Raw genomic sequence first — 57,671 nt, forward strand, 5'->3', positions numbered from 1 at the left:
GGGCAGTTCGGTGAAAGGTAAGGGGCATATCTGTAAGTTGGGCAACAGCCGAATTCGTCAGTTGTTGTACATGGCCAGTATGCAGGCCAAGAAAACCAATCCGGCCTGTGCTGCTTTGTATGATCGGTTGGTGGGGGCAGGTAAGCCCAAGCTGGTGGCTTTGATAGCGGTGGCGCATAAGTTAGTTCGTCAGTGTTTTGCCGTAGCCCGAAGTGGGGTAAACTTTGATCAAAAACTAGCCTTACCTCTTGTTTCGTAACACAGTTCATTCCGACGCAGGAGGAATCTTCGGATGAGTGAGAAAAAACTTTACTTATCCGAAGATTCCTCGTCCCTCGGAATGACAGAAAATTTAGATTACAATGTCCTTGGTCAACAGCCATTAGAAAACCCATGACGATTGACCAATAACATAAAATCAACTAAGCGAGTACCGGGCGGGGCTGGACTTCCCGGACTTCTATTTTACCCTGATAGGCCAGAATCGGGCAAGCTTTCGCCATTTCAACCGCTTCGTTCAGATCAGCAGCCTTTACCCGAATCGCGCTCACGACCCGAAACATTGCATCGGACAAATACCCCTGCGAAATCGTCCGACTAGGTCCCGAAATCACAACCCCAGGCTGGTTGATCAGGCTACTGCCGACAAACACGCCCTGTTCAGTCCATTGTTGAATTAACTTCGCCCAATCGGCGGAATTTTGCTTCTGCTGTTCTGGCGTCAACGTCTGCTGAAGGCCAAATTGCACTAAAAACACATATTCGTTCATGATCGTCATCGTTTTGTTTTGGCGACGCATCTCGCGTCTAACTTTGCAAAACTACCCTGACGATCGGCCCCGAAATTGTAAAAAATCACTGATTTACCAGTAGCGACCTGCTTTAAAAAACTGCTGTGGGGCCTGTCCGGCAAACGATTTGAAATCGTTGATAAAATGGGCCTGATCGAAGTAACCAGCCGCGTGAGCCGTCTCGGTCAGACTTATGCCGGGCGCGTATTGACTGATGATATGCCGGAAGCGAACAATTTCGGAAAACTGCTTGGGTGAGGTGCCCACCCTACGCCGAAACCGTTTTTCGAACGGATCGCGACTGATGGGTAAATCAGCCAGCAGCTCTTTTATGCGGATAGATCCATTGGTTTGCTGAATGGTCCGAATCGCATTTGAAACCAGGGGATCGGTTGCCACTCCATTCATTCGACGGATCAGAAAATTCTCTATAATGGACACCCGCTGTTGATTGGTGTTCGCTTCGGCCAGTTGTTCTTCCACATCCCGAATTATCTGCTGAGGAAACAACGAATCGAGCGACACGTTTAACCCAAATAGTTCGTGAATCGGATCACGTAGTAACGTAGCGGCTGCTCCTTCCTGAAAAATCACCAACAGATTAGCCGTTTCGCTGGCGTAGTTTACCAACCGGGTCGTGTTTCGGAGGCCCGTTATGGCCGATGTGGGCAATGTAGTTTCGGTTGTTTCGCCCGTATAACTCACTCCACCCCTATACCGAAAGGCCATGACCACCGACGTTGCGGGCAGGATTTTATTGACCATCCCCAGATCGCTTTCGATGATCATAAACCGCTTTACCAGATGGCTCAACTGGGCCGTGGGCAGAAATAGCTCGGTGTTCATGTCAGGAGATTGTATAAAACCAACTGCTCCTTCGGCAACAGATTTTGGAGCTATTTCATTCAAATAGGAAAGCGGTTCAAACGTAACCCGACTGAGTCATAATAGTTTTTCTGTCATCCCGACGCAGGAGGGATCTTCGGGTGAGTCGATAGAATAGTCAGCGTCGGGATGACAGAAAGCGATTGCAACAAACATAGAAAAACGTACGGGATTATCCTGAATCTCAGTCGATTGCCGACACCACCACATAATTGTCGTTTCGCGTGATGCCATAGAGAATAACCTTGTTTTTTACGCTTCGGTCGATAGCAAACGCCTGTCCTTCGCTCTGCGTCGGAATGGTTTTTACGTACTGCAGCGTGTGGCCACGTTCGGGGAGTTTGAGCACATAGAGTTCCGGTTTATCGTGCCCGGTGCAGTAAATAAAGCCATCCTTACTCCAGGTTCCACCCGACGTGCTGTAGGGCGAGAAGGCCTGTAACACATTCGCCGGAAACGCCCAAGCCTCCACCTGCTGCCAGCTTTCAGTAAATTTCACCAGCGTAGTCCAGCGATTATCACGCCCTTCGGCCATGGCTTTGTTCGAGTAATTGGCAAAAGCGACCCACCAGTATCCATTATGAAAATCAGCCCAGGTTACAGACCCTGGAAAAAGCCCGAAACTATGATTTCCGATGTGCTTCAGCGTGCGTGTATCGAAGATTTCGATTGAACTGGCCATCGGAATATCCGGGTAGTTGGAATGCGTACAATACAGTTTCTGTCCGATCACAACCCCACTGTTCATGTGCTTCAGTAACCCGGTCGTATCTTCCCAGGAAGCTACCTGTTTGCCATCGGCTTTCGCATGTTTGGTGAGTGAGTGGTTATTAATGACGTAGAAGTGCGTTTGATCAACGGCTACGCCCTGTTGCACCTGTTTGAGTTGGAACCGCTGAATTTCGGTTGCTTTCTGTGCCAGCGCGATTAATGGGGAGGTCAGATAGAGCAATATGCCCAGCAACGGATAAAATCGCATAGTTTTGGGATTCGATTGAAACGGCCGAAAGTTACGAGTCAGCCGCTACTTCTCTGCTTATGCCTACTACAAGTCCTAATGAATCCCTCCCACTTTCCATTCTCTATCAATCGGCCGATCTGGTGGCGATCAACAAACCGCATGGGTTATTGGTCCATCGGTCGCCCATGGCCAGCGATGCCAGTGAGTTTGCCGTCCAACTCCTTCGGGACCAACTAGGCCAGCGCGTTTACCCCGTACACCGATTAGACCGTAAAACCGGAGGTGTGCTACTGTTTGCCCTCACCGAAGCTATGAACTCACTTATGCAGCAGCAGTTTATGGGAAGTGACATTGAGAAAACCTACCTCGCCATCGTGCGCGGCTATACACCTGACGAACTAGTGATTGATTATGCCCTACGAAACGACGAAACGGGTGTAGTTCAGGACGCCGTGACTAACCTCAAAACCCTACAACGCACCGAAATCCCTTTGCCATTTGGTAAACACCCCACCTCCCGCTATTCGCTGGTCGAACTAACACCTACTACGGGTCGGATGCATCAACTCCGCAAGCATATGGCCCATATCCTCCACCCCATCATCGGCGATAGGCCACATGGCTGCAACAAGCAGAACAAGCTTTTTAAGGAGCAATTCGCCATGAACACCATGCTACTCCACGCCCAACAGCTTGAATTTACTCACCCCATCACATCAGATCGGATTACAATTTCAGCACCTTGGCAAACCGAATTTGAGCGAATATGGGGCGAGTTGTTCGGGAAGTGATAGTTAGATTTTATACTACTTTTTTCACGAATTCCCTTCTATTTAACATAACTAAGGTCATTCGGTGTACGCCCAAGATACGGCTAATTCCGCAGACCAATATTTTTTATCGAGCAGTTTACGAATCTCCTTTGCCAGTCAACTTAAGTCGCTTACATTTTCGTCATTTGAGACGACCAAGAATTATATTCTCTGATTCTTGCTGGGTGAGGATTTCTTTTGTTAGTTACGACATCAAGTTGAGTTAGATTTCAATCGCTAAACCCAAAAAGGCCAAGACATTCGGATTGGTGTTGTTAACTGGTTAAATCCTTTTTATTCCAAAACAATAAAATGAGATTTTTATCAGGAAATATTGACCTAAAAAATAAAATAGTACTTTTAAATTGTAGAGTAAGACGTAAGGATATATTGGTTAATTAAACGCTAATTATAGCGACTCAAGGAAACTTAACAAACTTATATCTATTTATTGTGAATACACAATTCTCAGCCGGCCCTCAAGCACTTGGATATTTATACCAAGCTCGTTATTCATTATTCACATTATTATCTGATGATCGTCAGGAAGCAGCTGTGATTATAGAAGGTCTTGACGATGTAGCTGTTGTTGGAGAAAGTCAGATTAAGCTAGAACAGCTAAAGCATCACATAAATAAATCGGCTACATTGACCAACTATAGTCCAGAACTATGGAAAACGATACGTGTATGGAGTAAATCGCTAGAAGAGGGCGATTGGCAACCTGAAGATGTTACATTAAATCTTATTACAACTGCTCAAGCTGAAAAGGGCTCAATAGCTACTTTGTTGAGGAGAGATAAGGATAGAGATGAGAAAGAGGCACACAATCTCATTTTAAAAATTGCGGATGAATCAAAGAACCAAGCACTAGCCCCAGCTTTCGCAGCCTTTAGAGGCTTGCGATCAACTCAACAGGAACGGCTGATTAGAGCAATTACGGTCGTAGATGCCTCACCAAGTATTCAGGATACGACCCCATTAATTAAGCAAAAACTCGGTATAGCAACAACACAAGATAATATTACTTCATTATACGAACGCTTGGAAGGTTGGTGGTTCTCTAAAGTTGTTACGCATTTGATAAATGGGTCAAACCAGCCAATCACGCAGTTCGAATTATACGAAAAAATTGTTTCTATAGCCGACCAACTTAAGCGTACTAGTTTACCTATTGATTATTTCGACGCTGAGCCACCTGATGAGTATTTTACCAGCAGTGATGGAATGCTTTTCGTCCATCAACTTAAGCAATTAAAACTGAACACGAAAAGGGTACGTAATGCCGTCCTAGATTATTATAGAGCCTTTGAGCAACGTTCGCGGTGGGCGCGCGAGAAATTATATATTGATGATGAGCTAATATTTTATGAAAAGCGTCTTGTTCAGGAATGGGAACGATATGTGGCGATTTTACAAGATGAAATAACTGAAAATGAATTCGAAAGCGATGATAATTGTATAACATTTGGCAAGCGAGTATTATCCTGGATGGAAACCAAAGAGTTACCAATCAGGTCTAGTATGCCCTTAGGGCATGAATACGTTACACGCGGGAGTTATCATATCTTGGCTGATATGTATCCTCCGCATGTTTACTGGCATCCGAAATTTTTAGATTATTTAGATAAAATATTAGCTTCTAAATAGCATGTTATCTTGGAGCGAACGTCCGGTTGAAATAGCCAACCTTTTTAATCCCGCATTTTGCGCTTTATTACTACGACAAGCCATTACCGAATACGAAAAAAAAGGCGGCAAAGGCCTCGACTATCCTTTGGTCTTTTTAATGCTCCCCCTGATATTACATAAGTTTTCGCGTGAGTTATTGCCTGCAACAACAAAGACCAAACTGCATACCTGGCTCCAAGACCACCAAGAAGTGCGGGTTGGCTTAGACCAAAGAATATCTTCATTAGCTAATTACACCAAAGAAGCCATCATATATGGATTACAATTTAAACTATTAGCTTTCGATGAAACTGGTGCCTTGACTGCTCCGAAACGTCGCTTACCTAAGTTTGATGCTGGTGATTCTGAAGCAGCCTCTTGTTTTGACAAAGCAGCAATGCTAGGACGCTGGTTTGTCAATGCTGGTAACACAGCCACTCTGCTATCTATGTGGGGAATTCGTCTATAAATCGAATTTTATATTTTAAATTAAAAAAGCCTTGCAAATAAAATCAATCCTTCTGTATAACCTAAAAGGTAATATACGCTCGCTTGACTTTAAAATAGGAGCTGTCAATATTATAACCGGAGAGTCTCGAACTGGAAAATCAGCCATCATTGATATTTTGGATTATTGCTTAGGGCGCTCAACTTTTAATGTGTTTGAGGGTGTTAATCGGGATGTCATATCTTGGTATGGAGTTGTATTGCAGCTTGGAGATAATCAAATTTTAATTGCCAAACCAGCACCGGAGGGCTTAGCAACAACCCAAAGTCAAGCTTATTGGGAAGAAGCACATAGTATTACTATTCCTCCTTTAAATCAGCTTGTTCCAAATACCAATGATGAAGGAGTTAACCAAAATCTATCAAGGCTACTAGGTATCTCTCCAAATCAAACAGTTGTAGCTGAAGGGCGGACAATGTCTTCTTTTCAAGCTACACTTGACCATACGAAGTACTATTTATTCCAAGATCAAGGCCTTGTGGCGAACAAAAAACTTTTATTCTGGCGTCAAGCCGAAGGTTATATAGCGCAGCATATTAAAGATACTATTCCTTATTTCTTGGGTGCGGTGCAGGAAAAACGCCTACAGTTAATTCAGCAATTGCGAGACAGTCGACGCCAGTTAAAACTTATTCAACAAGAAATTAAAGAATCAGAAGCGATTGTCAAAAATCAGAATGAAGGTGCGCGCAAACTACTTGAAGAGTCAAAAGCAATCGGTATATACGAAGGAGAGATAAATAACAATCTGTCAAATGACTCTCTTATAGAAGCGCTCAGACGTGTCTCCGAATGGACTCCCAATCAAACAATCGGAATAGTAGGTAGTCCAATAGAAACTGAGCGCCAGAAAGCTAAAGATATACGGCGTTCTTTTCGTCTTAAACAGGATGAAATACAAGAAACTTTAAATTATTTAAAACAGGCTGACGGCTTTGCCAATGAAGCCAATGAACAAGCTGCGCGATTAAGTGCTGTTAAAATTTTTGGAAATGGAAAGGTAAATTATGAACTGTGTCCATTATGTGAGTCGAAGTTAGAAACACCAACACCTTCTGTCCAAGCCGTTTTAGGAGCCTTTAATCGCATTCGTGCAAGTGTTGACAATATCCAACGGGAACGACCGCGTGTGGAAAATTACCTGGAAAAATTATATAATGAGTTGCAGGTCATACGCCAAGAAGCGCGAGTTGCTGAACAGCGCGTAAACGCATTAGTTCAAGAAGAAGAAGCCGCTATTCGTCTAGGTGAAATAAACGTTCAGGCTGCTCGAGTCTCCGGTCGAGTAAGCTTGTATCTAGAAAATTTGAAGACAATTGAGCCAAATTCTAATTTACAGGAACAAGCTAATAAACTAATACCTTTTATAAAGGACTTAGAAGAGCAACTTGATATAGAACAGGTAGATGAAATAATGGCTTCAATCCTAAATGTCATTGGTGCTCAGATGACATTACGCGCTACAAAGCTTCAACTTGAACACGCTAACGAATCACGTTATCGGCTTGATACTAAGAAGCTAACCGTTATCGCAGACTCACCAGACCGCCCAATTGGTATGGAGCGTATGGGAAGTGCAGAAAACTGGCTTGGATGTCATCTTATCACATTATTATCATTACATGAGTACTTTATCAAAAAAAACCGACCGGTGCCTAATTTTTTAGTACTTGATCAGCCCTCACAAGTCTATTTTCCATCCGAAGTGGCTTATAAATCTTTGGATGGAAAATCTCAAGATTTACAGCAAGCGGGGGCGGATGTACTTGCAGTACAACGAATGTTTAATTTACTTTTTGAAGTAACACAAGAATTACATCCTAACTTACAAGTAATTGTAATCGAACATGCTAATTTAAAAGATGATCGGTTTCAGAAAGCATTAGTAGAAGAGCCTTGGACCGACGGCAGAGCCCTTATTCCTCTAGATTGGCTTAATAAGTAATGCCATTAATCAAGCAATTTTTTAAGAGCATCCGGGTCGGGCAATACGTTACGAAGGTGGTCGGGCAGATCGGCACTAAGCTGGTAGGTTGCTACTCCCATTGGTGTGCTGTATCCCTGAAACGCATATTCGACAATAGCGTTTGACTTCTCTTTGCATAACAAGATGCCAATACTTGGATTCTCATGTGGCAGACGTACTAAATCGTTTAGTACATTGACATAAAAACTGAGTTGCCCAAGATATTCTGGTCTAAACTCACTGCGTTTCAATTCCACAGCCACCAGACATTGAAGTTGACGGTTGAAAAAGAGTAAATCCACAAAAAACTCCTGCTCATCAACTACCAAACGGTACTGATTGCCCACAAAGGAGAAGCCGGTACCCATTTTTAGAATAAACTCTCTGATACTCTGCACAATGCCTTTTTCAACGACCCGTTCGTCATCTTTTTCGACATTAATGAAGTCGAGCAGGTATTCGTCTTTAAAAGCCTGTAAAGCAGTTACCTTTAATGGCTCTGAAAGTGTCTGCTCGAAATTGTTAGGTAATTGACCCTGTTTTTGATACAATCGAGCTTTGATCTGCCAGTCAAGCATCTCATGTGTCCATTGGTTTGCAACGGCTTTATGCATATAAAAAAGCCGTTCCTCCAAGTCATGACAACGATTTAACAGGAGAATATGATGGGAGAAGCCTAAACAGACGAAAACCCTAAAATCCTGATCACTTAATTTGGCAGATGCCGTCTGCCAAATTGGTTCTGACTGATTATCTTCGATTGGCGCCTGACTATATGACGGATCGGCAATTAACTGGCTATAGGCTTCCGCAAACTGGCGCATATTTCTCAGATTACGATATGAAAATCCCCGTAATCCCGGTAACTGATTTTGTAAATCTGCCGATAGTTGCTCCAACACTTTTGTGCCCCACTTCTCAGCCGCAACTTTTTCAGACAACCGTTTGCCTACAGTAAAGTACAGCAATAACAATTCTCGGTTGACCAAGCGTGCTGCCCGGTAGCGACTTTGCAGAATCTGATTGCTTATGTCCTGCAATAAAGTCAGATATTGATCTGTTGCTTTTGGCTCTTTCATGGTAGGTGGGTTTATTTTGCTCTAGTATTTCTTGCAGCAAGTCTAAAAATAGAAAAACGGACTGATTATCAATAGATAAGCTAAATTCCTAATTTCGTTTCTATTTTTTTATTCAGTCAAATTCGATGTATTTTTATTCGCTAACCAGAATGTAGTTGAAGGTATTTGACATTCATTTGCGATAACCTGATGGTTATTACGCGCTGAAACTCTTCGAAATAATAATCGCCGATTGGGTAGAGACAATAAAGACCAGCACAACAGGCGTTACAGACACATCCTCGTTGGACTGGCTTAACGGATAGCTCGTCAGAACTTTCATCAGATGTCGAGTAGGATAGCCGCCTGATGCATAGAAGTAACCTACCAGAGCATCAAAGAAGTGTATTTGGCGGTGTTTGAAAATGCCTTCAATCTTAGCAAGAAGTGAATTGCTATTTTCGTTTGTAAAAAATCGGGTCTGCATTCAATATAAAATATCAATTAGCAATATAGAGAATCAATTGCGAATTGATAGCATTCACCGGGAGGTATAGCCCCGTGGCAAACTGAATTTGAACGGATGATGCAGACGTTATTTTCAATAAACTCTACTCCCCGCTCGGGCGTTTAATCCAGTCGGTGAGGGGGACGGGGGTGCCGAAGTTAGGGGTGCCATCGGGTTTCCAGGTGAAGGGTTGCATACGCATGGAGCGTTGATCACCACAGCCCTGGCCCGGTCCGGTGTTGGCGTGGTAAACAAGCCAGTTCTGCGACCCATCGGGCGTTGTGAAGAAACTGTTATGACCTACGCTATACGCACCATTGCCCCCATTGGGTCCGAAAACGGGGGTGGCGGATTTCGTCCAGGATTTTGTGTCAAGTAAGTTGGCGCTCGTGTCGGCGGATAGTTGCCCTAAGGCGTACAAATCCGTACCGCAGTAGCTGGCTGAGTAAATCAGAAAGACGTTTGCATTGTGCACTAAAAATTCGGGGCCTTCATTGACACCGAAACCCTGCTTCTCCCACGCATACTCGGGCGTCGATACACGTATGCGCGCTGTACTGCCGACGGTGTAGGGGTTGGTCAGGCTGGCCAGATAGAGGTTTTGTAAACCACCCAGATCGGTTTCCCAGCCCGACCAGGCCATATAGAGTTTTCCATTCAGTTGCAGAATAGTCCCGTCAATCGCCCATTTGTTATCGGGCAAATTGAGTTGTCCACGGTCTATCCAGGTACCCTGCGTGGGGTCGGCTGCGCTGTTTTCCAGAACAAACATCCGGTGGGTGGCATCCACACCATTGTTGTCGGCGGTGTAGTAGATGTACCATTTCCCGTTGATGAAATGCAGTTCAGGGGCCCAGACGTCGCGCGAATTGGGTCCGGTGGCAGGCGGTGTCCAGACGGTTACGGGCCTTGCCTGACTGAGTCGACTCATAGCCTGCGTCTTGTAAATACGAAGGCTGTTGCCCGTTGTGTGCATGACGTAATAAAATCCGTCTTTAAACGCCACCCATGGGTCGGGAGCCGACGTCAGCAATGGATTCTGGAATTTCCCGACCGTATCAACAGCCGTTACGGGCGGATTTGGCGTGGGCTTATCGGATGATTTACAGCCATACAGAACGACTAGGAGAAGAAACAGCGCAGTTTTCATCATTGAGTAGAAATTAGAATAGCGGCTCAAAGGCTGCTCTCTCAGGGTTATGCTATTTTGAACCGCGAGGACGCAAAGGCGCAAAGAATCAAACAGGCCTTGCGTCTTCGCGTCCTTGCGGTTCAATCAAACTATTAATAATTCGGATTCTGAACCAGATTGGGGTTCAGGTCGCGATCCAGTTGCGGAATGGGTAACAGTTCGCTTTTTCCTTTCACAAACGTGGAGAAGGCCGGGTCCCGGTTAGCGATTTGTGGTCCCAGGTCGCCCCAGCGGGCCAGATCGTTCCAGCGGGTACCTTCGCCCGAGAGTTCAGTAACGCGCTCGTGTTTCAGTTGAGTTAGAAACTGATCCTGGGTCAGACCGGGTTTGGCAACCGTAAGCGTAGGCAGTCCGGCCCGCTGACGTACCTGATCGACATAGGTATACGCCTGCGTCGTTTTGCCCGTAGCATTCAGCGCTTCGGCATACATCAGCAGTACGTCGGCATAGCGGATATAGCGCCAGTTGTTGGGCGACCGATAGCCCTCCTCATTTTTCCAGTGGTCGTTCTGAAACTTCCGAAACCAAACCCGTTTGTTGTCCCGGCCATAGCGCTGGGTGAAGGTCTGCCCGTAGATCATCGTAAAATCCGGTCCCCGAACGTCAGTCGAGTCGAAGAGGAATGAGGCTTCCAGACGAGGGTCGCGGGTACCTGCTGCCGTTTTTTCATAGAATTCGCGGGTAGGCCAGCGCTGCGCTTCGCCATCCGACCAGCCGATGCCACTGGGGCCGAAAAACTGCGCCACTGAGGTGCCATAGTTCTGGTTGGGGGTTTCGGTATCATCATCGGTGTACTCAGAGGGGTTCATCTGAAACTGCCACTCAAATACCGATTCTTTATTGTTCTCGGTCGTAATCAGGAAATTATCGCGGTAGTTAGGCATCAACGCATACACGCTTTTGCCGTCGCCTTCCACTAACCATTGCAACGGTGTCAGGGCTTCGGTGTATTTCCGTTGCTGCATTTGCGACCGAGCCAGCAAGGCATACGCGGCCCCTTTGGTAGCCCGGCCCAGATCAGCTGACCCATAAGTCGTCGGCAAGACGGCGGCTGCTTCGGTCAGGTCTTTTTCGATCTGCGCCCATACCTGCGCAATGGTGGCCGAGTTCGGTTTATCCCCTACAACGGGCGTTTGGAGCACCAGCGGCACATTGCCCCACAATGTAACCAGATGATAATAGAACATGGCCCGCATAAACTTGGCCTCGCCCAGATACCGATTTCGCAGGGTCGCATCCATCTGGATAGTCGGGACATTTTCGATCACCTGGTTGGCCCGGTTAATCCCAATGTAGTTATCGTTCCAGATGCTGTAGGCATTGCCGTAATTGTAGTCAGTGACCAGAAACTGGTCCATGTTGTTGACAATATCGGTAGCCGGACTCTGGCTGCGCCCCTCATCGGAGCGGATGATGTAATAAAACGGCAGCCAGCGCGAAATGCCGCCCCGGTGCGTGGTGCTGTAAACAGCGTTGACCCCTGCCAACGCATCATCGGCGGTTTTCCAGAACGACTGTGTGGTCACCTGATTAGGGTTCACAATGTCTAAACTGCGGTCGCAGCCGGTCAGCAGCCCTACGGCAACAATAGCCAGCGAAATGAATGTATGTTTCATGATTGGTTTCAGAACTAAATACGTTGCCATTAGAAATCACAGGTAAGCCCAATCGATGTTACGCGGGGCGATGGCCAGTGCCCATTATCGACACCCCGTTCCTGAATGTTTGCGCCCGTTACGTCAGGATCAAGCCCTTTATAGCCCGTGATCGTAAACAGGTTTTGACCACTGATGAATGCGCGGGCATTGCGTACCTTGATCTGGCTAAGGAAGGCCTTTGGAAGCGTGTATCCGATCTCGATGTTGCGCATCCGCACGTACGACGCATTCTCCAGCCAGCGATCAGTGTAGGCGAAATTGTTGGAGATAATCCCCTGATCGCCCGCTTCCAGACCCAGGCGAGGATCGCTGGTGTTCGTATTGCTTGTAGACCACGGGCTCACATCACTACGGAAGTTGGTTAACTGATAGGTATCCAGACTGCGCCGGACGTCGTTATACACCGTGTAGCCGAACACACCCGTCAATTGAACGTTCAGGCTAAACTGTCCATACGAGGCATTGAACTGCGCACCCGCCTGTAGCTTGGGCCAGGGCGACGACACAAATTGACGGTCGTCGTTCTGGGTGATCTGCCCATCGCCATTGGTGTCCACGTATTTAATATCGCCGGGTTTGGCAAACGGCTGAATCGGGTTTCCGTTGGGGCCTTTATAATTGTTGATCTCTTCCTGACTCTGGAAAATTCCGGCCGTTTTCAGTACATACCACTGCCCAACGGGTAAGCCCACCTGCGAGCGCGTGTTGCCGCTCTGGATATAATTGATGTTCTGCCCCTGGTTACCTACATTTTCGACCCGGTTTTTAATGGTCGTAAAGTTGCCCGATACATCCCACTTCACCTTGTGCTCGTTGTTGCGATAGGTAGCCGAAAACTCAACCCCTTTGTTGCGAATGGAGGCCGTATTGACGTATGGATTCCCACGCAGATTACCCAGATAGCCCGGTACAGCCAGATTCAGAATGGCATCGTTCGATAGTGAGTTGTAGATGTTGATTTCCGTCGTGATCCGGTTGTTCAGGAAACTGGCCGATATACCGTAGTTCTGCTGAATCCGTTCTTCCCAGCGCAAATCGGGGTTGGCTAGCTGAGCCTGATACGCACCCACGTTGGGGGTTTGATCAACGCCAAAAATGGCGCGGGGGTTACTGTTGATAAAGGCCGTATAAGGGAACGAGCCCAGCGTCGGCACGACAATACCCAGTTTCCCATACGACGCGTTCAGTTTCAGGTCGGATATCCAGTCGACATGAAAGAATTTCTCCTGACTGATGCGCCATGCACCCGCTATCGAGGGAAAGAAACCTGTTCGGTAGTTGGCTCCAAACCGTGAATCCTGGTCTACTCGCCCGGTAAGGGTCAGCAGATATTTGTCGTTGTAGGCGTAATTGACCCGGCCAATGTAGCCCAAGATGCGGTAGTCGTCGGGGGTACTCCCGGCTGAATTCGAGATACCTGTAGCGGCATTGATGGTGGTGAAATACTGACCACCCGCAAAACCCAGATTGGTTCGCGAGCCGGAGGTAATATCCCGACGGGTCGTTTGCTGGCTAATTCCCAATACACCGTTGATGCTGTGCAGGCCAAACGTTTTGTTGAAGTTCAGCGTATGTTCGAACAGCAGACTCAAATAACGCGACCGATCTTCACTGACCGAACTGGGCACCGGCGAAGCACTGTATTGATACGTACCCAACTTCCGCAAGTTCTGCGTGTAATCGAAGCTCACTTCCAGACCCGCATTGGCCCGGTAGGTCAGCCAGTCGGTCAACTTAATGTCCAGATAGGCATTGCCCACCATTTTGGCAAAATTGCTTTTGTTACTGGCCAGATTCCGAACGGCTACCGGATTATAAAAATAGGTTACCGCATCGGGGTTCGTACCAATCCCGTATCCGCCTGGATTACTCGCATTCACATAGCGCGGGTCCTGAACCGGAATCACGGGCAGCATACCGGCCATGTCGTAGATAGGATTACCCGCCGGGAAATTCTGGATGTTGGAGTTGGTCAGTACGGCATTTTCGCCGAACGTAAACCGCCCAATTTCACTGCGGGTGTTGATCCGTAAACTGGCCCGTTCGAAGCCACTACCCGTCACGTAGCCGGTATTATTGAAATAGCTTCCCGAAATCAAATACGTCCCCGTTTTGCTACCACCCGATAAGGTCAGGTTGTAGTCCTGAAGGCTACCCGTACGCAACACCTGATCCTGCCAGTCGGTGTTGATATTCGGGTTAAAGGTACCTGTCGCCACACTGGCGGGTGGTGTTTGGCCAGCATTTTGGTACTGTTGCCGCTGAAGAGCCGCAAAACCGGCCGCATCCGTCAGATTCCAGCGTTTGTACACCTGCTGAATGCCGTATTTTCCCGAAAATGAGACTTTTATCGGCCCTTCTTTTCCCTGTTTGGTCGTAATAATCACCACACCATTGGCCGCCCGTGAGCCGTAAATGGCCGCTGCCGACGCATCTTTCAGCACCTGAATGCTTTCAATATCGTCGGTATTGATGGTTGGGTTGGCATCAGCAATCATTCCGTCGATTACGTACAACGGATCGGTATTCAGGAAACTCGCTACCCCCCGAATCTGAATCGACGCCTGTTGTCCGGGTACACCGCTGTTCCGAACGGTTACACCCGGCGACAAGCCCTGAATCGACTCGGCCAGCGAATTGGCCGTTACTTTAGCCGCCTGGGTAGAACTGATGACATCGTTGGCCCCAGTCACATCGCGCTTTCGGACGGTCTGATACCCAATCACCACCACTTCGTTCAGGGTTCGGTCGTCGGGAACCAGTTTCACATTCACCACCGAATTGCTGCCAATCGGTACCACCTGCCGGGCATACCCCACGCTCGAAATGGTTACGGTCGTAGCGCCATCGCTAACGTTCAGGATAAAATTCCCCTCAGCATCCGAACTGGTGCCGTTGGTCGTGCCGGTTTCGATGATGTTAGCACCTGGTAAACCCTGGTTATTTTCGTCCGTAATCTGCCCCGTAATCCGCCGGACCTGCGGAGCTTCTTCAACGGCTGCGGTCGTCTCAGTCAGGTCGGCGACCGCTGTTTTTTGAGGTTCGGCCGGGAGTCCGGCTCCTACGTTTTTTACGGGTAATGCCTGAATCGCAATGAGCGTCGGGTTGACCTTTCGGTAACGTAGCCCCTGCGATTCCGACAGTTGTGCCAGTGCCTGATCGAGCGAAAGACCATCCAGATCGAGTTCTGATTGCCGGGTGGCCATTAATTGTTCATCGTAGGCAAAGTTGACGTTGAATCGTCGTTCCAGCTCGCTCAGGACTTTCTTGAGTGAACGGGTACGATGCGTCCGTTGGCTGGTCGGCCCATCGAGTACCGACGGCTGTTGGCGACTAGCTGCACTGGCGCTCAGAGGTTGGGCGCGGGTCAATAGCTGCGCAACGGAAGGTTGCGGCAACGTATAGGCGCCTACCAACAGCATCGAAAAGATAATATACTGATTTTTCATAAGTTATGCAGGGAAATCGGTCTTATCATATTCAGAAAATACAGGACGGAATCAGGGGTTATGGCGTAAACTGATGCGATCACCGTTGCGCTGTACCGAGAGATCAAATGTGAGCGAAAGGGTCGTCAGCAGCGTTTCGATGCTCTGGTTAGAAAGATTACCTGTAAACCGACGATTGGCCAGATCACTGTCTTCAAATACCACCTCCAGTCCGTAGGTGTCGTGCAACTGCTGGGCGATCTCACTAAGGGCCGTGTTATCAAACACAAACTGGTGCGCTACCCACGACGTGTGCAGTTGCGGTTTTTCGTCACGAACCTCTACTTTCTCGATGTTGGGCTGTATCGACGCAAACTGACCCGGTTTCATATCGATAACCCGCCCGGTACGCTCCGTTGGTTTGGTGAGTTGCACCCGCCCCTCTACCAGTGTAACCGCCGTGCTACCCCGTCGGGTATTGACATTGAATTGAGTGCCAAGCACCGTAATGTCCAGATTGGGTGTGTGGGTTACGAACTTAATGCGTCCATCGGGTGCCTGTTTTTTCGTAACCTTAAAAAAGCCTTCCCCATCGAGCCAGACCTCCCGGGGTTTGCTTTCGGCCCAACGATCACTGTAGGTAAGCGTCGAATTACCGTTCAGCAACACGGTTGATCCATCAGGAAGGGTTACGCTCCGATTTTCGCCAAAGGCCGTATGAATGCTCATCTGCTTCGGCTGTAGCTGGTAGTAAATGACCCCACCCGCTATCAGTAGGATACCCGTCAATGAAGCCGCTATCTGCCAGATGGCAGCCGGATAATTTGCCCGGAACCGCTGCCAGCGCGAGAGCGGTACCACAACGGCTTCCGTAAGCAGTTGGTCATCAAACGCCTGCTCCAGCACCTGCCAGATACGTTGCTGGCTGGCATCGGTCAGGTCGTCGTACTGCGCATTGAGGTGGAGTAACAATGAAGCCGCTTCATCGATCAGCGCCTGCTGTTCGGGGTGCCGAAGCATGTAGGTATGCCAGAACGTCATATTCTGCTCGTCGGGCTGAAACACCCATCGGCGGAACGCATCGTCGAGCACAAAATCGCGAAGGGTATAATTCTGGTAAGGCTGCGCCATGCGATGGTAATGGTCTTTTTACCACCAGAAGGAAGCGAGTCACGGAATTATCCCTCGGAAAGAGAAAATTTTTTAACAGGAAAATGATAGATAGGCCGAAGTCGCTAGTCATCAGCCAGTAGTACTTTCTCAATTTGAAAACTTACTAACGACCAATGACTGCCACCAGCAACACCAACAGATCGGCGGGCATCCGTTTCTGGAGGGAGGCAATGGCCTTGTAGATGACTTTGTAGGCCGATGTGGTTTCGATACCCATAATACCGGCAATCTCTTCGTAGCTGAGGTTATCGAAAAACTTCAGAAACAACGCTTCTTTTTGCCGGGCAGGCAGGTGATTCAATTCACGCAGCACGGCCTCGGATTGCTCGCGGCTGATCTGCGAATCGAGCCAGGTAGGTTCGTAGTGGAATTCAACTTTAAAATCGATTTCGTCTTCGTGGCCCGACTGAAATCGGTGACGTTCGTTCAGTTTCCGAACCAGGTCGCGCCGGAGCGAGCGCATGAGATAAAACTTAATGGAGTCGGTATGGCCAAGCCGTTCACGCGTTTCCAGAATGGTCAGGAACAGGTCCTGCAGGCAATCTTCGGTCAGTTGACGGTCCTGGGCAATTTTATAACCGTAATTGTACAGCACTCGGGCGTACTTTTCGTACATAAACGAATAGGCGGCTTTACTGCCCTGCAGAAAGTCGTCCCAAAGCTGGGCATCTGTCGCCTGATCGTAGTTGAGTCCCAAATTCACTATCCCTATATCCGAACGGATACTTAAAGCTAGGCAATTTCGGGCATACCTCCCGTGCTTTTCTACCAGTATTTCTTAGCAAACTACTATTGTAGTACCCCAAAACGTATCAACAAAGCCTTATTTCAGCTTTTCGTTGTTTAGGTGCCGGGTGGCATCCCGAATGTTCTTTTTGTCCAGATTTTTCTGAAAGGCTTCGGTGAGGTCGATGCCTGTCTGGTTAGCGAGACAGATCAGCACCCACAACACATCAGCCATTTCGTCGCCCAGATCTTTCTGCTTATCCGACTCCTTTTCTGATTGCTCGCCATACCGACGGGCGATGATCCGGGCCACCTCGCCCACCTCTTCGGTCAGCATAGCCATATTGGTCAGTTCGTTGAAATACCGAACGCCAACGGTTTTAATCCATTCGTCGACGGTTGTTTGCGCGTCTTTAATCGTCATAGTAGGTAAGTCAAAGGAAATACATTAGGTTATTTTTTGTCATGCTGACGAAGCCGGGCGGCCGGTGCCGAAGCATCTTCGGGAACCGAGATGAGTGCTGTCAGCGAAGATGCTTCGGCACCGGCCGCCCGGCTTCGTCAGCATGACAAAAGTGCCAATGTAAACCCTCTACACTGTTTACGTCTTAGTAAGTTAAAGATATTAGACAGAGGTTTTAGAGATACGCTGAATACTCCGTGCATCTCTGTGCAATACTGTTTTGGCCTTTATTTTTCTGGCACAAACGTCAGCGAACTGAACTGGCTTTCATCAAAGGCTTCCTGTGCTAGCGTCTGAAGTTGTTCGGACGTAACGGCGTTGATGTCGTTGAAAATATCGGTCAGGGCTTCCACCCGATCAATATCCAGCAGGCTTTTGGCCATCATGAGCATGAAGCTATTGTTACTTTCTTCGGCCATGGCCAGTTGCCCAATCAGTTGCTCTTTCGTCTGATGAAGCTGTAAGGTCGTCAGCGGTTGCTCACGAAGACGTTTCAGCTCTTTCATGATCAGCATATGCGCTTTGTCTACTTTTTTCGGATCAGTACCAAAGTAGATTCCCAGAAAACCCGTGTCCAGATATGGTGTATACGTCGCATCAATGGAGTATACCAGCCCATATTTTTCCCGCAGGTTCAGGTTCAGGCGCGAATTCATGCCCGGCCCACCCAATAGGTTAATCAGCATAAAGAATGGTAGCCGCCGAGGGTCGGCCAGCCCATAGGCCGGACGCCCTAAGGCACATTGTGCCTGGGTTATCGGCCGCTCTACACGGGTCTGACGAGGCACATAGCCAGTTGGGGTTTTCCGCTGACGGGTCGAATGCTGGGCGGGCACGTCGTGGAAATATTTTTCGGCCACTTTCACCACCTGCTTAAACGGCAACTTACTCACCGACGAAAACACAATCCGGCTGGTGTCGTAATTTTCGGCAATAAATTGCTGGAGATCTTCCCGACGAAACGACTCTACCGTTTCGGTCGTACCCAGAATGTTGCCGCCCAGCGCGTGATTCGGGAACACGAGTTCGTCGAAATCGTCCTGAATAGCATCTTCGGGCGAATCGTAATACATCGCCATTTCTTCCAGAATCACCCCGCGTTCGCGTTCGATCTGTTTCTCCGGAAAAACGGAGTGAAACGTTATATCGGCCAGCAGTTCGGCCGCTTTCTCGAAGTGGGCATCCAGTACCGACGCATGAAAACAGACTTTTTCTTTGGTGGTGTACGCATTTAGTTCACCGCCCACCGTCTCCAGACGCGTAATGATGTGGTACGATTTTCGTTTCTCCGTACCTTTGAAGGCCATATGTTCCCAGAAATGGGCAAGGCCCTGCTGGTGGGGTTGCTCGTCGCGGCTTCCGATGTCGAGCATAATACCACAATGAGCTATCTGCGTATGCGGTATTTGTTTGTGCGCAATCCGAATTCCGTTGGGCAGAGTATAAACCTGGTAATCTTCCATTCTAAAATTTTTACGCCCTAAGCGTACTAATGATAACCGCAACAAGTCCACCCCGGTTCCTGATTATTCAAACCGCTTTTATCGGCGATGTGATTCTGGCAACCGCTTTGTTCGAACAACTCCACACGGCTTACCCCGATGCCGTACTGGATGTGCTTGTACGTAAAGGCAATGAGACGCTTCTGGCCCACCATCCTTTTTTGAATGAGGTGCTGGTCTGGCATAAAAAGGGCACCAAATATCAGGATTTATGGCGACTCTTGCGTACTATTCGGGCCAGGAAATATGATGCGGTTCTGAATCTGCAACGCTATGGAACGATGGGTTTACTAACCACGCTGGCGGGCGCAGGCATTACCATAGGCTTTGACAAAAATCCATTTTCCCGCTTTTTCACCTATCAGATCGAACATCGGTTTGAGCCAGGCACGCACGAAGTAGATCGCAACACGGGCTTACTGAAAGCCCTTCAATCCGTTCCTGATTTTCAGCCTCAGCCATTAAGCCGCCAGGCTACAGCCCGCCCAAAACTATACCCATCGCAGGCTGATTACGACGCAGTATACACGTATCAGTCCAGACCGTATGTATGTATGGCTCCCATGTCGGTCTGGTTCACGAAGCAATATCCGTCCGAACGGTGGGTTGAATTAATCAAGGCGCTACCCAATGACCTGACCGTTTACTTACTGGGCGCCCCTACGGATGTCCATGCCTGCGATGCCATCCGGGCCTTATCGGGTAGCACAAAAAATGTTGTGAATCTGGCGGGGAAACTAAGTTTACTGCAATCGGCAGCGTTGCAGCAGGGGGCTGTAATGAATTATGTAAACGATTCGGCTCCGTTGCACCTTTGCTCGGCAATGAATGCCCCAACGACAGCCATCTTCTGCTCGACCGTACCTCAGTTCGGCTTTGGCCCGCTGGCCGATGTATCGAGAGTAGTTCAAACGCCGGAGCGCCTGGAATGCAAGCCCTGTAATCTACATGGCCGAACCGCCTGTCCGTTAGGGCATTTTCGCTGTGCCTGGGGTATTCAGCTCGATGAGCTGGCGAGGCTAGGCTAACTTATTCTCGTTCACCGCCAGGACGCGAAGGCGCAAAGAATAGGTCATTGATATGGCCTTCTTCACGTCCATCGCGCCCTGGCGGTGCAAAATATAACGTCCTGACATTCAACGAACACACTTCCACTTACCCTAAAGCGGCCCACATAAGCAATTGTTCATTATATTTTATTTTTAATTTATTGCATTAAATAAAAGATTATACAGTAAAACCGTAAATAGTAAAAATAATATTTGAAAAACACTTTCTATAAGCCTATTTTTGACTTGTTCGCGATTACTATATCGACAAGCCATTGCCCTATTGACTGATTCTACTGCCTTCATTCTTTATTGACGCATTAAGACCAAACTCATCTTATGTCTATCAACCGCCGAGACTGGCTTCGGGCCAGCCTATTGTCTGGCCTTAGTATGGCTGCCGCTCCTGCCGCTTTTTGCGAGCCAGAACAAGAGATGCCCCTGGGATACAAAGCCCCCCAAGGCCCTCTGAAAGCTCGTTTGTCAGCGAATGAAAACCCGTATGGTCCTTCGCCCAAAGTGCTTAAAACCATTACCGAGGCCGCACCCGATGGCTACCTCTACGCGATGGAGCATGCCCGCAAGTTCCGGAAACTGGTTGCCGATACTGAAGGCGTACCTGAAGAATACATTCTGTTAGGTGCCGGTTCGGGCGAGTTGCTGACAGCCGCTTCACTTTGGGCCGCTTACCGTCCTAATGCCGGACGGACCATTGTAGCTCCCGATCCAACGTTCGATCAACTTCCTCGCGCGGCCATAAAACATGGTGTCAACATCGACCGGGTTCCCCTGGTAGCAGCCGACGGATACGACATCAACCTGAACAAACTGAACGAGCGTGTCAATGCTCAGACAGGGATGGTGTACCTCTGCAACCCCAACAATCCGACGGCCATTATCGTTGACCCGTCCAAACTACGGGCCTTCTGCGAATCAGTAGGAGCGAAAACACCGATCCTCGTTGACGAAGCCTACATCGACTATACGCCCGATCCGAAAGCTTATTCGATGGTCGATATGGTGAAAAAAGGTAGCAATGTGATCATCACCAAGACTTTCTCGAAGGTACACGGTTTTGCTGGCCTGCGCACAGGCTATATGATTGCCAAGCCCGAGCTTCTGGAGCAGATCAGCAAATTTGCAACGGGTGGTGGCTGCATCAGCATGACGACCCTACGGGCGGCTATGGTGAGCTTACAGGATAAAGAGTTTATCAATTATTCGCTTGGCAAGGCAAAAGAATCGAAAGATTTCCTGCTGGGGGTGCTGAAGCAAACCAACTACGAACCCCTTCCTTCGGGTGCTAACTTCGTGATGTTCCCGATTCGGATGAAAGGCGAAGATTTCGTTACCCGTATGATGGACCAGGGCGTAAGCATCCGCCAGTGGAAGTTCGACGGTCAGTACTGGTGCCGTGTCAGCCTCGGTACCATGGACCAGATGAAAGCCTTCGCCGATGCGCTGAAAGTAATTTCGTAACCTACAACCTTCCTCTTTTTCAATGATTGAATGATCGAATTGTTAAATGATTGAATAGCTGGCGCAAGCTTTTTTATTCAATCATTCAACAATTCGATCATTCAATCATTACCTCAATAAATACACATTCACCGACTGCTTCACCTCGTCCAGCGTTCGGGTAGGTTGTTTGAACGGGGCCGGAATGGGTTGTTTTGAGAAGGTTTGCAGGTAAAGTACCCAGGCATCGCGCCACCAGATGGCTTCTTTTTGCTGGGTAACCAGCCGGGCGGTCACATCGGCAAAGGTTTCCGGCGCAACCGCATTTTTAACCTGCGCCCATTCCTGCTGCATCCACTGAACCGAATCAGCTCCGGTGTAAAAATGCGTACAAAGTTCATCCCATAGCGTTCGGCCCGTCGATAGCTTCTTGTTCCAGGCAACATGATGAAACCAGAGTAGATAGGGCAACGGACAGGTTTCGGGGTTATTCCACTGCTGCTGTACCTCGGGGCGATATTGCTCCAGCGCTTTGCTCCCCGTTGCGGTCCGGTCGAAGCCAATACCAATCGAATCCGCTTTGTGGTAATACACGGCGGTCCAGTCGGGACGTGGGCTTCGGGCCTGCCACGGCTCGGGGGCAAAGTGAACGCCCGTCCAGGGACGCGAAAGGCCCATCGGTGTGTTGTAGTTAACGTAAATATCCCGCGATTTCTCCATCAGGTTTACAATCCGTTTGGCAGCCTGCGGCTCATGTGTCAGCGTCATAGCGACCCATTCTCTGGCAATGGCATCGGAGGTTAAGGTATGATCCCAGGCCAGCCGCCCAAAGGCATACCAGTTGGCTTGTGCCATTGGATGGCCCGTCCAGTTGAGATTCGACCCCGTATTGGCGACCCCGGCCATAACACTCATCGAATAGCCATGCAGACTTCCATCCACCACCTTCGCGACTGTTGAGCCTTTGCCTTTCACGTAGGTATCGGCTTCCAGACACTCCTTGAAAAGGGGGGCTTCGTAAACCAGATGCGTGGCAAACCCCAGGTATTCCTGCGTCAACTGAAACTCCATACCCAGCGGTGTCCTGGGCATATTTCCGAACAATGGAGAAAACGGTTCGCGAGGTTGGAAATCGATGGGGCCGTTTTTGACCTGCACAATCACCTTCTTATCGAACTGACCGTCTAAAGGCACAAATTCCTCATAAGCCGCCCGGAACCGATCGGCTTTGGGGTCCGCTTTATAGACAAATGCCCGCCAGATTACTACCCCATCATACGGCTTCAGCGCTTCGGCCAGCATATTGGCTCCATCGGCATGGGTGCGTCCATAATCCTGGGGGCCAGGTTCACCTTCAGAATTGGCTTTGACCAGAAAACCACCAAAGTCTGGAATGGCTTTATAAATAGCGTTCACTTTATCGGCCCACCATTGGCGCACCTGTGGATCGAGTGGGTCAGAGGTTTTCAGACCACCCAAGGTTTTGGGAGCCGCAAAATAGACCGACAGGTATAGTCGAATACCATACGGCCGAAATACATTGGCCAGTGCAGCCACTTTTTCGATGTACTCGTCGGTCATGAACCGGGCACTGGCATTCACGTTGTTGACGACCGTTCCGTTGATCCCAACCGAGGCATTGGCACGCGCATAATCCCGATAGCGCGGATCGATTCGCTCAGGCAATTCATACCATTTCCAGAGCGATGAACCCGCATAGCCCCGTTCGATAGACCCGTCGACATTATCCCAGTGATTGAGCATTCGGAACTGCACCTTCGGACTACTCATCAGTGAAATACCCTGTATGGGCTGAAGGGTCTGGAGTTGCCGCAGTAGCGCAAAAGCACCGTACAAGGCCCCCGCATCCGATTTGCTGGAAATAACCAGATTCCCCCCTTTCGACTCAATTCGGTAGCCTTCCTTATTCAGCGCCTGTAGAGCGACATCGGCAGCATTAACCGATACGATGATACCGCCTGTCCGACTCCCAGCGCCATTCGTTATAGGAACCGATTTCCCTAGCAGCCCCTGCAAGCCCATCTGCAACTCGTCGGCGGCCGATTTTAAAATAGGACTATTCGCCTGAATTGCAATGAATTGAGCCGATTGAGTATAAGACTGACGTTTGGCAGCATCGCTGATAAGGTCATACTTTAGCCACAATCGATAGCCATTGGCATAGGCCGGATCATTGGCAAAACAGTTTACAGCCGCCAGCAATCCAAGCAGCCACAGGCTAATGAGTCTATAGGTCTTTGTCATTCGGTTTATCAGATTTCTACAAGCTACCTAATCTGAACATGAGTATGCACATTTACCGGAATCATACCCTTGTGCATCAAAATTTTCTATGGTAAACTAAGCCGATCTCCAAAATCTACTCAGCCAGAAACAACCATCGAATAGCGCAGACACTCTCTTGCCTAATAGGTATCTTTTTCTCAGGTTTTCGCCTGCTTGCTGAAAACAAGCAAGGTCTCCGGCAGCACCAGAGACCTTAGCCAAACCAACCTATGATAAACTAGAAGAAAACCGTAACCTTATTGCGGTACAGCTAACCTGTATGTAATAGTCTCATTTGCCCATTTCGTACCCTTCCGGTCAATAATTTTTTCGGGAAGTAGGCTTCTTTATGTTAGCTGCTATTTTTACAAAAAGCAACTAACTATCAATCTGTATACGACCATGAAAAAAGTTATCTACACACTTGCGGTAAGTGGTTTAACGCTTCTTTTATCGACCACGCTTCCGAACAACATCGCCAGACTGACTGAAGGTATGGCTGATGTACCCGGCCAGCAAACCCCTTCCTATCCCTTCTCACGCGCCATGCGAGCCGGTGATTTCGTCTACATTTCGGGCCAGGTTGGTGTTAAGGCCGATGGCAAACTGGCCGATGGATTTGAAGCGCAATCCCGACAAACGATGGACAATATCGTTGCAGCCCTGAAAGAACAGGGGCTGACCACGGCTGATGTAGTAAAATGTACGGTTATGATTGGCGATATGGCCAAATGGCCCGATTTCAACACCATTTACCGGAGCTATTTCAAAGAAGGACATTTTCCTGCCCGTAGTGCCTTTGGAGCCAACGGCCTGGCACTGGGAGCTGCTCTCGAAGTCGATTGCATTGCCTACGCACCGTTGAAAGGAAAAGCGAAATAAAATTTTTGACAGGATTAACAAGATGAACAGGGGGTTAATCCTTGAAGCTGTTTAAACTTTCATAAATAGCTGGTAATAAGTGTTTTTTGCCATCCCTCGTTCCTCGGGATGACAAAAAACACCTAGTTCTTCTTGAAAAAGAAAAGTTTAAACAGATTCCTTATTAAATTCTGTTCATCTTGTTAATCCTGTCAAAAATTAATGATGCAGCAAACCGATCTTGTCAATCGTCTGACGTAACGCCGTAGCCCAAAGGGTATAGCCTTTCCGGGCCAGGTGAATGCCATCGCCCGAATAGGTACCTGCCACCAGATTGCCCGTTGTGGCATCAATCAACGCGGCCGATGGGTCGCAAAAGAAAATGGTTTTGTTATCGACAAATGCCTGAATTTGTTGATGAACGAGGGTGTATTTTTTTCGCTTCTCATCGTCGGCAGTCGAACCAGCGGGTAGCGGCCCAACCAGTACCAGCTTTGCCTGCGGTAGTTTCCGACGAAGAGATTTCAGAATCGCGCCAATTCCTGCCGTAATATCCTTTGCCTCATCATCCCGGAAATTATTGACGCCAATCGTGACAACAACCACCGACGGGTCGGCTTTCGTAAAATTGAGATTTTCGACCCGCCAGAGCAGATGCTGGGTTCTATCGCCCGAAATAGCCGCAACGCCATATCGATATCCTGCCAGTACACTATCGAACGCGGCCTGCCCGCCCTGATAAACAACCAGACTTCGCTTGCCAATAGCCTGCGTAATCGAATTACCCATCAGCAGAACATCGAGCTTGCCTGTACTGTCGAGCGTTTGCTGGATGTTATTGAAATTATCCCACCAGTCGTTGCCCGCTTTCCAGCCCCCTGCCGACCGATATTCGGAACCGGGCATGGCCATTTGCGCATAAGGCGGATAGATCCTGTACGATTTCAGAATAAAATCGACTATAGGTGATGGGTTGGGTAAACTGTGGGGGTGATGATTCACACCCGGCTTATGAATGACCCTTATCTGACCGCCCAGTGCCAGTACCTGTTTCTCGAACGGCTCGGTATTTTCGCTCACCGGAACCGCATCGTCAGCATCGCCAACCACATGCAGCATCGGGAAATTACCCTTCACAATATCGGGAACCCGGTCCAGCGGATTGCCTTTAAACTGAAGGGCTTCTTCTTCTGATTTCAGCGCATAATCGTTCTTGAAAATTTCCCAGTCGCTGGAGCTACCCTTGCTTTTGCCTTTACCACCGGGCCAGCTTTTCAAGTCCAGTACGGGCGCATCGACATATACGCAAGCCACTTTCTTCGGATTCTCAATCGCCCAATTGTAGGCATAAATTCCACCCCGGCTCAATCCCTCCAGCGCCACCTTATCGGCCAGACCCGCTTTGTGCAGGTAGCGATAAAACTTATTCCACAGATTTACCGCTTCGGCATTGCCAAAAAGTTCGGCCACATCGCAGTACACCACATGAAACCCGTGATCGAGCAGGGCAATATCGGCTTGCGGCTCGTGTCCCCAGAAACGCGCCCGCCAGATCCAGGGTTTATCTTTGGCTACGATTCGGGGCTTAACCACCTTGCAGGCTCGCCCTTCGAAAGTAAAGTCGGCACAGTCGTAGCCATAAAACGATGTGATTTTTTTGGGCTCCCTGATCTTCTGAAAAATGTCGAAGTCGGGCTGTGTTTTCGTTGTGATCACCTCATACAATCGGCGGGCAAGGCTCGTCATTACCAGAGGAGCAGGATGGAGCTTATCGGGAAACAACAGGCTATCTTCCAGCGTCAGCGCATGCAGATCGACCAGTTCCAGCTTTTCATCGAACGCCACCTGCCGAATGCGGGGTAGGATATACGTTTTAATCGCGGCTTCGGTCTGCCGGGTGGTATCGGTCAGAAAAGAGGCTACCGGCAGTAGCAGCACAATGCGGGGATGCGTCGGCAGGTCTTTAAACGACTGGACCAGAGACTTATAGTCGGGGATAAACTGGTCGATTTTCAGGCGGTAAGGCAGCCGGCTATCGTTGGTCCCTAACTTGATAAGCACGATATCTGGATTGCTTTTAAGGGCTTTCTGATACGTGTCCGTCGATGTATACGGCGCTGTTGTTTCACGCAGCACGGTTCGGCCACTCACGCCAAAATTCATCACCTCATAGCCCGGGCCAAGCAGGTATTGAAGCTGAGCCGGAAATGAGTTTTGTTCCCGATGCGTAAGTCCGGCCCCATACGTGATGCTGTTGCCCACGCAGGCGATTCGGACCACTTTCTGGGCATCGACCGAAACCGATAGAAGCATTAAAAAGGCTAACAGGAGAGGAATACGCATCATGAACGAGTGGTTAATGGCTCCATATCAGCGGGTACTGGCGACATTCTGCTTGTCGAAATACTGACGCATGAACAGCAACTGGTAAGTAATGGCATTGGTCCAGTAGTTCCAGTTGTGGCCACCGGGTCGGGTGATGTAGTCATGCGGGATGTTTCGTTCCAGCAGTTTTTCGTGCAGATTGTTGTTAACCCGGAAAAAGAAGTCTTCGCTGCCACAGTCGATCATCAGCGACAGTGAATTGGGGGTGAGCAGATGTACTAAATTAATGACGGTATTTTGCTCCCACCGTTCGGGAAACTGCGCATACGTACCCAGGCGTTTGGCCATGTCCCAGTTGTTTGGAAACGGGCGAATATCGACGCCACCACTCATACTTCCGGCGGTGCCGAATATATCCTGGTGCCGGAAGGCCAGATACAATGCCCCATGTCCACCCATACTAAGGCCCGTTATACCGCGTCCCTGACGGCTTTTGATGGTTTTATAATGACTGTCGACCCAGGGCACCAGTTCGCTGGCTACGTAGGTTTCGTACTTAAACGAAGGATCGGCCGGGCTATCCCAGTACCAGCTTCCAATAGCGCCATCGGGGCAAACAACGATTACCTGATGGCGGTCGACAAGTTGAGCCATGTTGGGCGATTTTTTAGCCCAGTCGCTGTAGTTGCCGCTGTAGCCATGCAACAGATAAACGACCGGAAATTCGATCCCGGCGGTATATGAATCGGGCGTCATCACAACAGCCTTGATGGTCTTTTTCATCGATGGGCTGTAGGTGTCGACCGTATCAATTTTAGCCGCCTGACAATAGCTGGCCAGCGATAAAAAACCAAGAATGAGTAGCGAACGAAAGAAGGTCATGAAATACTGATTTAAACACAAAAAGCAGATATGATGGGTAAGAAACGAGTCGGCATATCCTACCTATGCGTATTCAGAATTACCCGATTGATCGGCAATTTCACAGCAATGGTCATCTTTTGAAATGCTTATCCATAAAAGCCAGGTATTGGGCCCAATCGTAGGCCGTTACATCGTGCCCACCCGTTCGAATGTGGTAACCGATTTGCCCCTGTACAGACTGATTGACGGGAGGTAGCTGTGTTGCTGGCAACCCTTTTGTTCCCAGGAAACGATAGACCGAACTGGCGGCTCTGGCACTTTCAAACTCACCTTCCGGGTCGGAGTTTTTATCCTGCTCGGCACTCGCCACATAAACAGGACGGGGCGCAATCAGCGAAATCACCATATGCTGATCAAAGGGCAGTAGTGTATCCTTATCCATGTAGTTTCGGAAATTGGCCGCAAACCAGTGAGGAAAGACGGTACAGAGCCGTCGGATATTTTCACCTATCCCCCGATGAAACAGTTTTGCCCCGCCCGCGCCCGATTCGTTGCTGATCACCATCGCAAACCGCTCGTCGGTAGCACCTGCCCATAAAGCCGCTTTACCCAGCCGCGACCAGCCAAAGACAGCCACTCGTTTGGCATCGATAGCCTTATCGGTTTGCAGATAGTCCATAATCCGACTCAGTCCCCAGGCCCAGGCGGCTACCGTTCCGAAGTTGTCGCCCCGATTCTGTAAATCAGGATATAGCGTATGAACGCCCGTCGAAAATTTCATCGTCGATTCGTCGGAAGCAATGTCTTCACGATAAGCGGTCACCAGTGCATACCCTCGGCTCAGGATACTATCTACGGGCCACTGACGGGCATTAAGGCCCCGGCAGGCATCGGTCGACTGGTGATTCACGACACAGGACACGTCGATGTAGGGGTTGCCCCGATTGGACTCCATCCAGCTTGTTGAGATACGAATTTTGGGGTCGGCCTGAATGGTACTGTTTCCCCAGAAATTCAGCCCCACAAGCGCAGGAACAGGTCCTTTTACGCCATTCGGGATATACAAAAGCACATCCATTCGGGGGCCATCGGGTTTGCCATTGAAAAAAACGGCTACCTGTTTCCGTGTCGCTTTGCCACCAAGCGCCTTCGGGTCAGTATCGAACACCTCAAACCGCATCTGAGCCGGTTTTTCGGGCGAATGCCCATAGAGCTGACTGGTCAATAGGGCCAGCAATTCAGGTCGACGCTGGTTTTGCCACTGCTTTGCCGACGTTACCCGACGGCCATCTTTCAGCACAAGCGGATTGGGTAATGGGTGCTGCTGTCCGCAGGTTGCCAGAGCGTATCCATACAAGAGGGCGAAACAGGCCAGGGCTTTTTTTACCATTTAGGCGGTTGTTGTTTTCTGTTCCAGGGCTTTCCGAACAGCCGGGGCCACTTTGGTTCCGAATAATTCGATGGCATGCAAGGTTTTGGCGTGGGGTGTCGTATGTCCGCTGATCATCTGCGCCAGGTAACGGGTATTGCCAAAAAGTTCGTGGAAATACAGAATCTTGTCGATGATCTGCTGCGGACTCCCCACCATCAGCGGACCATATTGGCGCATCTGCTCAAAATGCATCCGGGTAATGGGCGACCAGCCCCGCTCACGGCCCACCCGATTCATGAGCAATTCATAAGGCGGAAAAAACTCATCAGCCGCTTTTTGGGAATCATCGGCGGCATAAAACTGTGAGTTGATACCTAACTGCAACTGGCTCATGTCGTGCCCGGCCAGTTCGGCTGCCTGACGATACAGATTCACAAAAGGTACGAACCGATCGGGCGTACCACCCAGAATAGCCAGCATCATCGGCAGGTTCATGGTTCCGGCCCGAGCCGCCGACGCTGGCGTTCCGCCTACCGCCAGCCAGATGGGCAGTTTTTCCTGATAAGGTCGTGGATACACCCCCCGATTGGGAATCCCCGCCCGGAACTTACCCGTCCAGTTGACCACTTCCTGCTCGTTGATGTCGACCAACAGATTTAGTTTTTCGGTAAATAGCTCGTCGTAGTCTTTAAGGTCGTACCCAAACAACGGAAACGATTCGATGAACGAACCGCGCCCGGCCATAATCTCGGCCCGGCCATTCGAGATCAGGTCCAGCGACGAAAAATTCTGGAAAGTTCTGACCGGGTCGGCCGAACTCAGTACGGTTACCGAACTAGACAGCCGTATGTTTTTGGTAATGGCAGCCGCAGCCGCCAGAATCACTTCCGGGGCCGAAATAATGAAGTCGGGACGGTGGTGTTCGCCCAGTGCAAACACATCCAGTCCGACCTCATCGGCCAATTTTATTTCTTCAAGAATCTCCTGCATGCGCTTGTGCGCATTGATCGCTTTGCCCGATACGCCATCCGGCACGATTTCGCCAAAACTGCTGATGCCTAATTCCATGATTGCTCTTGCTGATATGCAGTACAATCACTTTACCCATTCCGACAGTTCCTCATCCTGAACAAATCGATGGATTAGCGACCCATCCAGCCCCCATCGACGGTTAGCAGGGTGCCGTGTACATAGGCCCCGGCCTCAGAAGCCAGAAAAACGACAGGCCCCTTAAAATCCGATGGGTCGCCCCAGCGGCCTGCCGGAATCCGGTCAAGAATGGATTTCGACCGATCGGGGTCGGCCCGTAAGGCGGCTGTGTTGTTGGTAGCGATGTAGCCGGGAGCAATGCCGTTGACGTTCACGCCTTTCGACGCCCATTCGTTCGAAAACGCCTTCACCAGGCCCGCCACCGCACTTTTGCTTGCCGTATAGCCCGGTACCGTAATGCCACCCTGAAAACTCAGTAGTGAGCAGGTAAAGATGATCTTGCCCGCCCCTTTGGCGATCATGTCTTTCCCAAATTCGCGGGCCAGTATGAACTGAGCGTCCAGGTTTACCGCAATGACCTTATCCCACCAGTCGTCGGGGTGTTCGGCCACGGGTTTACGCAGAATCATACCCGCGTTATTGACCAGAATATCGACCGAGTGATCGGCCTTTACCGCACTGATGAACTGATACAGTCCTTCCCGATCCGATAAGTCGACGTTATAACCGCTGAACTGTCGCCCCAGGTCAGTCACGGCTTTCTGGGTATCGCTGAGGTCACCCGTATTGGCTGTACTGATCAGATCGGCCCCGGCTTCAGCCAGGGCAATGGCCATCGCCTGACCCAATCCGGTATCACTTCCGGTCACCAGAGCCGTTTTGCCGGCCAGATTAAACTGTTCTAAAACACGCATCGCGAATAAACCAATTTTTTTTAAACACACTTACTAGAGAAGAATAGTCGCCCAAACCAACAGGATACCCTTGAAGGCTGCTTTTTTGTAACAGATCACCGTTTAACAACCTGAAGAATCATGCCCTTATTTGTTATTGTACGTCACGGTCAGTCACAATGGAATGCGGAAAATCGATTTACGGGCAACACCGATACGCCACTAACCGACCTTGGCCGACAGGAAGCCCGCGCGGCTGGAGTACTCCTGAACGCTCACCAGCCTCTTAATTTTAGCATTGGATTTACGTCTGTGCTCCAGCGAGCCATTGAAACAATGACTCTGATTCTGGAAGAAATTGACCAGACCGATTTGCCGATCGAGCGAAGTGCTGCCCTGAACGAACGGATGTATGGCGATTTGCAGGGCATGAATAAAGCCGAAGCCGAAGTGCGATTTGGTGCCGAGCAGATTTTCTGTTGGCGACGCAGCTACACTGAACGCCCACCACACGGCGAAACCCTTGAGGAGACCCGTACTCGGGTGGTAGCGTATTTTCAATCAACAATTTTGCCCCATTTACAAGCCGATGAGTCGGTATTGGTGGTGGCTCATGGCAATAGCCTCCGGGCGCTGCTGATGGACATTGAACACATAAGTCCCGAAGATATCGAGAAAGTAGAACTGGCAACGGGCACTCCCCGTCAGTACCACTACGACCTCGAAACAGGTGAGTTTCAGTTGCTACCTAAATAATTTAAACACCGATTTACGGGAACACAGAAGCGGATTTACACTCTGTGTGCCCGGTAAATCGGTGTTTAATTCAGTGTGACCAAACGGTTATTTCACAGCGATTACTTCGATTTCGATGAGCACATCGTCACGAACGGTTTGCCCAACGCCTTTTTGTTCAACCAGTTTTGGAGGTTGTGCGAAGTAGGTAGCCTGCACAGCCTGAACCGACTGGGCATTTGCGGAACTTACCTGTGTAGATCCCGTACTCTCTTTTACCGAATAGGTTATCTGCGTTATATCCTGCAGCGTCATATTCACCGTTGCCAGCGAGGTTTTAATATTCTCAAACACCTGACGAGTCTGGGCGGTCAGATCACCAGGACCTACCAGTTCACCAGCCTCATTGAACGGCCGCTGGCCACATACATACACAGTTTTTCCGGGAATGCCGGGTTCAACTTTATACAGGTACCCCGTAGGTGCCTTAGGAAGTACTGGCGTCTGCGCCTGGCTACACGAAGCCAGGGCAAGCCAGATGAGTACATTACGGAGATAATTCATTGCGGTAGCTGACAAAAGAAGTGAATTAAAGTAGTTTGAGCCAGAGTCGGTACGCTTAGCCACTTGTGCGGAGGGAGGTACTGGTCTGATCATCTTCCCCATTGGTATAGCCGTTGCCAGGGGTAGAGTCGGGGTCCGGCTGATCCGCAGAAAAAATCTGTGCTCTGTTTGTAAAGGCCCCTGTTGTCGTTACCTGAACGATGAATGTTACACTTGCCGACTGCCCGACAGGAATCTGACCAATCGTTCCGCTGACCACCGATCCGTTGGCCGTCATGCCCGAGGTCGAACTCACAAACTGCAACCCGGTGGGTAATGCATTGTTCAGGACAACATTCGTTGCCGCCAGACCGCCCTGATTTTGGACTGTAAGTGTCACGCTGACTGTTTGCCCTACACCTATTACCTGGCTGCTAAGCTGCATACGTAAACTCAGATCAGCTTTAGCCGGGTTAGGTGCCGGTTGATTCGACTGAACGGGCGGTAAAGGTCCCTGATTTGGATTGGGCGATACGTAGAGTGCCGAAGATGCATTTTTCGTCCGTAAATCGACTTGGGCTTCGTCAGGCTCTCCATTGCCGGTGCCATTGTTGGGCGTTCCACCTACCAGCGGATTGGTAGAGGCCGACAGGTCGGCAGCTGACAGATAATTTCCTTCGGCTGTGAGCCGGGCTATATACCGTCGGGTCATGAACGTACCAGAAGCCAGCCCACCAACCGATCCGTTCACGATGTTATTGGCGGCACTCAGATTGTCTGTCGACGAAACAAAACTAACATTGGGTGGCAGGCGATTTTGAATCGCAAACGACCCGACATCGCAACCACCACTGTTTTGTACCAGAAGCCAGAAACTGACGGTGTCATTGACAGCCACTACGCGCCGGGAGGTTTGCATCGAGAGCCGTAGATTAGCGGTAGCCAGATTAACCGTTTGCGATAACGGGTTCGACAAACAACCATATACTGGATTCTTAGCCTGTACGCTATACACGCCCGGTGTCGTTACGGTGATCGACGTAGAGGTAGCGCCGGTACTCCATTGATTGGGACCAGCATAGGAAGAGGTAAGTCGTAAACCCCCACTGTTACAAATGGCAAGGGTTCCGGTATTGGTCGTGACGGTTGGCGTGGCAGGCTGGACATTGGCCGGAACAACCACAGCAGGCGGAAAGTATACTTTGTTTTGCGCCGTGAGCAACCGGGCTGAGTAGGTACCCGTTCCAACCGTCAGGCTACCCGAACTACTCCCCGTACTCCATATGTACTGATACCCAGTCGGCTGCGTTAGTGTAAGCTGATTGGAAGCGGCACAGGCAATACTGGTGATCGGCTCCGTTTCGGCCGAATAAGGGGAAATAGCGGATAGATAGGTGTCGCTAATGGCAGTGGCCCAGGCGTCTCCTACCTTCGTTTGGCCCGACGGCGAAAAGTGGATACCATCGGGTCGGTCGGCCGATGAGTTGACGTTATCCAGATCAGGTCCCTGATAGGCCATATTTCCTGGCTTATTGATGATCTGGAACTGCGCCGACCGGACATTGTCGAAACGAGCGCCGACGAACGACGAAAGTGCTACAATACAGGCCAGATTGGGTTTACTGAACTCCGTCCGAATCTTATCGATCACCTTTTGATAATACTTTGCTGTCGAATCCGTGGGATTGCCGCGATCATTTTCACCGTGCTGAATCAGAAAGGCCCGAATGCCCGTGCTAGGTACATAGAGGTTCATCAGATTCCGGAAATTGGCATACGGCATGCGCAGATCATACCGCACAAAGGAATGTTGAAATGGAATATTGTAGGCCGCCCAATAGGTTTGCTGCATATTGGTTCCGCCAAACCCTGCATTGTACATCAGCACAGGCACATTGATCCGCTGCACCAGGGCATCCCCCATACGGCCCCAAAACCACGGAACGCTGGCAAATGGCGAAAAACCACTGTTGAGTTGTAACTGGCTAAACACCATACCCGGCAGGTATCGCGTATCGGCCGTGTTCAGATACTGCTGCTGGTAAACCGCTCCATTATTGTCGACCGGCACCACCGTTACCCGATCGTCGGTAGCTCCGCCCAGTGTTGGGCACATGTCGACTCCATTTACCGTACAGCCTGAACCCTGCGCATTGGAGTGACCCATAATGGCAAACACCTCGCCCACCCCAAACCGATCTACGGAATCTGTAGCCACGACGACCCCACCACTCAACCCCCGAACATAAACACTGTACCACCCCCCACGCACGGTAAGGGTTCCGTTGAATTGGCCATTCGTTGGATTGGTCTGAAGAGTGGCCCAGGCCGTGGTTGTGCCCTGCCCTGATACACGCGCTACGACTCTGGCTTCTATCGCATCCAGCGATTGAGCGTAGCTACCCGCAATTTGTACCGTGGCCTGGTTGGCATTGTTCCGTTGCACGACCAATCGGCTAACCGGAAAGGTGATTTTGATCTGGGCAATCGATTGCACCGCACCAAAAAGCAAGAACATTAGGGTTACATACACCGCCACATTCACCCGCACAGCCATAATGTAAACTTTAGTAGATTTTTATAAACTATATATCTCCTATTAAAATATTTAGTGCAAAAATTATAGATATATTTTAAATAATACGCCAAAATAGGTATAAATATTTACTTTATCATGATAAGTAACTCATAAATAAATACTTAAACTTATTTATATATAGCGGAGATATTTTAAAGGTAACACACCTTTTAATCAATTTTTAATTTACCAAACAACAAAATAAAATACAAAATTAACATATAAGTAAAATGAATAAGTGTTGATTTTTAGTTTCTCTACTCAACCACCTCTACCTCATCGATCCCGTGCCATATGCATAAAAAAAGGGGCATTACTGCCCCTGTCGGGTTTGCTCCCGTAGAAATTATGGTTGACAGAGTGAGCAGCGAAAACTTAGCTCGCTGCTGGCGTTATCGTAATCCGAATCGATTTTGAAGTCGGTGTATTGCTTTTCTCCGCCGTCGAATCAATCGGTATCAATACGTTCGTTTCGGGGAAGTAGGCAGCCGTACATCCGGCGGGGATGTTATACGGTATCAGCACAAACCGATGGGCGGTTCGGGTCTGGCCATCATACTGACTATGCAAATCCACGATCTGCTTTTCGTACAGGCCCAGATTGGCCATGTCGTTGGCATTGATAAACACAACCCGCCGTTCGTTATGAATACCTCGATAGCGATCGTCATAGCCGTAGACCGTTGTATTGAACTGATCATGGCTGCGGATGGTCATAAGCATCAATTCACCAGGCTGTAATTCATGATGCATGGGCGTATTGATGGTAAAATGGGCTTTCCCATCGGGCGTTTTGAACTCCCGGACACGAGGGCCATTCGGAATGTAAAAGCCCCCCGACTGACGTACTCGTTTATTGTACTGCTCAAAACCCGGTACAACCTTCTCGATCAAATCGCGGATCAGGTCGTAATTACTAACCAGCGAATCCCAGTTGATATAGGGTCGGCTCTGCGAATCGACCGATGCCCGAGGGTCGTTACCCAGCGTTGCTTTCGCCAGTTCGGCAATAATGGCCACCTCACTTTTCAGGGTCGATACCACCGGATCGACCACGCCATGCGACTGAGCCACTACCCCGGTGGTGCTTTCACAACTGACAAACTGCTCGCCAGAGGCCTGCCTGTCGCGATCGGTACGGCCCAAACAAGGGAGAATCAATGCCGTTTCACCATGAATCAGATGACTACGGTTAAGCTTGGTCGAAACATGTACGGTCAGCTTGCATTTTTTTAAGGCTTCGGCCGTGTAGTTTGTATCCGATACAGCCAGGGAGAAATTACCGCCCAGGGCAAAAAATACTTTGGCTTTGCCTTCGTGCATGGCCCGAACCGCCTTTACCACATCGTAGCCATGTTCGCGGGGTGGCTCGAAGTTGAACGTCTTTTTGAGTGCGTCCAGAAATTCAGGTTTGGGTTTTTCCCAGATACCCATGGTCCGGTCGCCCTGTACATTGCTATGTCCACGAATCGGACTGGCCCCTCCCCCTTCAATACCGATACTCCCTTTCAGCAGGAGCAGATTGATGACTTCATTGATCGTTTGTACAGAATTGCGGTGCTGGGTCAGGCCCATAGCCCAACAGATGATCAGCTTACGGGTATACTTAAACAGATCGACGGCCTCCTGAATCTGGGAAATAGTCAGGCCACACTGAGCGGCCAGATCCGATAACTCAAACTGATCCAGGCTCTTGACAAAATCGTCGTAACCCGCTGTGTATTGCTGGATAAACGAATGATCCAGAACCTGTCCAGGCTGGCCCGCCGTTGCACTTTTTTTCTCCTCTTCCAGCAGGAGTTTGCACATTGCCTTCAGCAGTGCCATATCGGAATTGATGGGTACCTGCAGAAACAAATCCGTCATTTTTTCTCCCCCAAACAACACATCCCGTGGACTCTGTGGGTTACGAAAAGCCAGCAACCCGGCCTCATGCAAGGGATTGACCGCAATGATTTTGGCCCCGTTTCGCTTGGCCTGTTCCAGTGGGGTCAGCATCCGTGGCGCATTTGTACCGGGATTCTGGCCCATAATCATAATCACATCGGCCTTCTCGTAATCTTCATACTTAACCGACGCTTTTCCCAATCCGATTGATTCTGCCAGCGCCACGCTGGTCGATTCGTGGCACATATTGGAGCAGTCGGGCAGGTTGTTGGTGCCATACATCCGCACAAAAAGCTGGTACAGAAAAGCCGCTTCGTTACTGGTTCGGCCCGAGGTGTAGAATACGGCTTCGTTGGGAGAGTCCAGGGCGTTGAGCTGGTCGGCAATCAGCCTGAACGCGTCTTCCCAGGCAATGGCTTCATAATGCTGCGCGCCCGGCCGCAGAATCATCGGCTGAGTCAGGCGGCCCTGCTGGCTCAGCCATAAATCGGTCTTCTGGAGTAAATCAGCTACGGAGTACCGTTGAAACAATACGGGCGAAGCCGTATGCTTATTCATGACCTCTTCGGCAACAGCCTTCGCCCCACTTTCACAGTATTCAGCAATCCGGGATCGGTGACCGTCGGGGTCGGGCCAGGCGCAGGATGGGCAATCGAACCCATCTTTTTGATTCATATTGACCAGCGCTTTCCAGCCACGCGCCAGATCGCTCCCCTCAAACACATGCTTGAACGACTGAACAACGGCAGGAATTCCAGCAGCTTCTTCGTAAGGTTTTGTTACCTCAAGCTGGCCGGTAAGTTCTTCGGGGGGGGTATTTTGATTCATAAATCAGCTCTGGATGAATGGTAAGCGTTTGCTGGTCGATAGGTGTTCTTTACGAAGCAACCAGACCGATAGCGATCGAATGTTTCTGAGCATCGGCGCTGTGTGCAAAATAACAATAGGGTATGCTCAATGCCTCAATCCGTTTCAATATAGCTTCGGTTTTGGATTTATTCTTTGCCTGTACGTGCCGAATGTATACGCACCGGATCTGGGCAGGAAAATGCTCGGCCACCGACGCGTAAATGGTTGGGTCTTCCTGGGTATCGTCGCCCAGCAGAACAAATCGCTGTTGCGGATACATTTCCAGAATCCGTACGATCCGCATAAACTTTGTCATGTGCTTGCCCTGTCCCGTTTTCAACACTTCAGCGAGCCGTTTGAGGGGACTTAGCAGGTACACACCGTTCGGCAATCCGTTTTTTTTCGAAAAATCGATAATATAATCGTACAGATTCCATTCGCTACTCGATACGTAAAAAAATGCATTTCTCGCTCCAGGCCCACTATTGGCTTCGGCTAATAACTGATAATGGGCCACCACCCCCTCGAAGGGTGCCCGGGTATGGGCATTTTTGGTGATCAACACCTTCAGACGTTTCAGCAAATTGGCGGAATGCGATATAAGAAATGTATCGTCAATATCCGAAATACAAACAAACGGAGTTGGGTCGGGCACCAGCACCTGCCCTTCACCTTCAGCCGAAGTCTCACCAGCCAGTAGTTTCACCTGAATGGTGTGCCAACCCGAGGGGATTGGTTTGGTTAGCGGCATATCGACCCGAAAATAGCCATCAGTATCGGATTGTGTATGAACCGATCGGCCATCGAACGAAACCTCCAGAGTGGCTCTGGAATAGGGCTTTACCAGAAACAGCCGAATCAGGCCGAAAAAATTAACCAGGATACTATGGCGATAACGTACACGGGGTAATGCACTTCGGCTGAGCGCACTGCCATGAATGGTTAACTGCTGTGCATTACCAAAACTACGATAAACTTTCACCGTAGGCTGGTCAGTTAAGCGTAACCAGGATAAAATATGCCCTTTCAACTTACCCTTGGGGCTTAAATTTTGTTTAGATACCAATTGAACTTGTGTGGCTTCCATAGCGCATCCATAAGCACATCCCATCTATAACTCATAATTTACGAAGAAGTTGACTTTTTTATTCATAATTAATCCCGTTTCGGGCGGGCACGACAAATCAGATTGGGAGCAACGTATCGATGCGTTCTTTGCCGATCGGCCCTATACCGTTCATCGCTGCTACCTCGACGGCAAGACCGATGCCGAAACCATTCAGAAGCAACTCAGCCAGTGTAAACCCGACCGGGTTGTAGCTGTTGGGGGCGACGGAACCATTAAACTGGTTGCTGAACAACTGCTTGACAATCCCATACCCTTAGGCATCCTGCCGGGAGGGTCGGCCAATGGCATGGCTCGGGAACTGGGTATACCCACCGACCTGCAAAAAAGTCTGGAGTTGCTGATTGATGGCAAGCCCAAACCCATTGATGTCATTTCGATAAACAACGATGATATTTGTCTGCACCTGAGCGACATTGGGTTAAATGCCCACATCGTAAAGTATTACGAACAGAACAATTTACGCGGTAAATTAGGCTATCTTCGAAGTGTTCTGAAAGTACTGCGTAAACGGCAGTTACTGCGGCTGGAAATCAAGACCGACGACGAATGCGTACAACGTGTTGCGTTTATGGTCGTACTGGCCAACGCCCGTATGTATGGTACTGGTGCCGTTATCAATCCCGATGGCGACCCTTCCGATGGACGTTTTGAGGTGGTTATTTTCCGACGCCTGTCGTTTGGCGAAATCCTGAAATTATTCTGGCGGTTCCAGCCCTTCGACCCGAAAAAAATTGAGATCTACCCGGCTACGTCCGTTACCATCGAAACGCACAAACGAGCTTATTTTCAGATCGATGGCGAATACCGGGGCCGTATTACCAAACTCAATGCCCAGATCAAACCCGCAGCTCTATCGGTAATTTTGAATTGAGTGATTGAGTGATTGAGTGAAATGCTTCCGCAAGCTATTCTTTCTCAATCACTCATTCACTCAATCACTCAATTCTTAACCCGGTCGGGATGGCTGTATAGGTTAAAGCGCCCATCGCGGACAAAACCAGCCAGCGTGATGTTTGCTTCCTGAGTCATTTGTACGGCCAGACTCGACGGAGCGCCCACTGCCGCCAGGAGTGGAATGCCAGCCATCCAGCTTTTCTGTACCAGTTCGACGCCGACCCGGCCACTCAGAAAAATGCCATATAGATGCAGTGGAAGCCAGCTCTGCCAGAAGGCAGCCCCTATAAGCTTATCCAGGGCATTATGCCGACCAATGTCCTCACGAACCAATAGCAATTTACCCTGTGCATCGAACAGAGCAGCCGCGTGAATACCGCCCGTGTAGGCATATGCCCGCTGTATTTCGCGAACCTGACCGGGTAAAGCGTGCAGAGTCGACGGTTCAATAAAAAAATCGGCGTTGATAGGGCCGGGCGTAAGCGCTTTGATGGCATCAATGGTTGTTTTGCCACACAAACCACAACTGGCTGAGGCCACCGTACTGCGCTCCAGCCGCGACCAGTCGATGGTCACTTCGGGCCGAAGCTCAACCCGAATCACATTTCCTTCCTTGTCAGCATCCTGTACACAATGACGGCAGGAGATAATCTCATTGGGCGACTGTACAATACCTTCGGTAAACAGAAACCCCATAGCCAGTTCGGCATCGTGACCGGGCGTCCGCATGGTGACGGCCAGTGAACGTTGCTGACGATCTTCGACCGGGCCAAAACCGAGCCGGATTTCCAGCGGTTCTTCCACAGCCAGTAAATCCGGTTGCTCGATGACCGTTTCACCAGAAACTTTTCGGATTGTTGTAGGAGCAACAAGCGACATACGTAAACGAATTTGAAAGATAACAGGGCGTTAAAGGTAAAAGTTATCGTCCTCTTTTCAACGTTCAGACCTACTGCAGAATGCGTCGCTGACCGCCGTTGGCCGGTAAATTCGTCCCCTTCTATCGGCAACGGGTTTTCCAACAAAATATCGTAATTTTCATCCATGAAAGTTCCTCTGTCAGCCCTTTCGTTCGACGCCCTCCACGACCGCTGGCTTCGCCTGATTGGTATTCCACTGGCGGTAGTACCGTTTGTGGGGCTGACGATAGTGGCTTATGGCTACAACCCGCAGTTGGTATTGCTGATGAGTATCTGGGGATTAATTTCAACCTCCATACTTTGGCATTTACTGCTTTGGTGGGTCATACGTGTACGGATGGAGTACCCTGGCCGGGAAAATACCCGAAGGCGTATCATTAAAACGTTCGGCGGCTATTCACTTTTCACGATTCTCGATCAATTTATTGAGACTCGTGTTCTTTATCAGCTCGACCCAACCGGGTTGATTCCTGAGCCTGTATTCCCAATCGATTATTTGATTCCGGTGGCTATGGCGTTATTCTTCGCCATAGTGGTGGGGAGTTATTACGAAGGAGCCTATAACCTGAGTCAGTACCGGAAGGCGGTTGAGCGAACCGAGGCTGTCAAGAAAAAACGGCTGGAGAACGAACTAGCCCGGTTGAAGAGTCGGGTCAATCCACATTTTCTGTTTAATAGCCTAAACTCGCTCTCAGCGCTCATCAATGAGGATCGGCATCGTGCGGGCGTTTTTCTGGATGAACTTTCGAGCGTGTATCGGTATATGCTTCAGGCAGGGCAACGCACGCTGGCCCCCCTGCGCGATGAGTTGGCTTTTCTGGACGCCTATCGATATCTGCTGAACGAACGCTATGGAACCGCCTTACACTGGCAAATGGAGTTGGGCGACCTGGCTGGTGAATGGCTATTACCTCCGTTAACCTTACAGATTCTGGTCGATAATGCGATCAAATACAATCGGCTCCTCCCCGAAGAACCACTGACCATTACGATTCGGTATCAGGGCGGAAACCGACTGGATGTTCTGAATACCGTTCAGCAAAAGGGCATTCAGGTAAAAACGCAGCCAGGTGGCTTAAACCAGCTTGTCACTCAGTATAGCGCTCTAGGGTTGCCACCCATTCAGATTTCCGACAACGGAAAAACGTTTCGGGTAAGTTTACCGATGGCCTCCCAAAATCAGCATGAACCCAATTCTATCGTGATCTGACGTCCTGTGAATCTGAATATTTTTACCCGCCAGGATACGCGCATTGCGTTGTTTCTTTTACCCGCTATTTACGGATTCAACAACTACGCCCTCTTTGGCTCAACCTATTTTGAGCGCTGGGATGTCTTTCTACTGGCCACCATTGCCATCATCCTGATCTGGACACCCGCCTACTTTCTTCATGCGGTTCCGGCAGTATGGCTTCGTCGGCGCTTCCCGTATGTGCGCCAAATAGCCATGCGGCTTTGCCTGGCCTGGGGCATTCATCTGGTAATGTCATCGACGGTCATTCTGGCGTGTTTTTATGGCTATGCGTGGTTCCGGTTTCCGGGCTTCGTCTTCGATGCTGGCCGTTTGCAACTAACCATTCTGCTTACTGCTATCATCAATCTCATCGTCAATGTGGTGCATGAAAGCATTTATACGTTCGAACAATGGGATACTGCCCTGCGCGAGGCCGATCAGCTACAGCAGGCGAACTTACGGAGCCAGCTCGATGGATTGAAGGGGCAGATCAATCCGCATTTTCTATTCAATGCCCTTAATTCGCTTTCGTCGCTGATTGAAGAAGACCCCGAACAGGCACAGCAGTTTATCGATGAGATGAGCAGCGTATATCGGTACATGCTTCGTGCCAACGAAACCGAGCTGGCTACGCTCGATCAGGAACTGGCCTTTACCCGTTCGTATTTCCATCTGCTCCATACCCGACACGGCGACCACCTCCGTCTGGAAGAAGCCATTAGTGACCAATACTACCAACACCTGATTCCACCACTTACCCTGCAGCTCCTGCTCGAGAATGCCGTTAAGCACAACGTTATTCTTCCCGACCAGCCTCTGCTTATTCGGATCGAAACCAGTCAGGATGGCAAACTGATCGTTCAGAATAATTTGCAGCGAAAAAACAGCCGTATGTTATCGACTAAAGTAGGGCTGGCGAATATTGTCACTAAATACAAACTGCTTGGCGAAGGCGATGTAGCGATCGAGGACGAAGAGCCCTATTTTACGGTTACGATACCGCTTATTAAGATGTATGATGTATGAGGCTTCTACATCATACATCCTTTAGAAGCTTATGGTTGCTGAGGCTTTCAGGGCAAAGGAGTTGAGCGGGATGCCGTTGGGACCATCGTCTAGATAGTTGAGCCGGTGGATAGCCTGGATACGAATCAGTTTGAAAATATTGTCGATACCATAGCCCACTTCCATATACGGAATGCCTCCATCGAGTGCCCCAAAATAAATAGGCCGTACGCCACCAGGCAATGGTTTGCCCGTAGCCACCTGCTGGTTTGCCTTCGATAAACTACCCCAGAGTGCATCGAAATTGGCAATCAACCGCCAGTTGAACTTGCGAATGCCCGGCAGGCGGTTAAATAACAGCCCTTCAAAACGATGCTGTACATGCATGGCCACAAATCGATCGCTGACAAACTCATAAAACTGCATCCGGTTGAAGGTATTCGTCGTCAGCAAAGGCGTCGGGTTGCCAATATGCGGAAAAAGCATCGGTGCTGGCATGACATTGGGGGTATAACCGGCCGATATCAGGTAAGTCATACGACCGAGCGGACCAAGCCGAAGCGACTGTTGCGCCCGCATCGTAATCCGATGGTAATTATATTCTCCGCCTAATGATTTCAATCCACGTGTATACCGAATAGTTACGACAGGAGCCCGTTTCGTGCCCAGCGTAATCCGTTCGTTGCCATCCATAATGTACTTTTCTTTTCGGGCCAGCCGTGCTTCAATCGACCAGTAGGCATCGTCAATATCGGATCGTAAAGGCGACTGATCGCCCAGTTCAGGTTCGAGCCGATAATGAAATGGAAAGAGCGGGTCGAACGTACGCGTACCCAGCATAGTCGTCAACAATACGCCTTTGACGGGTTCGGTTTTGAAGAAAATTTCCTTTTGATAGCTTTCGTAACCTCCCCGGTATCGTCCAAATCGGCTTAATGCATAAAACATCCGATTGCCCCCGATGAGTTCGGGGGTCAAGCCAAGCCGTTCGAGATCATACGACACCCGCATGCCAGCGAGCGTCCAGTGTTGGCGCGAAAACAGGTAATCTATTTCCGCGCCGTATTTAAACTTATTGTCCAGTGTTCCGTATGCCAGATAGCCCCGCAATATCCAGTTTCGGCTAAACTGATCATTGGTTCGAAAACCGATGCGTGTCCGCAACCCCTCTACACTGTTAATGGCAAAGAGGTACGGATAAGGCCCCAGATCGACCCCACCCAGTTTGTAAAAACCCGTCACCAGAATTTGGCCGACTGCTTCGGCTTTCTTCACCGCCGGAACCGCCCGCAGTTTATCAATCATGTCGCGGGTTTTTCGATCCTCTTTGTTGAGCGAGTCAGAACCGGCAAGGTTTTTCTGCACCGAACTCCAGAAGGCTTCATTCTGGGTTGCTACGGTATCGCTCGGTTCAATAGCCTGCTCATAGAATGATGGCTGTCTCGGTCGGTTTACCACAATATTGCTGTTTCGAAGGGTAACCTGTGCCCGTAATCCCAGCGATTGCTTACCAACCCCGGTCAGGTTGGCCGACAAGCGAATACTGACGGGGAGCCAGCCTGCTGTACCGCTGGTTGCGGCCGTTGAATCTGTAGTCGATTCCAGTTCCTGCTCAATGGTCAGCGAGCGAACGTAGTTCAGGTTGGCCGCATTGCCAATTTTAGTTTCAATCTGACAAAGAGCAAACGTCGTCGTATCGATCCAGGCTTTGCCGGTAAATACAAGATCTTCGGGCCGTTTAGGATCAAACTGAATTTCGTAACAGATGTGGTCGCCAATCTGGGTCGTATCGGCCAGAAAAAATTCGTACCAGTTTTTCCAGTTATCCCCAATGGGCGAGGCAAAATCTTTTCCCAGAATCGGGATGTAGTTGTCGTAAAAGTTCTGACTGACCAGATTTGTTCCACCCAGCAACTGCGAACTTAATCCGGCATCATCGACCGCTACACCTTTGATCCGGGTTTTCCGAATGTCTTCCCGTTTGCGTTCGGGTGCCGTCCGAAAATAATAGCGCGATACCGATTCCGACGCCAGAAGCGGTAGTAACTTATGCCCCTCGTCGTCCATAATGGAGTCGTGCTGGCTCATGGCCTGATTGATCCGTTTGATGAGCGGATTCCGGCGCATTCGATCCGAAACATGACTCAGCGCAATTTCGGTCTTTACATAGCTATCGTATTCATAAGCAGCCAGACGCTTGCGGTCGTTGCTATTTCGATTTTTGCGTACCTGACGAAGCACACGCCAGGCCGGATTTTCACCCGCTTTAACGGTCACTTCCTGCAAAGCCGTACCAGCAGATTGCAACTTAAAATCGACAGCCTGTGATGGACGCTCAGGATTGATAGCCAGCCGCAGCGTTTTATAGCCCATCGAGCTAACCGCCATCGAGTCTGTCAGGATTTTAGCAACTAACGTATATCGGCCTTTTTCGTCTGTCAGCGTACCCACCCGACGCCCTACCAGCGAAACACTGGCAAAGGGGATTGGCTCGCCAGTATTCGAATCTGTAACAAGACCAGTAACAGTAAAATTAGTCTGCGCTTTTACCACGCTGAAGGTATTGGCAAGGAGAAGACAGGAAAAGAAAAAGAGTAGACGTTGCAGACGTTTCATAGATTAAATTACGGTCTGCCAAGTTACAAAAAACTTGCCAATACTTAGGTAGAAAGCACTAGATGATACTACAAATAAAACCCTTACTGTCAATACATTATTGGATAGTGTCACATACTATTAACCAACAAGCCAGATTCGGTCGGCTTCGGCCCCCTGCTCGGTCCATTCGACCAGTACCCGCTGCGATTCGAGGGTGTTTACCCGCTTTCCCGTGTAGTCAGGCTTGATAGGCAAATCGCGATTGTAGCGTCGGTCAATCAATACCAGCAGTTCTACTTTCCGGGGCCGTCCAAAGGCCGTCATTGCATCGAGTGCCGCCCGCACCATACGACCTGTTGCCAGTACATCGTCGATCAGAATAACGCGCTTGTTTTCAATAATAAAAGGGACGTGCGTGGTATTGGGCCGAAGGGGGGAATCACGCCGACGGAAATCATCCCGGTAAAAGGTAGCATCCAGATACCCCAAAGGCACGGCATAGCCCAGGGTGGTGTGCAGTTCGCGGGCAACCCGTTCGGCAAAATAAATTCCTCGCGGCTGCATCCCCAGAATTACGGTATCAGCAAAATCCTGGTAGGTTTCAATCAATTGCTGTACCAGCCGACTTATTACGATTTCGAGCAGCGGGCTGGATAAAATCAGGCGTTGTTGATTCATGGAGTAAAGATAGTCTTTTCATCGATAGCCATTGGTGCGTAATTGTCAGCAAATACAGGATTGTCGTTATCTTAGCCATTCCGTAGAATCGCACTTCGTTTGAAACTACGCGATGGCTATGAAACGAAGAATACGCCTGCTTCTTTTTATTCTGCTGACAACCGTATTTAATTCGGTTGACGCTCAGAGTATAGCGGGCTATTGGGTGGGTATTACTACGCCAAGCGTGCCAGGCCAGAAAATCTTCAATTATGCCCTGACGCTTACACAGGCCAACTTCACCATCAGTGGCACGGCGCAATCGTCTAATCCCAATCTACCATTCAGCGGACTGGTGTATGTATCCGGCACACTGGACAATCCGATAGTCTCGTTCTCAGAATCTGACAAAAATGGCAGTACAGCTGTCAACGATGTATGTTTCTGGCGAGCCAAATTGACATATAGCTCAGTCGACGAAAGCATGCTGGGGACGTATGAATACATTGAAAATGGTACGACCTGCAGAGAATCGGGCAGTGGCAAGATGGAGCTTTACCGAATTGTTTTAAAATCCGGAACTACGTACTGCAAAGGGCAGCCCGTCAATCTCTTGCTCACCGGCCAGAACATCCGCTGGTATTCGTCGGCAGCTAAAACAACCCTGCTGGCCACTGGTAATCGCTACAGTCCCAGCATTACGAAAACAACCACTTTCTACGTCACCCAAACGCTATACCAAAACGAAAGTCCGGCTATTCCGATCACGGTCGAAATTTCCGATCCTGTTGTCAAGGCAATCTCCAATAATACAGGCTGCGATAAAGCCAACGGCTCCATTTCAGTGACGGCTTCCGGTTCTACCGGCTGGCAATACAATCTAAATAACGGTCCTTTTCAGCGTGACCCGCTGTTTGCGGGTTTACGACCGGGTTCTTATACCGTTGTGGCAAAAGATACTGCTGGCTGTCAGGCTTCTCAGATCGTCGCGATTACACCCGATACAGGACCTACGATTACGGCTTTAAAAAGTACTCCGCCACACTGCGAAACGGCCAATGGCGAAGTGAGTGTTGTGGCCTCGGGGAAGGAACCCCTTACCTACTCCATCAATTATGGTCAATCGTACCAATCCAGTCCGCTATTTACGAAACTCGCGGGTGGAGCTTATACCCTGCGTGCTCGCGATGCCAATGGCTGTGAAACCAATAGTGCGGTGAATTTGCCGGCGGCTAATCCGGTCAGTATTCAGGGGACAGCCATTACCCCTACCTCCTGCAACCAATCCAACGGGCAGGTAAGTTTGAGCGTGTCGGGAGGCAAAACGCCCATAGAATATAGTCTCGACAATCAGCCGTTTCAGAGTAACATTATTTTTACAGGACTCAAGGCAGGGACGTATTTATTGACCGCCAAAGATGCAGAAGGCTGTACGGCAAGCCAGTCGGTCAGTATAGCTGCCAGCGCAGGGCCCTCATTGTCCGATGTAGAAACTACCCCCGAAAACTGCGGACAAGCTAATGCCACACTGCGTATAAATGAACCCGCCGGGCAGTTGTTTGTCTACTCGCTCAACGGTAGCCCTTATAAACCAGTCACTTCCTATTCGGGGCTAAAGGCAGGCACCTATACGCTTTTGACCAAAGATGCCAACAACTGTGCGGTAAGCCAAACGATCGTTATTGGCCTTGATTGTGCCAATCTGATTCACCTGCCAACGGCCTTCTCTCCCAATCGGGATACCTATAATGATGAGCTTAAGGTTTATTTTGCGTTTCCATCACTCACGATCACCCAATTCACCGTCTACGATCGATGGGGTACGGTGATTTATAATCGTGCTAATTTTGTGCTGACAAGTGGCGATTCAATCTGGGATGGACAGCAGAACGGTCAGCCTATACCAGTCGGCACATACACATACCGACTGGATTGCCAGTTTCCCAACGGCACCCAAACCACATACCGGGAGTCGGTAGCTTTATTGAACTAATCGATTATACCCTCCCGTCGACACGCTTTCTTTTACAGAGCCGACGGGATTATTTATGCACGCTTATGAAATTTTTACTCGTTGGCCTGGGCAATATTGGCCCCGAATATGCGCTTACTCGCCACAATGCCGGTTTTATGGTTCTTGACCGACTAGCGGCTCAACATGGTTTCTCCTTTTCAATGACCCGGCTGGCCTATACCGCTCAATGGCAGTACAAAGGCAAACAGCTTTTTTTCATTAAACCAACCACCTACATGAACCTGAGTGGTAAGGCCGTAAACTATTACCTCAAACAGGAGAAAATACCCGTTGAGAATCTGCTGGTTATTACTGACGACAAAGATTTACCCTTTGGCAAACTACGCCTGAAGCCAAAGGGATCGCCGGGCGGTCATAACGGCTTACGAAATATCGATGAGCTTTTGGGAACCCAGGAATACGCCCGCCTTCGGGTCGGTATAGGCAATAATTTTTCGAAAGGCCGGCAGGTTGATTTCGTGCTGGGCCAGTTTCCGGAAGACGAATTAATCCAATTGCCCGACTATTTGGACCGGGCGGGCAATGCCGTTCTCTCTTTTTGTACTTTGGGGATACAGGCGGCCATGAACAATTACAACCAATGATATGACTTTTTAAAGAATTTTATAATTTTCCCAAGGCATATTTTATGGATACTAATTGGTTCTGAGGCAGAATTTTATTCCGTTTTTAGTTTTAAAAAAACGGAATAGTCAAAAAAATACCGCTCTATCAAGATTAAATTCGGAATATAATTCTAAAAACGCCCATATATAGCACTTGCGATTCAGGAATTTCTACGGATATTTGTGCGTTCAATAACTGAAACCAAATAGAACAAAACAATGAAATCGCGTGTTATCTTTGCATCACTGATTCTTGGATTAGGATTAGCGACATCTCAGGCAGACGCGGCTACCACCACCAATACTGATGATAGCCCGGCCGCCAACAAGCCGGCAAGTACAATGCTTGTCAATGGTTCGCAGAAGAATTTCGCTTCTTACGTCGAACAAAACATTGCCAAGTATTCAAATACTACCACCTGGCAAAACTTTATGAGCGTAGTCTCGTTGTACAATCAAAACCCGGCCGCTGTGCTGAACCTCAGCTCTGACGACCGTGCTAAATTCAACGAAGCAGCCGCTCAATTGAAAAATAAACTGGCTAAACGCAATGATGCGGTTGCCAGTCATTGGATGAATCAGGCCGGGTATACGGCCAGGATGATCAATTTCCTTTGGGATGCGAATCAATCCTTGAGCCAAGCCGCTGACATTCAATAATTTGAATTAAATCCGGTTTTCAAACGGGATTTGGAACAGAAAAGAGTAAAAGTTAGTTTTTCATGTAGAAAAGGTTAAGGGTTTAGGAATAGTCAGTATAAGGTTCTCTGCAAAGATCAGGGAACCTTATCTTGTTTTACAGGGGTATAGGCTTATTCAGTAGGTTGCCCTAAAGGCTTGCAGCCCAGACTACTGCAGACTATTTTTTTGAGGTTTTGCCTCGTCTATTCAGTACACAGAGGCCGTACGCTAATAAAGTAGTAAGCCAGGTAAAAACTGGCACAGAAATTCTGAAAATATTCCGTGGATCAGCGAATATAATTTTGTTTACATATTTCTATTTTACTATCTTTGTTGTTACTAAATATCAGAATTGATATTCAGAGTAGTAAAGTAGACAAGAAACAAAAATGCCAGCTCTTTTAGAACTGGCATTTTTTTATAGTAAACGAGGCTGACACAATGTCTGCCAGGGTAGTTGGCCCGGTTATTGTTGCTGGCGTTATACGTTCATTGTGATCTGGAAACAGATTAGCATGGATTACATATATGGGTATATGGGAAACGCTGACTTGAAAAAGTCAGCGTTTTTTTTGTAGTAGTACTTTTTGTTACCTTTTGAAAACGATCCGAGTCTAAATAGTAGTTTCCTGTATACCCATACTGCCTTATCCGTTTATAAGCCCCGTCGTTTCTGATGGGGCTGTTTTACTTCTGCTGAGTGAGACTTTGATGCAGATAACTAGATAGGTTATGCTGCTAAAAAAACCAGCTTAACATACGCTGCCAGTTTATTCGGGGCTTATGCCTATACTCCGGTATGTGTATTTCATCAGGATTTGAGTTCCTGATTTTCCAGAGCACTTCCTGTGGAAAAATCTGATAAAAAATTGACAGCCTATCCTGATAAGACAATATATCCTGCTCCAGTAACTGATGAGGCACACAAATTTTGGTATGCCCTAGTGGCGTTTTGATCAGCACTCTATAGGCCTTGTCCTGACTCGTTGAATGAAAGATATACTCGGCTCCATCTCCCGTAACCGTGTCGAGCAGTTGTATCAGGCGTTCCTTAACAGCTTTTACCTGCACTTCCATAGCTACATTAATATTACATTTTTATATAAACCTAAATATAAAACTATTAAATCAAAATAAATTTAATTTTTCGGTAACAAATAATAAACTAAATATACTATTTGTTACACAAGTCAACTTTCTAGTCTAAACGGTTTCCTGCTTCTTTTGTTCTTATTTCTTATGTTATTGTATTCATTCGTCTACCAACTACAGGCTGCCGCTAGCACGCAGCCAGTTACTCCGTTTGGATCAGTTTGTTTTACGTAAAGAATACGGATTCGTTAAGTTAGAAAAATGCCGAAATGCGCTTCTATGCGAAAGGGTATCATACTATTTATCTTCAAAACAAAAATGGCCACTTCGCTTTATTCCCTCCTTACGGTTGGTTTGCTTATGAGCACAGTTACGCTGGGGAATCCCAATCCAGGCAAAACCAACCATCCTAAGGCGGATTCTAAGTTTTATGAAATTAGAATTTACCACCCAACACCGGGTAAGTATGCCGAAATTGTTGATCGCTTTCGGCAATACACCCTAAAGATTTTCGAGAAACATGGGATGGAAAATATTGGTTATTGGACCCCTACCGATACGACCAATAAGGAATTGATCTACATTCTGGCGTATCCGAGTCGGGAAGCTCGGGATGCTTCCTGGAAAGCCTTTGGCAGCGACCCGGAATGGAAAGCTGTGGTAGCCAAAACGGAAGCCAATGGAAAGTTGGTCGATCATGTGGATCAAATCTTTATGACGGAGTCCGATATTTCTCCAAAGATCAAACTGACCCAAAAATCGCCCGAGCGTACGTTTGAATTGCGTACGTACACACCTGCTCCGGGCAAATTACCGAATCTGTTGACCCGTTTCCGCGATCATACCATCAAGCTATTCAGCAAACATGGCATGACCCATATTGGCTACTGGATCACCCAGGAGAAAGACCCAACTGCCCAATCCAAACTGGTGTACATTCTGGCCCATCCGAGCGAAGCCGAAGGCAAACAGCATTTCGATGAGTTCAGAAAAGACCCCAAATGGGTAAAGGTCAAAGCCGAATCGGAGAAAGATGGTGCATTAACGACTAAAGTCGAGTCGATTTATATGAAACCAACAGACTACTCACCTATCAAGTAAGGATGGGTCGATAAAGTCTATCCTGCAAAACCTCAGATTTTGGCTTTTCGCTAAACAACCTCTCTCACAATCGGTTTCATGACGTAAACTTAATGCGTTATGAAACCGATTGATCGTTTTGTTAACTTTTTACTCGATAAACCAATTGATGGTCGTGTATCCCGTCAGGAATTCCTGGAGCTAACGGGCCGAGGTCTGGCCGTAGGCAGCGTGGGCAGTATGCTTGCTTCCTGTGATAAAAAGCCCGAATCCACTGCTGCAACTACAGAAACGACCCATACACCCAGTGGCCCGGTCCCAAACTTACCAGCCACTTCGCCACCCGCTACGGTGCCGTCTGACCCCGCCAAACCGATTGAACTGGAACCGATCAAAGCGAAAACGGAACAGGAAGAAGCGCCAACACCTACTCCCCTACCAAACGACCAGCGGGTTGGCTACGCGGTGGTTGGACTCGGACATTTAACCCTTAATCAGATTTTACCGGCCTTCAGCACGGCTAAAAAATCGAAAGTGGTAGCGTTGGTCAGTGGCAGCCCTGAGAAATTGCAGAAAGTAGCGGCTCAGTACGGGATCAAAAAAGAAAGTTGTTACAGCTATACCGACTACGACAAGCTGCGCGACAACAAAGACGTACAGGCGATCTACATCGTACTGCCCAACGGCATGCACGCCGAATATACCATTCGTGGAGCACAGGCGGGAAAGCATATTCTCTGCGAAAAACCCATGGCGAATACGGCCGCCGAGTGTCAGGCCATGATCGATGCCTGCCAGAAAGCCAACCGCAAGCTGATGATAGCGTATCGGATTCAATATGAACCGCATCACAAGATCGTTCGGGAAATGGTTCAAAAAGAGCAGTTTGGCAAAATCAAATCGATCATGGCTAATAATGGCCAAAACTCCGACAATCCTGACCATTGGCGATTCAAGAAGGCCCTGGCGGGTGGAGGTAGCTTGCCCGATGTAGGCTTGTATTGCCTCAACACCATCCGGTATCTACTGGGCGAAGAGCCTTCTGAAGTCATTGGCTATGTGCACAGTACACCCAATGATCCTCGTTTTACAGAAGTGGAGGAACAGGTAAACTGGTTGATGAAATTTCCGAGTGGGGTTCAGGCTTGTTGCGCGACCAGTTACGGTCATCATGACGATAAAAATTACAAAGTACTGGCCGACAAAGGCTGGATAAAAATGGACCCCGCTTTCCCGTATAAAGGGCTAAAGCTGGCTACTAGCCAGGCGCAGGGCAACCAGAATCAGGAAACACAGCACGAGATTGGTGACCAGGATCAGTTTGCCACCGAAATAGACCACTTTTCGGAATGTATTCTGGCCAACAAAACTCCTTTTACGCCGGGCGAAGAAGGGCTTCAGGATCAGAAAATTATGGAAGCCATTTATCAGTCGGCTCGCGAAGGAAAACCCGTAAAACTAGCGGCTGTCCAGAAGAAAGATGCCTTCCGTGGTTCACCCCCAACGGCCTGATTCAGAGAACGACAAACTCCACTCGTCGGTTTTTTAGTCGGTTGGCTTCACTGGTGTTTGGCGCAACCGGGTCGATTGGACCGCGACCAACCGCTTTCAGGCGGTTTCTGGCAATACCCTTTCCAGCCAGGTAATCGATAACGGCCTGACATCGGTCGCGGGAGAGTTTGACATTTAGATCAAAATCGCCCTGATTGTCGGTATGGCCCCGAATTTCGACTTGAGTTGACGGATTATTGATCAGCAGGGTAGCCAGTTGGTCTAGCTCCGGGTATGATTCAGACCGAAGAACAGGAGAACTTTGGTCGAAATAGATATTCGCCAATTGAACCGGCTTCCCTTTTTCAAGGACACCCAATGATTTCGGGGGAGCAATTGGTATGGTCGGAACCCGTAGAGCGCTCGACAGTGCTGGGGCTTTTATAGGAATTGGCGCTGCAGGCGTTTCTTCCCGTACCGTCTTTGTTGATTTTACAATTGCTTCGGGGAGCGCCTGCGCTTCAGTTGCAACCTTTGTTTTTTGGGGCGTCAGCATCACCCGGGCTTCATTTTCAACACTATCGAGCCGGATCGACTTTGTGAAATCGCCATAACCCACTGCCGAGCTGGTGAGTTGGTAGACGCCCTTACGCGGTAAATCTATTTTGATCAGACCGGTAGCGGTATCGGGCGAAAGCAATAGCGTGGCCTCGCCTACCCTACCCGAAATGGTGAAATGCGCATCCGTAATGATCTTCCTCGTCTGGCTATCCATTGCCCACACGGTTAGTTTAACAGGAGCCGGATCGAGCTGAGCATCAAATTCATAGGGCTTACCTGTAGGCGATACCGCAATCGTTATGGTTCGAGTAGTATACCCTTCTTCACTGACTTCAATCGCCAATACATCCGGTTCATTGATCACCCGCTCCAAACGGCCGTTTGTCAACCTGACCTGTTGCGTTTTGCCGGTTGTTCGGGAGGTGATCTTTACACTAGCCGCTGGTATGGGCTTACTAATATCAACCGCAAAAGCTTTGATAGTCAACAGACTGGGCGTCGTCGATCGTCCAGCGACCACGCTGCCGGCCATCACAGGGCTTGCTTTGGGCGACGCTTTTATACGTGAATAATCAATCGCCTGCCTTTGGGCCATACACATGCCAACAGCCAGCAAATAAATCCCGGAAGCCAGCAGTAGCTTTATGATGTGGAGGCCCATACGTGCTTATTCGTTTTGACCTCTATAGAGTCTTCAGGACCGTATAGAGTTGCATTGCCTACCCGTTCGACCGAAACTTCGCCTGGGGCCGATCAATGGTGCGCCGTTGACGATGCAGGCGGATTGATCATAATATGGGCACGGTGCGTTCCAGGGTCCATAATCCAGGGCATACCGGGTGCTTCGGGTTTGGTGGGCAGACCAGTGCTCTCGGCGGTCGCATAGGGAATATACACCACATACCGAAGATAGCCATCTTTTACCTCGCCCGTAGCTGGATTATAGTCCTCATCTTTAGCGGTATAGGAAAATAACGATGACGGGTGCGAAGGCATTGTCAGCTTCTTGTCTTTTGTTTCCTGCTCCCGAATGGCGAGGATTTCGTTGGGCTTCTTCCCTTCTTTTTTCAGTACCCGACCCCGCTCCATAAAGGGGTCCAGATCACGGTGATAACAGGACACATTTAGTCCTTTTTGAGCGGGGTCATCGGCCAGACAGATCAACTCATTTGTTCCTTTCCGGAGCACCGTAAATTCATTTTTGGCAGTATAGCCATACACGGTAGCCCCATCGCGTTTATCGGCCGGAGCCGCCAGAACCGCCACTTTGATCTGGGTATCGGGTGAGGGAATGGTAGGTGTCTGAGCAAATGAACTACCCATTGCTCCTAACAGGAAAAAGCTACTCAAAAACGATTTCATAGGTCAGGGTATGTTTAGAACCAATGGGAGTATAAGATGAGAGTCTGCGCGATTTACTCTACTGATACCCCCGTGCCTGTAGTCCGAACAATTCGGCATATCGTCCGTCTTTTTCCAGCAGTTCGTAGTGTGACCCGATTTCCAGTAAGGTTCCGTTTTCCAGTACCAGAATCCGGTCGGCCATGCGAACGGTGCTGAATCGGTGTGAAATGATGACCGACGATTTGCCTTCGGTTAGTTTGGCAAAACGCTGAAACACTTCGTATTCGGCGCGGGCGTCGAGGGCAGCAGTAGGTTCATCCAGAATAATTAATTGAGCATCCCGCATGTAGGCACGAGCCAGCGCCACTTTCTGCCATTCGCCCCCTGAAAGTTCGACCCCTTTGCCAAACGAACGGCCCAATTGCTGATCGTACCCCCCGGCCAGTTTGGCAATTACCGTGTCGGCCAGACTGCGCTGGGCCGAGGTTTCTATACGATCCTGATTGGTTCGCTGATCGATATCACCAACGGCAATATTGACCCCGGCCGACATTTTGAAACGGGTATAATCCTGAAAAATTACCCCAATATTCTTCCTGAGTTCGGCCAGGTCATACTCGCGCAGGTCGTAGCCATCGAGCAAAATCCGGCCTTCGGCCGGGTCATACAGGCGGGCCAGCAACTTAACCAGGGTGGTTTTCCCCGCACCGTTTTCGCCAACGAGAGCCAGCTTTTCACCCGCATGAAGCGTAAACGACAAGTTTCGTAGCGCCCATCGGTCCGAGTTGGTGTATTTAAACCCAACCTTCTCAAACACAAACCCTTCCCGAATCGGATTAGGAAATGGGCGGGAGGTAGAGGGCGAATGAATCAGGGGTTTGATGGCGAAGTAATCGAACAGATCCTGCAAATAGATAGCTTCTTGTGTAAGGCTACTCAGTTGAAGCAAAATCCCTTCCAGCGAACCGCGTACCTGCCGGAATGACCCCGCCAGAAATGTCAGGTCGCCCAGGGTGATCTGCCCCCCAACGGCCCGCATCACAATCCAGACATAGGCTCCGTAATACCCTGCCGTTCCCAGGGCTGTCAGCACCGTACCCCATCCCGCCCGACTGATCGCCAACGCTTTGTTTTTCAGATAATACTGCCACGACAACTCCCGGAACCGATCGATCAGGAAGCCTGATATACCAAAAATTTTAACCTCCTTGGCCGTTTCGTCACTTGCTCCTATGTACCGCAGGTAATCGAGTTCGCGTCGTTCGGGCGTCCAGGATCGGGACAATGAATAACTCCGCTGATTGAAATAATTATCACCAATAAACGAGGGTGTTACGGCCAGCAGAATCAGGACCAGCAACCAGGGATTATACACCGCCAGCCCGGCCGCCAGAAAACCAACCGAGATCAGTTCCTGAACCTGTCCGAATACGCCCGAGAGCAGCACCGTTCGTCCGGTTGTTTGCCGACGTGCCCGTTCGAGCTTATCGTAAAACGTGGCATCTTCAAACTGTTCCAGATCGAGTGTGGCTGCGTGTTCCATCAAGCGAATGGAGGTCTGATTGGCAAACAGATCGCCCAGTAGGCTATCCATTAAGGCTACTGCCCGCCCTAGTGCCGTTGAGAGAATGGCCAGGCCAAATTCGGCTCCGACCAGCCACCAGAGTATACGCGTATCGCCTTCCGGTTGTTTGGAAAGCGCGACAACCTGATCGATAATCAGCTTGCCTATGTACAGGGTAGCCGTTGGGATGGCTGCCCGTATTAACCGAAGAAACGCATTGCCCAGAAACAGGCCCGGCGACACCTGCCAGACCAGTCGAAAAAACGCTGGGAGATTCCCCAAAGCGGCAAAACGCTCGCGCCAGCTTATCTGGTCTTTTGTTTCGGTAGAATTTGCATGAGTTGGTACTGTTTTTGCCATAACATCCAAAAGACAAGTACTGTCCGGGATTAGTTCACCGGCAATTGATCTGAATAAAGCTGTTCGATAGTGGTTTACGACGATAGTGGCAAAAACAGCATGAAACCATTCACCTAGAAGCTCCTCCCTGAACCTAAGTTCTTTTCGCTGAAGGCTTTCCTCGCCTTTGCCTGTACGTTCAACTAACCTTATACTACTTGATTATGAACCATCGACTTACTTTTCTTTCCTTACTGTTGCTACTGAGCCTACTGGTATTTTCCTGCAAAAAAGACGATGGCCCCGACCCTAATCTGGCTCCAGCCCTCTTCACAGTGACCGCCAAACCAGCGGCAACCAGTAACGATGTAATCCTTAGCTGGACGAGGGCAAAAGACCCTAATGGCGACCCGGTCACGTATGCCGTTGTGTATAAAGACACACTAGCTA

General features: G+C 49.2%; 47 protein-coding genes (1 of these 47 running past the window's edge). 18 read left to right on the forward strand and 29 right to left on the reverse strand.

Annotated features, from left to right (window positions below; all coding sequences use genetic code 11):
* Window positions 1–259 (forward strand): transposase (locus B153_RS0129445; RefSeq protein WP_026262547.1); only part of this gene is annotated, 259 nt, incomplete at its 5' end.
* Window positions 260–422: 163 nt separating this feature from the next.
* On the opposite strand, the gene B153_RS0129450 is transcribed toward B153_RS0129445, so the two are convergent.
* The 3 genes from B153_RS0129450 to B153_RS0129460 form a co-directional block, all read right to left on the reverse strand.
* A complete protein-coding gene (locus B153_RS0129450; RefSeq protein WP_157634965.1) occupies window positions 423–770 on the reverse strand; it encodes a YciI family protein in 348 nt (115 codons plus the stop codon).
* A gap of 93 nt (window positions 771–863) precedes the next feature.
* Window positions 864–1,637 carry a helix-turn-helix domain-containing protein gene (locus tag B153_RS0129455; protein WP_020600343.1) on the reverse strand — a complete coding sequence of 258 codons (774 nt, stop codon included), beginning with the start codon at window positions 1,635–1,637 and terminating at the stop codon, window positions 864–866.
* Between the two features lie 223 nt (window positions 1,638–1,860).
* Window positions 1,861–2,655 carry a hypothetical protein gene (locus tag B153_RS0129460; protein ID WP_020600344.1) on the reverse strand — a complete coding sequence of 265 codons (795 nt, stop codon included), beginning with the start codon at window positions 2,653–2,655 and terminating at the stop codon, window positions 1,861–1,863.
* Window positions 2,656–2,714: 59 nt separating this feature from the next.
* Between B153_RS0129460 and B153_RS0129465 the strand changes: the two genes are divergently transcribed.
* From B153_RS0129465 to B153_RS0129480, 4 genes are all read left to right on the forward strand, one after another.
* The gene (locus tag B153_RS0129465; protein WP_020600345.1) at window positions 2,715–3,428 is read left to right on the forward strand and encodes a pseudouridine synthase; all 714 of its coding nucleotides are present in this window, start codon (window positions 2,715–2,717) and stop codon (window positions 3,426–3,428) included.
* A 474-nt stretch (window positions 3,429–3,902) separates the two neighbouring features.
* Complete coding sequence (locus B153_RS0129470; RefSeq protein ID WP_020600346.1) at window positions 3,903–5,099, forward strand: ABC-three component system protein; 1,197 nt, start codon at window positions 3,903–3,905, stop codon at window positions 5,097–5,099.
* A 1-nt stretch (window position 5,100) separates the two neighbouring features.
* Window positions 5,101–5,589 carry a three component ABC system middle component gene (locus tag B153_RS0129475; RefSeq protein WP_020600347.1) on the forward strand — a complete coding sequence of 163 codons (489 nt, stop codon included), beginning with the start codon at window positions 5,101–5,103 and terminating at the stop codon, window positions 5,587–5,589.
* A 31-nt stretch (window positions 5,590–5,620) separates the two neighbouring features.
* Window positions 5,621–7,573 carry a DUF3732 domain-containing protein gene (locus B153_RS0129480; protein ID WP_020600348.1) on the forward strand — a complete coding sequence of 651 codons (1,953 nt, stop codon included), beginning with the start codon at window positions 5,621–5,623 and terminating at the stop codon, window positions 7,571–7,573.
* A 5-nt stretch (window positions 7,574–7,578) separates the two neighbouring features.
* On the opposite strand, the gene B153_RS0129485 is transcribed toward B153_RS0129480, so the two are convergent.
* From B153_RS0129485 to B153_RS0129525, 9 genes are all read right to left on the reverse strand, one after another.
* Window positions 7,579–8,673 carry a PDDEXK nuclease domain-containing protein gene (locus B153_RS0129485; RefSeq protein ID WP_020600349.1) on the reverse strand — a complete coding sequence of 365 codons (1,095 nt, stop codon included), beginning with the start codon at window positions 8,671–8,673 and terminating at the stop codon, window positions 7,579–7,581.
* A gap of 196 nt (window positions 8,674–8,869) precedes the next feature.
* Entirely contained in the window at window positions 8,870–8,995 is a 126-nt protein-coding gene (locus tag B153_RS38755; RefSeq protein WP_281167772.1) for a hypothetical protein, read from the reverse strand.
* A gap of 268 nt (window positions 8,996–9,263) precedes the next feature.
* A complete protein-coding gene (locus B153_RS0129495; protein WP_020600351.1) occupies window positions 9,264–10,313 on the reverse strand; it encodes a glycoside hydrolase family 43 protein in 1,050 nt (349 codons plus the stop codon).
* A gap of 131 nt (window positions 10,314–10,444) precedes the next feature.
* The gene (locus B153_RS0129500; protein ID WP_026262549.1) at window positions 10,445–11,968 is read right to left on the reverse strand and encodes a RagB/SusD family nutrient uptake outer membrane protein; all 1,524 of its coding nucleotides are present in this window, start codon (window positions 11,966–11,968) and stop codon (window positions 10,445–10,447) included.
* Between the two features lie 29 nt (window positions 11,969–11,997).
* Window positions 11,998–15,459 (reverse strand): SusC/RagA family TonB-linked outer membrane protein, encoded by a 3,462-nt coding sequence (locus tag B153_RS0129505; protein ID WP_020600353.1) that lies wholly within the window; start codon window positions 15,457–15,459, stop codon window positions 11,998–12,000.
* A 51-nt stretch (window positions 15,460–15,510) separates the two neighbouring features.
* Complete coding sequence (locus tag B153_RS0129510) at window positions 15,511–16,569, reverse strand: FecR family protein (protein ID WP_020600354.1); 1,059 nt, start codon at window positions 16,567–16,569, stop codon at window positions 15,511–15,513.
* 145 nt (window positions 16,570–16,714) lie between these two features.
* Window positions 16,715–17,314, reverse strand: coding sequence for an RNA polymerase sigma factor (locus B153_RS0129515; protein ID WP_020600355.1), 600 nt, complete (start codon window positions 17,312–17,314; stop codon window positions 16,715–16,717).
* A gap of 120 nt (window positions 17,315–17,434) precedes the next feature.
* Window positions 17,435–17,761: a nucleotide pyrophosphohydrolase gene (locus B153_RS0129520; RefSeq protein WP_020600356.1), complete on the reverse strand. Its 327-nt coding sequence runs from the start codon at window positions 17,759–17,761 to the stop codon at window positions 17,435–17,437.
* Between the two features lie 266 nt (window positions 17,762–18,027).
* Entirely contained in the window at window positions 18,028–19,263 is a 1,236-nt protein-coding gene (locus B153_RS0129525) for a M16 family metallopeptidase (RefSeq protein ID WP_020600357.1), read from the reverse strand.
* A 29-nt stretch (window positions 19,264–19,292) separates the two neighbouring features.
* On the opposite strand from B153_RS0129525, the gene B153_RS0129530 reads away from it, so the two are divergent.
* Both B153_RS0129530 and B153_RS0129535 read left to right on the forward strand, forming a co-directional pair.
* A complete protein-coding gene (locus B153_RS0129530; protein ID WP_020600358.1) occupies window positions 19,293–20,330 on the forward strand; it encodes a glycosyltransferase family 9 protein in 1,038 nt (345 codons plus the stop codon).
* A gap of 360 nt (window positions 20,331–20,690) precedes the next feature.
* Window positions 20,691–21,830, forward strand: coding sequence for a pyridoxal phosphate-dependent aminotransferase (locus B153_RS0129535; RefSeq protein ID WP_020600359.1), 1,140 nt, complete (start codon window positions 20,691–20,693; stop codon window positions 21,828–21,830).
* Between the two features lie 108 nt (window positions 21,831–21,938).
* Here B153_RS0129535 and B153_RS0129540 read toward each other — a convergent pair whose 3' ends face one another.
* Entirely contained in the window at window positions 21,939–24,074 is a 2,136-nt protein-coding gene (locus tag B153_RS0129540; protein ID WP_020600360.1) for an alpha-glucuronidase family glycosyl hydrolase, read from the reverse strand.
* Between the two features lie 423 nt (window positions 24,075–24,497).
* On the opposite strand from B153_RS0129540, the gene B153_RS0129545 reads away from it, so the two are divergent.
* The gene (locus B153_RS0129545; protein ID WP_020600361.1) at window positions 24,498–24,977 is read left to right on the forward strand and encodes a RidA family protein; all 480 of its coding nucleotides are present in this window, start codon (window positions 24,498–24,500) and stop codon (window positions 24,975–24,977) included.
* Window positions 24,978–25,175: 198 nt separating this feature from the next.
* Here the strand turns inward: B153_RS0129545 and B153_RS0129550 are convergent, their stop codons facing one another.
* The 5 genes from B153_RS0129550 to B153_RS0129570 all read right to left on the reverse strand — a co-directional run bounded on the left by B153_RS0129550 (window position 25,176) and on the right by B153_RS0129570 (window position 31,421).
* A complete protein-coding gene (locus tag B153_RS0129550; protein ID WP_026262551.1) occupies window positions 25,176–27,302 on the reverse strand; it encodes a GDSL-type esterase/lipase family protein in 2,127 nt (708 codons plus the stop codon).
* A gap of 24 nt (window positions 27,303–27,326) precedes the next feature.
* Window positions 27,327–28,163, reverse strand: a complete 837-nt coding sequence (locus B153_RS0129555) for an alpha/beta hydrolase (protein WP_020600363.1) — start codon at window positions 28,161–28,163, stop codon at window positions 27,327–27,329.
* Between the two features lie 112 nt (window positions 28,164–28,275).
* Window positions 28,276–29,535, reverse strand: a complete 1,260-nt coding sequence (locus B153_RS0129560; RefSeq protein ID WP_020600364.1) for an alpha/beta hydrolase family protein — start codon at window positions 29,533–29,535, stop codon at window positions 28,276–28,278.
* A complete protein-coding gene (locus tag B153_RS0129565; RefSeq protein ID WP_020600365.1) occupies window positions 29,536–30,585 on the reverse strand; it encodes an Atu2307/SP_0267 family LLM class monooxygenase in 1,050 nt (349 codons plus the stop codon).
* A gap of 74 nt (window positions 30,586–30,659) precedes the next feature.
* Window positions 30,660–31,421, reverse strand: coding sequence for an SDR family NAD(P)-dependent oxidoreductase (locus B153_RS0129570; protein ID WP_020600366.1), 762 nt, complete (start codon window positions 31,419–31,421; stop codon window positions 30,660–30,662).
* A gap of 120 nt (window positions 31,422–31,541) precedes the next feature.
* Here B153_RS0129570 and B153_RS0129575 point away from each other — a divergent pair, with 120 nt between their 5' ends.
* Entirely contained in the window at window positions 31,542–32,156 is a 615-nt protein-coding gene (locus B153_RS0129575; protein WP_020600367.1) for a 2,3-bisphosphoglycerate-dependent phosphoglycerate mutase, read from the forward strand.
* Window positions 32,157–32,243: 87 nt separating this feature from the next.
* On the opposite strand, the gene B153_RS0129580 is transcribed toward B153_RS0129575, so the two are convergent.
* From B153_RS0129580 to B153_RS0129595, 4 genes are all read right to left on the reverse strand, one after another.
* Complete coding sequence (locus B153_RS0129580; protein WP_020600368.1) at window positions 32,244–32,699, reverse strand: RidA family protein; 456 nt, start codon at window positions 32,697–32,699, stop codon at window positions 32,244–32,246.
* Window positions 32,700–32,754: 55 nt separating this feature from the next.
* Window positions 32,755–35,235 carry a sialate O-acetylesterase gene (locus tag B153_RS0129585; RefSeq protein ID WP_020600369.1) on the reverse strand — a complete coding sequence of 827 codons (2,481 nt, stop codon included), beginning with the start codon at window positions 35,233–35,235 and terminating at the stop codon, window positions 32,755–32,757.
* Between the two features lie 396 nt (window positions 35,236–35,631).
* Window positions 35,632–37,971 carry an FdhF/YdeP family oxidoreductase gene (locus tag B153_RS0129590; RefSeq protein WP_020600370.1) on the reverse strand — a complete coding sequence of 780 codons (2,340 nt, stop codon included), beginning with the start codon at window positions 37,969–37,971 and terminating at the stop codon, window positions 35,632–35,634.
* 49 nt (window positions 37,972–38,020) lie between these two features.
* A complete protein-coding gene (locus B153_RS0129595; RefSeq protein ID WP_245564970.1) occupies window positions 38,021–38,974 on the reverse strand; it encodes an App1 family protein phosphatidate phosphatase in 954 nt (317 codons plus the stop codon).
* 154 nt (window positions 38,975–39,128) lie between these two features.
* On the opposite strand from B153_RS0129595, the gene B153_RS0129600 reads away from it, so the two are divergent.
* Window positions 39,129–39,992, forward strand: coding sequence for a diacylglycerol/lipid kinase family protein (locus B153_RS0129600; RefSeq protein ID WP_020600372.1), 864 nt, complete (start codon window positions 39,129–39,131; stop codon window positions 39,990–39,992).
* A 68-nt stretch (window positions 39,993–40,060) separates the two neighbouring features.
* Here B153_RS0129600 and fdhD read toward each other — a convergent pair whose 3' ends face one another.
* Entirely contained in the window at window positions 40,061–40,894 is an 834-nt protein-coding gene (fdhD, locus tag B153_RS0129605; RefSeq protein WP_020600373.1) for a formate dehydrogenase accessory sulfurtransferase FdhD, read from the reverse strand.
* A 165-nt stretch (window positions 40,895–41,059) separates the two neighbouring features.
* On the opposite strand from fdhD, the gene B153_RS36995 reads away from it, so the two are divergent.
* Together B153_RS36995 and B153_RS0129615 are read left to right on the forward strand one after the other, a co-directional pair.
* The gene (locus B153_RS36995; protein ID WP_020600374.1) at window positions 41,060–42,145 is read left to right on the forward strand and encodes a sensor histidine kinase; all 1,086 of its coding nucleotides are present in this window, start codon (window positions 41,060–41,062) and stop codon (window positions 42,143–42,145) included.
* A 6-nt stretch (window positions 42,146–42,151) separates the two neighbouring features.
* Window positions 42,152–43,195, forward strand: coding sequence for a sensor histidine kinase (locus B153_RS0129615; RefSeq protein WP_020600375.1), 1,044 nt, complete (start codon window positions 42,152–42,154; stop codon window positions 43,193–43,195).
* A gap of 21 nt (window positions 43,196–43,216) precedes the next feature.
* On the opposite strand, the gene B153_RS0129620 is transcribed toward B153_RS0129615, so the two are convergent.
* Both B153_RS0129620 and pyrR read right to left on the reverse strand, forming a co-directional pair.
* Entirely contained in the window at window positions 43,217–45,790 is a 2,574-nt protein-coding gene (locus B153_RS0129620; RefSeq protein WP_020600376.1) for a DUF5686 and carboxypeptidase-like regulatory domain-containing protein, read from the reverse strand.
* Between the two features lie 120 nt (window positions 45,791–45,910).
* Entirely contained in the window at window positions 45,911–46,450 is a 540-nt protein-coding gene (gene pyrR / locus B153_RS0129625; RefSeq protein WP_020600377.1) for a bifunctional pyr operon transcriptional regulator/uracil phosphoribosyltransferase PyrR, read from the reverse strand.
* Between the two features lie 118 nt (window positions 46,451–46,568).
* On the opposite strand from pyrR, the gene B153_RS0129630 reads away from it, so the two are divergent.
* The 3 genes from B153_RS0129630 (at window position 46,569) to B153_RS0129640 (ending at window position 49,729) form a co-directional block, all read left to right on the forward strand.
* Window positions 46,569–48,422, forward strand: coding sequence for a T9SS C-terminal target domain-containing protein (locus B153_RS0129630; protein WP_026262552.1), 1,854 nt, complete (start codon window positions 46,569–46,571; stop codon window positions 48,420–48,422).
* 65 nt (window positions 48,423–48,487) lie between these two features.
* Window positions 48,488–49,048, forward strand: coding sequence for an aminoacyl-tRNA hydrolase (pth, locus tag B153_RS0129635; RefSeq protein WP_020600379.1), 561 nt, complete (start codon window positions 48,488–48,490; stop codon window positions 49,046–49,048).
* 240 nt (window positions 49,049–49,288) lie between these two features.
* Window positions 49,289–49,729, forward strand: coding sequence for a hypothetical protein (locus B153_RS0129640; RefSeq protein WP_020600380.1), 441 nt, complete (start codon window positions 49,289–49,291; stop codon window positions 49,727–49,729).
* A gap of 759 nt (window positions 49,730–50,488) precedes the next feature.
* On the opposite strand, the gene B153_RS0129645 is transcribed toward B153_RS0129640, so the two are convergent.
* A complete protein-coding gene (locus B153_RS0129645) occupies window positions 50,489–50,827 on the reverse strand; it encodes a hypothetical protein (protein ID WP_020600381.1) in 339 nt (112 codons plus the stop codon).
* Between the two features lie 333 nt (window positions 50,828–51,160).
* Here B153_RS0129645 and B153_RS0129650 point away from each other — a divergent pair, with 333 nt between their 5' ends.
* Both B153_RS0129650 and B153_RS0129655 read left to right on the forward strand, forming a co-directional pair.
* Complete coding sequence (locus B153_RS0129650) at window positions 51,161–51,943, forward strand: NIPSNAP family protein (RefSeq protein ID WP_026262553.1); 783 nt, start codon at window positions 51,161–51,163, stop codon at window positions 51,941–51,943.
* Between the two features lie 99 nt (window positions 51,944–52,042).
* On the forward strand, window positions 52,043–53,434 hold the full coding sequence (locus tag B153_RS0129655; RefSeq protein WP_020600383.1) for a Gfo/Idh/MocA family protein: 1,392 nt from the start codon (window positions 52,043–52,045) through the stop codon (window positions 53,432–53,434).
* A 1-nt stretch (window position 53,435) separates the two neighbouring features.
* Here B153_RS0129655 and B153_RS0129660 read toward each other — a convergent pair whose 3' ends face one another.
* The 3 genes from B153_RS0129660 to B153_RS0129670 all read right to left on the reverse strand — a co-directional run bounded on the left by B153_RS0129660 (window position 53,436) and on the right by B153_RS0129670 (window position 57,242).
* Window positions 53,436–54,635, reverse strand: a complete 1,200-nt coding sequence (locus B153_RS0129660) for an OmpA family protein (protein WP_020600384.1) — start codon at window positions 54,633–54,635, stop codon at window positions 53,436–53,438.
* 92 nt (window positions 54,636–54,727) lie between these two features.
* Window positions 54,728–55,336 (reverse strand): hypothetical protein, encoded by a 609-nt coding sequence (locus B153_RS0129665; RefSeq protein WP_020600385.1) that lies wholly within the window; start codon window positions 55,334–55,336, stop codon window positions 54,728–54,730.
* A gap of 58 nt (window positions 55,337–55,394) precedes the next feature.
* Window positions 55,395–57,242: an ABC transporter ATP-binding protein gene (locus tag B153_RS0129670; protein ID WP_020600386.1), complete on the reverse strand. Its 1,848-nt coding sequence runs from the start codon at window positions 57,240–57,242 to the stop codon at window positions 55,395–55,397.
* A gap of 203 nt (window positions 57,243–57,445) precedes the next feature.
* Here B153_RS0129670 and B153_RS37000 point away from each other — a divergent pair, with 203 nt between their 5' ends.
* Window positions 57,446–57,671: the beginning of a leucine-rich repeat domain-containing protein gene (locus B153_RS37000; RefSeq protein ID WP_020600387.1), read on the forward strand. Its footprint extends 1,175 nt past the window's final position; the window shows 226 of its 1,401 coding nt (coding positions 1–226); the start codon lies at window positions 57,446–57,448; its stop codon lies beyond the right edge, outside the window.

Source organism: Spirosoma panaciterrae DSM 21099 (assembly GCF_000374025.1).
GTDB lineage: Bacteria > Bacteroidota > Bacteroidia > Cytophagales > Spirosomataceae > Spirosoma > Spirosoma panaciterrae.

Excerpts from the sequence above, each read along its gene's own strand:
- B153_RS38755 (WP_281167772.1), bottom strand. The coding sequence starts at position 8,995 with ATGAAAGTTCTGACGAGCTATCCGTTAAGCCAGTCCAACGAGGATGTG.
- B153_RS0129485 (WP_020600349.1), bottom strand. The coding sequence starts at position 8,673 with ATGAAAGAGCCAAAAGCAACAGATCAATATCTGACTTTATTGCAGGAC.
- B153_RS0129520 (WP_020600356.1), bottom strand. The coding sequence starts at position 17,761 with ATGACGATTAAAGACGCGCAAACAACCGTCGACGAATGGATTAAAACC.
- B153_RS0129590 (WP_020600370.1), bottom strand. The coding sequence starts at position 37,971 with ATGAATCAAAATACCCCCCCCGAAGAACTTACCGGCCAGCTTGAGGTA.
- B153_RS0129510 (WP_020600354.1), bottom strand. The coding sequence starts at position 16,569 with ATGGCGCAGCCTTACCAGAATTATACCCTTCGCGATTTTGTGCTCGAC.
- B153_RS0129575 (WP_020600367.1), top strand. The coding sequence starts at position 31,542 with ATGCCCTTATTTGTTATTGTACGTCACGGTCAGTCACAATGGAATGCG.
- B153_RS0129630 (WP_026262552.1), top strand. The coding sequence starts at position 46,569 with ATGAAACGAAGAATACGCCTGCTTCTTTTTATTCTGCTGACAACCGTA.
- B153_RS0129475 (WP_020600347.1), top strand. The coding sequence starts at position 5,101 with ATGTTATCTTGGAGCGAACGTCCGGTTGAAATAGCCAACCTTTTTAAT.
- B153_RS0129525 (WP_020600357.1), bottom strand. The coding sequence starts at position 19,263 with ATGGAAGATTACCAGGTTTATACTCTGCCCAACGGAATTCGGATTGCG.
- B153_RS0129560 (WP_020600364.1), bottom strand. The coding sequence starts at position 29,535 with ATGGTAAAAAAAGCCCTGGCCTGTTTCGCCCTCTTGTATGGATACGCT.
- B153_RS0129555 (WP_020600363.1), bottom strand. The coding sequence starts at position 28,163 with ATGACCTTCTTTCGTTCGCTACTCATTCTTGGTTTTTTATCGCTGGCC.
- B153_RS0129540 (WP_020600360.1), bottom strand. The coding sequence starts at position 24,074 with ATGACAAAGACCTATAGACTCATTAGCCTGTGGCTGCTTGGATTGCTG.
- B153_RS0129495 (WP_020600351.1), bottom strand. The coding sequence starts at position 10,313 with ATGATGAAAACTGCGCTGTTTCTTCTCCTAGTCGTTCTGTATGGCTGT.
- B153_RS0129620 (WP_020600376.1), bottom strand. The coding sequence starts at position 45,790 with ATGAAACGTCTGCAACGTCTACTCTTTTTCTTTTCCTGTCTTCTCCTT.
- B153_RS0129465 (WP_020600345.1), top strand. The coding sequence starts at position 2,715 with ATGCCTACTACAAGTCCTAATGAATCCCTCCCACTTTCCATTCTCTAT.
- B153_RS0129570 (WP_020600366.1), bottom strand. The coding sequence starts at position 31,421 with ATGCGTGTTTTAGAACAGTTTAATCTGGCCGGCAAAACGGCTCTGGTG.
- pth (WP_020600379.1), top strand. The coding sequence starts at position 48,488 with ATGAAATTTTTACTCGTTGGCCTGGGCAATATTGGCCCCGAATATGCG.
- B153_RS0129505 (WP_020600353.1), bottom strand. The coding sequence starts at position 15,459 with ATGAAAAATCAGTATATTATCTTTTCGATGCTGTTGGTAGGCGCCTAT.
- B153_RS0129585 (WP_020600369.1), bottom strand. The coding sequence starts at position 35,235 with ATGGCTGTGCGGGTGAATGTGGCGGTGTATGTAACCCTAATGTTCTTG.
- B153_RS0129535 (WP_020600359.1), top strand. The coding sequence starts at position 20,691 with ATGTCTATCAACCGCCGAGACTGGCTTCGGGCCAGCCTATTGTCTGGC.
- B153_RS0129455 (WP_020600343.1), bottom strand. The coding sequence starts at position 1,637 with ATGAACACCGAGCTATTTCTGCCCACGGCCCAGTTGAGCCATCTGGTA.
- B153_RS0129660 (WP_020600384.1), bottom strand. The coding sequence starts at position 54,635 with ATGGGCCTCCACATCATAAAGCTACTGCTGGCTTCCGGGATTTATTTG.
- B153_RS0129450 (WP_157634965.1), bottom strand. The coding sequence starts at position 770 with ATGAACGAATATGTGTTTTTAGTGCAATTTGGCCTTCAGCAGACGTTG.
- B153_RS0129640 (WP_020600380.1), top strand. The coding sequence starts at position 49,289 with ATGAAATCGCGTGTTATCTTTGCATCACTGATTCTTGGATTAGGATTA.
- B153_RS0129545 (WP_020600361.1), top strand. The coding sequence starts at position 24,498 with ATGAAAAAAGTTATCTACACACTTGCGGTAAGTGGTTTAACGCTTCTT.
- B153_RS0129550 (WP_026262551.1), bottom strand. The coding sequence starts at position 27,302 with ATGATGCGTATTCCTCTCCTGTTAGCCTTTTTAATGCTTCTATCGGTT.
- fdhD (WP_020600373.1), bottom strand. The coding sequence starts at position 40,894 with ATGTCGCTTGTTGCTCCTACAACAATCCGAAAAGTTTCTGGTGAAACG.
- B153_RS0129655 (WP_020600383.1), top strand. The coding sequence starts at position 52,043 with ATGAAACCGATTGATCGTTTTGTTAACTTTTTACTCGATAAACCAATT.
- B153_RS0129670 (WP_020600386.1), bottom strand. The coding sequence starts at position 57,242 with ATGGCAAAAACAGTACCAACTCATGCAAATTCTACCGAAACAAAAGAC.
- pyrR (WP_020600377.1), bottom strand. The coding sequence starts at position 46,450 with ATGAATCAACAACGCCTGATTTTATCCAGCCCGCTGCTCGAAATCGTA.
- B153_RS0129460 (WP_020600344.1), bottom strand. The coding sequence starts at position 2,655 with ATGCGATTTTATCCGTTGCTGGGCATATTGCTCTATCTGACCTCCCCA.
- B153_RS0129580 (WP_020600368.1), bottom strand. The coding sequence starts at position 32,699 with ATGAATTATCTCCGTAATGTACTCATCTGGCTTGCCCTGGCTTCGTGT.
- B153_RS0129650 (WP_026262553.1), top strand. The coding sequence starts at position 51,161 with ATGGCCACTTCGCTTTATTCCCTCCTTACGGTTGGTTTGCTTATGAGC.
- B153_RS0129665 (WP_020600385.1), bottom strand. The coding sequence starts at position 55,336 with ATGAAATCGTTTTTGAGTAGCTTTTTCCTGTTAGGAGCAATGGGTAGT.
- B153_RS0129645 (WP_020600381.1), bottom strand. The coding sequence starts at position 50,827 with ATGGAAGTGCAGGTAAAAGCTGTTAAGGAACGCCTGATACAACTGCTC.
- B153_RS0129565 (WP_020600365.1), bottom strand. The coding sequence starts at position 30,585 with ATGGAATTAGGCATCAGCAGTTTTGGCGAAATCGTGCCGGATGGCGTA.
- B153_RS0129530 (WP_020600358.1), top strand. The coding sequence starts at position 19,293 with ATGATAACCGCAACAAGTCCACCCCGGTTCCTGATTATTCAAACCGCT.
- B153_RS0129500 (WP_026262549.1), bottom strand. The coding sequence starts at position 11,968 with ATGAAACATACATTCATTTCGCTGGCTATTGTTGCCGTAGGGCTGCTG.
- B153_RS36995 (WP_020600374.1), top strand. The coding sequence starts at position 41,060 with ATGAAAGTTCCTCTGTCAGCCCTTTCGTTCGACGCCCTCCACGACCGC.